Raw genomic sequence first — 56,045 nt, forward strand, 5'->3', positions numbered from 1 at the left:
CCCACCGACCTTCAACTGCATCTCCTGGACCTTCTCGACATCGATCCACGAGACATCCGCTGAAGATCACTCACGTGCGGAAAACGGGGCTAGCGGCCCGGCCCGCGACCGGCGGCCCCGGGGCGGGTCAGGCGGGGAACACCTGGACGTGGTCGGCGGCGACCCGCAGGCGCACCTCGTCTCCTGGCGACAGGCCGGCGGCGGCCCTGGACGGCATGTCGGCGAAGATCACCGAGGGGCCCGCCTGGGCGTACACGCGGGTGGTGGCGCCCAGGAACACCGTCACGTCGACGATCGCCCGCGCGCCGGGGCCGTCCGCGGCCAGCTCGACGTCCTCGGGGCGGAACATGCACAGGACGCGCGGCGCGGGCGCCTCGACGTCGAACGCGCCGCCCGCGGTGACCCGGCCGTCCACCGCGTCGAGTTCGAGGGTGTTGCGGTTGCCGACGAAGCCGGCGGCGAAGCGGGTGGAGGGCGCGGTGTAGATCTCCGCGGGCGGCCCGCACTGCTCGATGTCGCCGGCGTTCATCACCGCGACCCGGTCGGAGATGGCCAGGGCCTCGGCCTGGTCGTGGGTGACGAAGACGGTGGTGATGCCGACCTGGTGCTGGATGCGGCGCACCTCGTCGCGCAGGCGGTGGCGTACCTGGGCGTCCAGGGCGGACAGGGGCTCGTCCAGCAGCAGCACCTCGGGACGGGGGGAGAGCGCGCGGGCCAGGGCGACGCGCTGCTGCTGGCCGCCGGAGAGCTGGTTCGGCAGGCGGTCGGCGAGGTGGTCGAGGCCGACGAGGTCGAGCATCTCGGCCACGCGGTCCCTGACCTCCTCCTTCGGCCGCTTCCTGACGGTCAGGGGGAAGGCGACGTTGCCGCGGACGGTGAGGTTCGGGAACAGCGCGTAGGACTGGAAGACCATGCCGATGGGCCGCTTGCGCACCGGCACGCCGGCCATGTCGGCGCCGCCGATCGTCAGCCGCCCGCCGTCGAACCCGGTCAGGCCCGCGATGCAGCGCAGCAGCGTGGTCTTGCCGCAGCCCGACGGGCCGAGCAGGGCCAGCATCTCACCCTGCTCGACGCTGACGCTGACGCCGTTCAGCGCGGTGTGGCCGGCGTAGCGCTTGGTGATGCGGTCGAGTACGACGTGGCTCATGGAGTGGTGCCCTTCTGGACCGGAGCGGTGGCCATGGACGCGCTCACCCGGCCGCGGCCGAGCCAGACGACCAGCGCGGACAGCGCGAACAGCAGGCCGAAGGTGAAGATGGTGACGACGGCCAGCGCGTTGGGGTCGCCGAGCGTCCGGGAGACGAACTGCCTGGCCGACCAGAGCGGCAGCGTCTCGTAGCTGACGCCGGTGAGGATCTTGGCGAGCGCGAACTCGTTCATGGCGGTCGCGATGACCAGCAGCGTGCCGGAGACGACGCCGCCGCGGATCGCCGGGAGGATCACGCTGACCAGCGTGCGGGCGGGCCCGGCGCCGCACGTGGCGGCGGCCTCGCTGAGCTGGACGGCCCCCGCCGCCAGCAGCGAGCTCTCCACCGCCCGGTACATGAACGGGAACGCGATCGCCGCGGTGGCCGCGGCCAGCAGCCAGAACGTGCCGAACAGCTCGGGCGCGACCGACTTGGTGACGAGCTGGAGCCCCGCCCCGACGACCACCCACGGGACGGCGAACGGGATCACCGCGATCGTCTGGACGATCGACCCGATGCGCGGGTTGTGCACGACCGACCAGTACGCGGCCGGCACGACCAGCACGATCTCGATCACCACGACGACCGCCGAGAGCACGAGCGAGCGGCCGAGCGCGGCCATGACGTCCGGCTCGGCGAACACGCCGGCCCAGTGGGCCAGGGTGTAGCCGTCGGGCAGCGGCGTGTCGGTCCAGCGGGTGGCCACCGAGTACAGCAGGGCGGCCAGCAGCGGCAGCCCGAAGTAGACCGCCAGCAGGCCGAGGAAGACGCGCCGTCTCACAGCCACCTCGCAGCGCGCCTGAGCGAGAGCCGGTAGAGCAGCGTCGCCCCGATGGCCAGGATCATGAGCAGCACCGACAGCACGGCGGCCCGGCCGAGGCCGAACACCGAGGACTCCAGCGTGCTGCCGATCTGCAGGGTGATGAGCTTGGTCGCGCTGGGGGAGGAGCCGATTGCGTACGCGACGGCGTAGACGCCGATCGTCCAGGTGAAGACCAGCAGCCAGCCCGCGATCACGAACGGCGCGAGCACCGGCAGGCCGACGTACCGCCAGAACTGCCATCGGGTGGCGTGGCAGACCGCGGCGGCCTCCTGCCAGTCGTCCTTGAGCACGCTGAGCGCGGGCAGCGTGAGCAGCACGAACATCGGGACGTTGAAGTACAGGTAGACGACGTTCATGCCGTTGAAGGAGCCGAGCGAGGGGAACGGGTTGTCCTCGATCCCGAACAGGCCCTTGAGCACGAGCGTCAGCATGCCGGTCGAGCCGATCAGCGCGACGAAGCCGAAGGCCAGGCCGATGCCGGCGAAGTTCGAGGCGACGTTCATCAGCGACAGCCAGAAGGCCCGGCCGCCGAGGCGCATCCGGGTGATCAGCCAGGCGGCGGGCGCGCCGAGCGCGGTGGCCAGCGTGGCCTGGGTCAGGCCGAGCGCCAGCGAGCCGCCGATGGCCTGACGGTCCACCGGGTTCCGCGCCACCTTGACGATGTGGTCGAAGCCGTAGCCGCCGCCTGGCAGGGCGAAGGTGTCGTGCAGCAGCCGCAGCGCCGGCAGCACGAGCGTGGCCAGCGTGAACAGCAGCAGCGGCAGGGCCGGGCCCCAGGCGGTGAACAGCTTGCCCGGGGCCCTGCGGCGCGCGGCGGCCGGTGGAGCCGCCACGGACTCCGTGATGTGGGACGTCACGCGAGGACCTTCGCCTCCCAGTCGGCGACGATCTGCTCGGGATTGACCTTCGTGATCTCGATCTCCTTGACCGGCGCGTACGACTCCTCGGGCAGCCAGTTGGCCTTGGCGTCGGCCGGGAGCCGCAGGTCGCCGTTGAGCGCGCGGACGGGCCGGGCGCCGAACTTGGCGAACAGCGTCTGGGCCTCGTCGGAGAGCACGTAGTCGAGCAGGCCCTTGAGGAAGTCGCCCTTGGCCGTGTTGTACTTGTTGATCATCATTCCGGACGGCGACCAGACCGAGCCGTCGGAGGGGATGATCACCTCCACGTTGACGTTCTTGGCCTTCAGTGCGGCCTTCTGGGCCAGGCCGTTGAAGTCGTAGTTGATCTGGATGGGGGCCTCGCCCTTCTCCAGGGTCTCCTCGCTCATCTTGACGTCGCTGAGGTTGCCGGCGTCCTTGAGCTTCCTGAAGTAGGTGTAGGCGGGGGTCAGGTCGTCCACCGAGCCGCCGCCCGCGACCGCGGCGGCGACGACCATGGCCTGGCCGGTGCCGGAGGAGGCCGGGTTCTTGATGGCGATCTGGCCCTTGTACTCGGGCTTGAGCAGGTCCTGCCAGCTCTTGGGCGGGTTGCTCACCTTGTCGGTGTTGACCACGAACGCGGGCGCGCCGACGAACGTGGCGACCCAGCCGCCCTTGCCCTTCTGCCAGTCCTTCAGCTTGCCCGCCGACGGCGGCAGGTACGCCGGCACCACGCCCTTGGCCTCGGCCACCGGCCCCCACATGAGGCCGATGTCGCTGGCTGTGCCGATCGGGTTGTCCTTCTCGGCGTCGAACTTGACGATCTCCTCCGAGGAGGACATGTCGGTGTCCTTGTGGGCGCAGGTGCCCTGGTACTTGGCGCAGAACGTCTTGACGACCTCGCCGTAGTTGGCCCAGTCGGGGGCCAGGCCGTAGGTCGGCAGGTCCTTGCCCTGGGCGGCGATCTTGCCGGTGTCCGGGGCGGCGGACCAGTCGTATTCACCGGCGCCGGCCGAACTGCCGCACGCGGTGAGGGCGAAAAGGGATGAGGCGGCAATTACCGCCCATGTGCGATGCTTCATATGGACCCTCGGTTAATTCCGGGTGAATTCGACAAGTGCCGTGAGCAGGTCTTTTCCCCGGCATGTCTAGTGCAGCGGAACGGTCCGGCCAATGCGTGATTTGCCTATCGCCGCTATAGGCGGAGCCATATAACGGCTGCCTATCGGGGGCATCGGTCTAATCCCCCTTGTCCGGAACATCCCAGGCCGTGAGGCTTTGCCGTATCAGAAGTTGACCGGAAAGGAACCCGATGGCGACGATCCCGAGTCGCTACCTGCTCAACCACATCGGCGGCGAATGGCGTGCCCCCGAGAGCGGGCAGACCCGGCCGAACATCAACCCCGGCGACCTCTCCGACCACATCGGGGACTTCGCCGAGTCCGGTGGCGCGGACGTCGAGCTGGCCGTGGAGGCCGCCGCGGCGGCGATGCCGGAGTGGAAGGGACTCGGGCCGATCAAACGCGCCGAGTACCTGCGCGCCGCCGAGCGCCTGATCGAGGAGCGGGCCGAGGACTTCGCCCAGGCGATCACGCGTGAGCAGGGCAAGCTCATCAAGGAGGCACGCGGCGAGGTCAGGCGGGCCCTGGCCATCCTCGACTTCACCGCGGGCGAGGGGCGCAGGCTGAAGGGCGAGACGCTGCCCGCCGAGGAGCCGCGCACGTTCTCCTACACCTTCCGCGCGCCCATCGGCGTGGTCGGCCTGGTGACGCCGTGGAACTTCCCGCTCGCCATCCCCATGTGGAAGGTCGCCCCCGCGCTGCTGGCCGGGTGCGGGGCGGTGCTCAAGCCGTCGCCGTTCACGCCGCTGACCTCCGCGCTGCTGGTGGAGGCGTTCGTGGACGCGGGCGTCCCGGCCGGGGTGCTCAACCTCGTGCAGGGCGACATCGCGGCGGGCGAGGCGCTGGTGACGCACCCGCGCGTGGCCGGGATCAGCTTCACCGGCTCGCTGCCCGTGGGCCTGGCCATCCACCAGGCCGGCGCGCCGCGGCTGCTGCGCACCCAGCTCGAACTGGGCGGCAAGAACGCGGTCCTGGTGCTCGCGGACGCGGACCTGGACAAGGCGGTCAAGGCCACCGTGTTCGGCGCGTTCGGGCAGTCGGGGCAGCGGTGCAGCGCCACCTCCCGGGTGATCGTCGACCGGGCCGTCAAGGAGGAGTTCCTGTCGCGGCTGGTCGCCGAGGTGGCCCGGCTCAAGGTGGGGCCGGGCCTGTCGGAGGAGGCCACGATCGGCCCGGTCGTGAACGAGACCCGCATGCGCGCCTGCCTGGACGCGGTCAAGGCCGCGCAGGAGTCCGGGGCCAAGGTCGCCGTCGGCGGCGAACGGCACACCGAGGGCGTGCCCGACGGCTGCTACGTGCAGCCGACCGTGCTGCGCGACGTGCCCTGGGACAGCGAGATCGCCCAGGAGGAGATCTTCGGCCCGGTGTTGTCCGTGGTGGACTGCGACGGCTTCGACGACGCCATGCGCATCTCCAACTCGGTCAGGTACGGCATGAGCGGCACGATCTTCACCCAGGACCCGGCGACCATCTTCGAGGCCCTGGACCGCTTCGAGGCGGGCATGCTGCACGTCAACCGGCCCGGCGTCGGCGCGTACGCGCACCTGCCCCACATGGGCGCCAAGTTGTCGCAGTTCGGCCCGCCCGAGTGCTCGCCGCAGGTCTGGGACTTCTACACCGAGTGGCGGTCGGCGTGCATAAGTTACTGACGGCCGCCGAGGCCGTCGCCCGGCACGTCCCCGCCGGGGCCGTCGTCGGGATGGGCGGCCAGAACATCAACCGCTGCCCGATGGCGCTGGTGCACGAGGTGATCAGGCAGGGGATCGGCGGGCTGACCGTGGTCGGCTGCAACCTGTCGCTGCCGCTCGACATGCTGGTGGCCGCGGGCCTGGTGGCCCGCACCGAGCAGGGCACCGGCAATCTGGAACGTTACGGCACGCTGTTCGCCTGGCGCCGGGCCGTCGAGCGCGGCGAGGTCGGCGTCGGCGACCACTCGCACCTGGCGATGGCCACCCGCTTCGCGGCGGGGGCCGTCGGCGTGCCCTTCCTGCCGACGCGCAGCCTGCTCGGCACCGACCTGCTGGCCGACCTGGTGTCGGCCGGGGTGGCGGTGGAGTCGGCCGACCCGTGGACGGGGCAGCCCGTCGTGCTGCTGCGGGCGATGACGCCGGACGTGGCGATCATCCACGCCAACCGCGCCGACCTGGCCGGGAACGTCGTGATCGAGGGGGTCACCTCCCACGAGGTGGACATGGTCAGGGCCGCCCGCGCCGCGATCGTGTCGGCCGAGGAGGTGCTGCCCGCCGGGGCGTTCGCCGACCGGCCCGAGCGGGTCACCATCCCGGAGGCGTACGTGACGGCGGTCGTCCACCAGCCTTTCGGCGCCTTCCCGACCTCCGTCTACCGCGCGTACGACTTCGCCGAGCCGGAGATCAAGGAGTACCAGGCGCTGGGCCGGGCCGGGGACGCCGAGCTGCGCGAGTGGATCCGGGCCAACCTGGGCGCGTCCTTCGACGACCACCTCAGGGCCCGCGACCCGGCGGGCACGCTCAGGGCCGGGCTGACCGAGCAGATGGGGAGGCTGGTGTGAGCGCATCCGGGGAGTGGACCGCCCTGCCGAGGGAGTTGCTGGTCGTCGAGGGCGCCCGGCAGATCCGCGACGGCGACCTGGTGATCGTCGGCACCGGCCTGCCGCTGCTGGCCGCCACGCTCGCCCAGCGCACCCACGCGCCGGAGGCCAAGCTCGTCATCGAGTCGGGGGTGATGTTCCCGAAGGTCGTGCCGACGCCGGTGTCCGTGGTCGATCCGCGGCTGATGCGCGGCGCCGCGCGGCACGGCTCGCTGTTCGAGGCGCTGGGCGGGCTGGTGCAGCGCGGGCTGGTCCGTACGGGATTCCTCGGCGGGGCCCAGGTGGACGAGTACGCCAACATCAACTCCACCTGGGTCCCGAGACCGGACGGCTCGCGGGTGCGGTTGCCCGGCAGCGGCGGCGCCAACGACATCGCCAGCCACTGCCGGCAGGTGGTGATCCTGACCGACCACGAGAAGCGGCGCTTCCCCGCCCGCTGCGACTACGTCACCAGCCCGGGGTTCCTGGGCGGGCCGGGGGAGCGGGCCAAGGCCGGGCTCGGGCCGTTGCGCGTCAAGGTCGTCACCGACCTGTGCGTGATGGAGGCCGAGGACTCGGCGCTGACCGTGACGGCGCTCATGCCGGGGGCGAGCGTCACGGACGTACTAGACAACACCGGCTTTACCCCGAAATTTCGGGATTCGTTGGAAATTGTGGTGCCGCCGGACCCCGAGGACCTCCGCCTGCTGCGCGAGGAGATCGACCCGGCGTGCGTGTACTTCCCTGAAAGGAAAGGCCGTTGACCGACAAGAAGCCGTTCGCCTGGGAGACGGCGATCGCCTGGAAGAACAAGGACCGGATCGTCGTGCGCGGGTACGACGTGAACGAGCTGACCGGCAACATCTCCTTCGCCGAGCACTTCCACCTGGTGCTGCGCGGCGAGCTGCCGACCCCCGAGGTGGGCCGGATGACCGAGGCGATCCTGGTGAACATGGCCGAGCACGCCATGTCGCCCTCCTCGGCCACCGTGCGCTTCGCCACCTCCGGCGGCGCCGAGCTGAACGCGGCCGTCGCGGCGGGCGTCGCCGGCATCGGCCGCCTGCACGGCACCGCCGACCGGCCCGCCGAGATGTTCCTCGCGGTCGGGGAGCGGGCCGAGCGCGACGGGCTGAGCGACGAGGAGGCCGCCGCCAAGGTCGTCGCCGAGATGCGCGAACGCCGCGAGCGCATGCCCGGGTTCCACCACGCCCAGCACATCCGCGACCCGCGTACCGTCCGCCTGCTGGAGTTGTCGGACGAGCTGGGCGTCACCGGCCGGTACGTCCGCATCGCCCGCGCGATGGAGGACGCCACCGAGGGCGTCTTCGGCCGCCGCATCTGGCTCAACGGCCCCGGCTCGATGGGCTGTGTCGGCCTCGACATGGGGTACGAGCCGCTGCAGCTCAAGGCCATGTTCATCGTGTGCCGGTCGTTGTCGCTGTGCGCGCACTCGATCGAGGAGATGACCAGGGAGAAGGGCTGGCGGGCCTCCGCCAACTCCGACATGGTCCAGCCGCTGGACCTGTCGATGCAGGGGCCGGACCACTACGACGGCCCGGCCGACCGCACCCTGGCCTGACAGCCCCGCCTGACCTGACCCCGCCTCCGCGCCGCCCCTTGACACCCGCGTCCCCACTGGAGGAGCGTGGGTGCCCCAAGGTGTTCCGTATACGGAACGAGGCACGGAGGTGCGGTCATGCGGCCCAATTCCCGGTTCGCGCAGGTGCAGCCGTTCGACATCGACAAGGTGGCCGCGGCCGCCGGGGCGGACGCCGACGTCCTGCGCCTGGAGAACCTCGACACCGACGTCCCGCCCCCGCCGTCCGCCGTGGCCGCGACCAGGCGGTCGCTGGAGGAGGGGACGGGCAACAGCTGGCTGCCGTTCACCGGGCTGCCGGTGTTGTGCCAGGCGGTCGCCGCCGAGCTGCGGGCGCGTACCGGGCTCGACTACGACCCCTTGCGGCAGGTGTGCATCACCTCCGGCGGGACGTCGGCGGTGATGCCCGTGCTGCTGGCCACGACCGAGCCGGGCGAGCCCGTGCTGCTCACCGACCCCACCTACGCCGGCCTGCTGCAGCGGGTGCGGCTGTCGGGCGCGCGCCCGCACCTGGTGCCGCTGCTGGTGCAGGACGGGCGCTGGCGGCTGGACCGTGAGGCGCTCGCCCGGGTGCCCGCCGCGGCGGCGCTGCTGCTGATGAGCCCGTCGATGCCGTCGGGCGTGGTCTTCGACCGGGAGGACTGGCAGGCGGTCGCGCGGGTGTGCGAGCGTACGGGCGCGTACCTGATCTACGACGCCGCCATGGAGCGCATCGTCTTCGACGGCCAGCCGCGGATCAACCCCTGCCAGGTGGACGGCCTGGCCGAGCGCACGATCATCATCGGGTCGATGTCCAAGGAGTACCGGATGATCGGCTGGCGGATCGGCTGGGTCGCCGGCCCGGCCGACATCATGTCCCGGATCATGGTCGCGACCATCTACAACACCACCGTGGCCAGCGGATACCACCAGTACGGCGCCGCCGCCGCGCTCACCGACCCGGCGGGCGCGGGGGTGGCGGAGGCGGCGGCCGAGTACCAGGCCCGCCACGACACCGTGCTCGCGCAGCTCGACGGGCTCCCGGTGGTCCGGGCGGGCGGCGGCTGGTCCGTCCTGGTGGACGCCGAAGCCATGGGGCTGACCGCCGAGGACCTGTCGGCCCGCCTGCTCGAACGCGGACGCGTGGCGGCCACCCCCATGACGGCCTGGGGCGAGAGCGTGGCGCCCCGGTACGTCCGCCTCGTCTACAGCGCCGAGCCGGTCGGCCGCCTGTCGGAGCTGCGGGCCCGCTTCGAGGCGGCGCTGTCCTGAATCGGGGTCGGCGGCCCCGGGGTCAGCGGGCCAGCCGGTCGCGCAGGAAGGACTCGAACGTGCGCAGGCCGGGATGGCGGGCGCGGAGCGCGGCGACGTCGGCCTGGTAGCCGCTCTCCAGGAACCACTCGTACATGCGCTCACCGCCGGGCGCGGTCTGCTCGAACCGGGTGGGCGTGCCGGTGACCCGCTGGTAGACCGCGGCGATCTCCGCGCCGGTGAGCTCCTCGCTCGCGATCTCCAGCGCCCGGCTCGCGTACTCCTCGGGACGCTCGAACGCCTCCGCGGCGAAGTGGGCGATGTCCTCGGGCGCGACGAGCTGCATGCGCCGGAACGGCAGCGCGATGACCCGCTCGTCCCCGGCGGGCTCGGCGTAGTACAGCAGGTTCGTCATGAAGAACGCCGGGCGCAGCACCGTGGCCCGCGGGCCCAGCTCGGCGATGTGCCGCTCGATCGTCCACTTGCTCGCGAAGTGCTCGATGCCGGTGTCGCGTTCGGCGCCGCCGACCGAGCTGTAGACCAGGTGCGCCAGGCCCAGCCCGGCGGCCAGGTCGGCGACCGCGACGCCCTGGCGCACCTCGCGGGCCAGCTCCTCCGCCGTCACGGCCAGGGCCTGCACGCTGAACACGCCGTGCACGCCGGTCATTGCCGCCCGGAGCGAGGCGGGGTCGTCCAGGTCGCCCTTGGCCAGGGTGGCGCCGAGCGCGGCCAGGGCCTGGGCGGCGTCCGAGGCCGGGTCCCTGACCAGGGCGCGGACCGTCCAGCCGCGCGCCAGCAGCGTCCGGGCCACCGCGCCGCCCTGGTTGCCGGTGGCGCCGGTGACCAGGATCGTCCTGGCCCGCGCGGGCAGCAGCAGGGACTTCCCGGTGACCGCGCGGGCCTCGACGGCGGCGTGCGCCTCGGCCGCCGACTCCAGGGGCAGCACGTTGCCGACCGTGGGACGCAGGCGGCCGGCGGCGGCCAGCTCCAGGGCCTCGCGGGCCAGCTCCCGCGGGTCGGCCGCGGGCCAGGCGACGGCGGTCACGCGGGGGTCGGGGGTGGTCATGGGGCCGCCGGCCATGCCGTACGCGCTGAGCCGGCCGCCGTCCTTCAGCAGGTCCTGCGCCTGGGCGCCGATCTCGCCGCCCACGCCGTCGAAGACGACGTCCAGGCCGCCGGTCGCGGCGCGCACCTCGTCGGCCCAGCCGGGGGCGGTGTAGTCGACCGTCAGCTCGGCGCCGAGGCGCGCGGCCAGGTCGCGCTTGTCGGCGCTGCCGGCCGCGCCGACCACGCGCGCGCCCGCGGCGCGGGCGAGCTGCACCAGCAGGCTGCCCACCCCGCCGCCGGCCGCCTCCACCAGCACCCACTCGCCGGGCCGCGGCGCGGCGGCGCGGACGAGCCCCACGGCGGTGCGCCCGTCGGCCAGCAGCGCCACGGCCTCGCGCGGTGACAGCCCGGCGGGCACCGGGATCAGATCCTCGGCGGCGGCCACCGCCAGCTCGGCGTAGCCGCCGTACCCGCCGAGCGTGGTGACCACCAGGGAACCCGTCAGCGCCGCGGCCACGCCCTCGCCCACCGCCAGGACGGTGCCCGCCACCCCGTTGCCCAGGACCGCGGGCAGCTCGGCCGCGCGCGGCCCACGTCCGGCGCGTACCTGCGTCTCCACGAACGTGACGCCCGCGACCGCCACCTCGACCAGCACCTGACCCGGCCCCGGAACGGGGTCGGGCACCTCCTCCACGACGAGCGACGCCGGGCCGCCGATCTCCCGCAGAACCACCGCACGCATGACAGACCTCCTTTATCGGAGCGCTACGCTCCGAAAAGAACCGTATATCGGAGCGCAGCGCTCCGCAATATCCTGTACGGCATGGCAGGACGCGGCAGGCAGGCCGAGGCGGCGCGGAACGATCTGCGGCTGCTCCAGGCGGCCCACGAGGTGTTCACGACCCAGGGGTTCGACGCGCCGGTCTCGGCCATCGCCAGGCAGGCGGGCGTCGGCATGGGCAGCCTCTACCGGCGCTACCGCACCAAGGAGGAGCTGCTCCAGCGGCTGTGCCTGATCGCCATGGAACGCGTGGTCGACAACCTTGAGTCGGCCCTGGCCGAGCCCGACCCGTGGACCGGGCTGGAGGCGTACGTGCGCGCCTGCGTCGCCGGCCGCTCCGGCGCGCTGGCCCCGGTGGCGGGCACGATCGAGGTCACCGACGAGATGTGGCGCACCTCCCGCCGGGCCACCGAGCTGGCCGGCACGCTCGTCGCCAGGGCCCGCGAGGCCGGCGCGCTGCGGCCCGACGTGACCACGCTCGACGTCTCGCTGCTCATCGAGCAGTTCAGCAGGCCCGCCCCCGGCCCGCCGAGCGAGGAGCACCAGCGGGTCAAGGAGCGCCTGCTGGCCATCGCGCTCGACGGCCTGCGCGCCCCCGGCGCGACCCCGCTGCCCGGCGAGCCACCGAGCGCGGAGTGGTACGAAGGGCGCTGGCGTACCGCCCCGTAGGTCTACGGTGGGACGGTGGCCTTCAATGACCTGCTGAAAGACCTCCAAGACAGCGCCGGAGCACAGGCCGCGGGCATCAGGCGCGGCTACGGCGGCCCGCCCGCCCGGACGATGAGCGTGCGCTCGGGCCCGGCCCGGCTGCGCTGCGCCTCGCTGCTCAAGCCGCTCTACGCCTGGGTGGCCGCCGACCACATCGACGACACCGACCGCTGGCGCCGCCACGCCGAGCCCGCCGTGGTCCTCTCCTCCAACGCCGACACGCTCAGCCTCTGGCTGTCCATCGGCCCCCGCGTGCTGCTGGACGACCTCTACCGGCGCACCGGCGTACGGTGGGCGCAACCGGGCGGCGACCCGTCGCGCTTCGGCTCGGTGGAGGTGTCGGCCGAGGAGGTCGCCGCCGCCTACACCGTGTTCGCGCAGGCCGCGGCGGCGGGCGACCCGGTGGCGGCCACCGTCCTGGCGTGGATGCGGCAGGTGGCGGGCGAGCAGACGTTCGGCGCCCGCGAGGCGCTCGGCTCGCCCGACGCCGGGGTCAAGTGCGGCTGGTACGGCGCCCCCGACGAGACCTGCCTGCGCACCCACGCCGTCGCCGTCCTGCCGCGCGGCGGCACCCGGGCCACCGTGGTCGTGGCGATGACCGCGCTGCCCTACACCGGCGAGCGCGACCGCGAGTCCTACCACGCCCGCATCGCCCAGGGCCTGCCGGTCGAGTCCGTGCACGAGGGCCTGGCCGGGTCGCTGCTGCGCGGTCTGATGTCCACCACGCTCGCCGAGCTGGGGCACAAGCCCCGATGAGGTCGGGCTCGTGCTGATCACAGTGCTGGGCGGCGGGCCAGGCGTGCAGCGGTCATCTCATCGAGCACAAGGGTTTCCGCGTGCTCGTCGATCCCGGCTACGCCACGCTGCCGCGGCTGCTCGAGTCCACGCCGGCCGGGGCGGTGGCCACGGCGGGCCGCACGATCGAGGTGTAGCGGGGGGTTCAGCGTGGCGCGGCGGCGCGCAGGGCGGCCACCACGTCGGCCAGCTCCGGCGGCTCGACGCCGTACGGCATCTCCTCGGCCCAGGTGTGACCGCGATAGACGCCGAGCTCCTCCTCGGTGAGCGCGGCGGGGGTCACCCGCGGGCGCGCCTCGTCGAACGTGGCCAGGAAGAACGGCTCGGTCTTCACGTAGCGCACGCCCAGCCAGGAGAAGTCGCGTTCGACGTCCACCCAGTGCTCGCCGACGGCCGAGCCGGGCAGCCCGGTCTCCTCGGCCAGCTCGCGCCGCGCGGCCTCCAGCGCCGTCTCGCCCGGGTCGAGGCCGCCGCCCGGCGGTTCCCACACGTCCGTGCCGCTGACCGGGTCGTACCAGTGCATGAGCAGGACGCGCCCGTCGCGGTCGAGGCAGACGACACGGGCGGCGGGCCGTTGGCTACTGCCCATTTGGGCCCCCTTTTCCTTCTATGGCGCCCATCGGAAAGACGCTATTCACGCACCCGCCTGACGCTGGAGATCCTTCAGCCGGATCATCCCAGCACTCAGCGAGGAGTACGTCCATGCAACGATGGCGCATCCTGCCCGCTCTCGTGGCCGCGGCCGTGTCGGTCCCCGCGCCGGCGGCCCTGGCAGATCAGGCGGCCGATCCCGCACCCGCTCCCGCTCCTGAGGGCAAGGTGCTCAACGGCGCGACCGCCCTGGCCGCGCCCGTGCCCGTCCCCGACGTCCCGAACGGCATCAGCGCTGACAAGGTGCTGGTCATCGGCCTCGACGGCCTGCGCCACGACCGCATCGCCCCCGCCGACGCCTCCAACCTCGACGCCCTGATCAGCGGCGGCACGTTCGGCACCAGCCTGCTCTACACCAGCCCGATGGCTGCCACCTCCAGCGGCCCCGGCTGGTCCACGATCGCCACCGGCGTCTGGCCCGACCTGCACGGCGTCAAGGACAACACCTTCGCCGGCAAGCACTACGACCGCTACCCCGACTTCCTGACCAGGCTGGAGAACGCCGGCACCGGCTACTCCACCTACGCCGCCCTCGACTGGAAGCCGCTCGCCGACCAGGGCACGTTCGGCCCCCGGATCGACGCAAGGGTGGTCCTGGACGGCGACGCCGACGGCTACCCGGCCGAGGACGAGCGCCTCACCCAGGTCAGCGAGACCGTCCTGCGCACGAAGAACCCGGACGCCTCCTTCGTCTACCTGGGCGCGATCGACATCGCCGGGCACGACAGCGGCGCCGCCTCGGCCGCCTACCTGGCCGCCGTCCACGACGCCGACGCCCGGATCGGCCGGCTGCTGGCCGCGGTCAGGGCCAGGCCGACGTACGGGAGCGAGCGCTGGACGGTGATCGTGGCCACCGACCACGGGCACACCGACGCGGGCGGGCACGGCGGGTCCTCGATCGAGGAGCGCCGCACGTTCGTCCTGGCCTCCGGACCGGGCATCGCCGCCGGGGCGCGGCCGGCCGACACGCGCCTGGTGGACGTGACGGCCGCGGTCTTCACCGGGCTGCGGCTGGCCGTGCCGGGCGGGATCGACGGCCGGCGCGTCGACACCAGGACCGGCGACCCGTTCGAGGGCGTCGCGCTGTCCGGCAGGACCGACGAGACCGGCATCCCGGCCGGCGTGCTCGGCTACTCGCACACGCCGCCCGCGGGCTGGGCGGTGGACGCGTCCAGGATGCCGTCGGGGGGCGTTCAGGAGTGGCGCGGCTGGGCGTTCAGCACGGACGAGTTCTGGTCGCGGGCGGCCCGTGACCAGCAGCGGGAGCTGAACGTCCGGTCCAGGGGCGTCTTCGCGGTGGCCGACTCCGACGAATGGGACGACAAGTCGCACGGGGCCGGGACGTTCGACTCGACGCTCGTCTCGCCCGCCTACACCGTGACCGGCCGGGCGTCCGTCACGCTCGCCTACGCCACCCACTACCGCGTGGACGGCGCGCAGAAGGCGCAGGTGCTCGTGTCGTTCGACGGTGGCGCGGACACGCTGGTGAAGAACTACACGGCCGACGCGGTCGCCAGGAACGAGTCGCTGAAGGTGACCGTGCCGGCCGGGGCCAGGTCGATGAGGGTCAAGCTCCACTACTTCGACGCGACCAACAACTGGTACTGGGCGGTGGACGACCTGCGCGTCACCTGACCGCGCGGGCGGGGGCCCCGCCTTCGGGCGGGGTTCCCGGTCAGGGGTTGCGGGCGGCGATGGAGGCGTTGAGCGCGGTGGCGAAGGCCGTCCAGCCGACGTAGGGCAGCAGGGCCAGCCCGGCGCGGCGGTCGGCGCGCAGGAAGCGGCGCAGCAGCACGAGGTTGGCCGCGTCGAGCGCCACGATGTCGGCCAGCGCCAGGCGGGGGGAGCGGGCGCCGAAGAACAGCGGGGTCCAGGCGGCGTTGAGCGCCAGGTTGGCGCCCAGGGCGCGGGCCAGGCTCGCCCGGTCGTCGCCCGAGGTCAGTGCGCGCGCGCCGGCGTAGGCGATCAGGGCGTAGACCGGCGTCCAGACCAGGCCGAACGCCTGGTTGGGCGGCTGCCAGCGGGGCTTGCGCAGCCGGCGGTACCAGGCCGAGCCCGAGGAGGTGGCCAGGCTGCCGAGCGTGGCCGTGGCGGTGACCGCGGCCGTGGTGGCGAGGAGGTTGCGGGCGAACGGGCGCATCTGCATGGCCTGCCCCTACCCGCCAGGGCCGCCGCATGCCCTAGGCGCCCTCCGGCTCCTCGACGACGAGGGCGAGCAGGCCGGGGAAACGTTCGTCGAACTCCGCGCGGCGCAGCCGGTTGAGCCGGCGGGTGCCTTCGTCGCGCTGCTCCAGCAGGCCGACCTGGCGCAGCACCCCGAAGTGGTGGCTGAGCGTGGACTTGGCCACCGGCAGGTGGGCGAACGTGCCGCAGGCGCGGGCCCAGTCGGGCTCCCCGGCCAGCTCGCGGACGATGCGGCGGCGGACCGGGTCGACCGGCTGGCCGACGCCATCGTGGCCTGGGGCGACGAAGGGCAGGTCGCCGCGCGGCTGCGGGCCCACCTCGACGCCGGGGCCGACCACGTGGCCGTCCAGCCGCTGTCGCCGGGCGGCCCCGACCTCGACGACGCCCTGAGCCGGCTCCAGCGCCTGGCCCCGGCTCTCGGCCTCTGATCGGGGCGGGCGGGCCCGGCGGGTCGGTTTGACTTAGAGCGCACTTCAATTCGTAACGTCGGTCCCATGACAACGCCTCAGCACAGGATCGGTTCGGGTTTCGGCGCGAGAAGCACCGCGGACGAGGTGCTCAAGGGCATCGACCTCACCGGCAGGGTCGCGCTCGTCACCGGCGGCTACTCCGGCCTCGGCCTGCAGACCACGCGCGCGCTCAGCGGGGCCGGCGCCCATGTCGTCGTCCCGGCCCGGCGCCGCGGCCCGGCCGAGGAGGCCCTGGCCGGCATCGACGGCGTCGAGGTGGGCGAGCTCGACCTGGGCGACCTCGACAGCGTGCGCCGCTTCGCCGAGGAGTTCCTGGCCTCCGGCCGCGACCTGCACCTCGTGATCAACAACGCGGGCATCATGGCCTGTCCCGAGACGCGGGTCGGCCCTGGCTGGGAGGCCCAGTTCGCCACCAACCACCTCGGCCACTACGCGCTGGTCAACCGCCTGTGGCCGGCCGTCGAGCGCGGCGGCGGCCGGGTCGTGGCCGTCTCCTCCGGCGGCCACCGGCGCTCCGGCATGCGCTGGGACGACGTGATGTTCGAGCACGGCTACGACAAGTGGCAGGCGTACGGCCAGGCGAAGACGGCCAACGTGCTGTTCGCCGTGCACCTCGACGCCCTGGCCAAGGACGCGGGGGTGCGGGCGTTCGCGGTGCACCCCGGCGGCATCCTCACCCCGCTCCAGCGCCACCTGACCAAGCAGGAGATGGTCGAGGCGGGCTGGATCGACGAGCAGGGCAACTTGCTCAACCCCGGCTTCAAGTCCCCTGAGCAGGGCGCCGCGACCCAGGTGTGGGCGGCCACGTCGCCGCAGCTCGACGGCATGGGCGGCGTCTACTGCGAAGACTGCGACATCGCCGGGCGGGCCGACGGCTCCGGCGGCGGGGTGCATCCCTACGCCACCGACCCCGAGCAGGCCGCCCGCCTGTGGCGGTTGTCGGCCGAGCTGACCGGCGTCGACGCCTTCGCCGGGCGGGCGGCCTGACGGTCAGCGTTTCATGGCGCCGTCGGCGATGGCGTCCGCCGCCTCGCCGATGGCCATGCCCACGATCTCCAGGCGGCGCACCAGCTCGCGCTGCTTGAGCGCGTTCGAGGTGACCTCGCCGGAGAAGATCCGGGAGATCTCGTACTGGTACATGCGCCGGATCGCGCCGCCGGCCTTCTTGGCCTCCAGGGCGTCCTGCACCACCGCCGAGGGCCGGGCGGCCAGGCCGCGCACGGCGCTCTCCAGGGCGTCGATGCCCACGATGACCTGGTCGAGCAGCGGCGTGAAGCGGATCTGGTCGGGCACCCGGTACAGGTGCGACTCGCGCACGAAGTCCCGGAGCGAGTCCAGCACGTCGTCGATCGAGCGTGACAGGCGGAACAGGTCCTCGGGGTCGATGGGCGTGACCAGCGCGGTCTTGAGCTCCTCGACCAGGCGGGCGCGCTCCTCGTCGCCGAGGTGCTCGATCGCGCGCATCCGCTCGTGCGCGCCGGTCCTGCCGACCTCGCCGCCGATCATGGCCATCGCCAGCCAGGCGCCCTGCTTGGTGGCCTTGAGCTGGCCGAGCAGGGCGCCGGTGAGTGCGCCGTCCATCCGGCCGGTCATGAGGTCCCGGATCCGGCGCCATCGCTTCACCACGTCCCCCTCAGCCCCTTCAGGACGAACGCCGCCGTCGCGGCCAGCAGCGCGCTCAGCGGGAGCGTCAGCAGCCAGGCCACGACGATCTTGACGGCGGCGTACCAGCGGACCCGGCCGCCGCCCTGCGCGACCCCGGCGCCGACCAGCCCGCCGGCCACGGCCTGGGTCATGCTCACGGGCATACCCAGCCCGGCGCAGGCGAGCACGGCGGTGCCCGCGGCCAGTTCGGCGGCGACGCCGTGCTCGGGCCGGGAGACGATGATCTCGCGGCTCAGCGTACGGCCCGCCCTGGGCAGCCCGTAGAGCGCGCCGAGCCCGAACAGCACCGCCACCAGCGAGGTGCAGGCCAGGGGCGCGCCCTGGAAGCCGAGCGCGATCATGAAGACGGCCAGCATCTTCTGCCCGTCGTTGGCCGCGTAGGCGAGCGTCTGGAGCAGGAACCCGGCCCAGTGCCAGCGGGCCAGGCCGGGCGCGTCGGTCACCCGTACGAGCAGCCGGATGAGCAGCCACGACAGCAGCGCCCCCACGAACGGCGCGGCCAGCCCGAAGGTCAGCACGAGTGCCACCGAGCCGCCCGACACCGGCAGCCCCCACCCCAGCCCGGCCCCGGTGAGCCCGCCCACCACGGCCAGCGTGAGGCTGGTCGGCCGGCCCTTCGCGCTGAGCGTGAACACCACCGCCAGTGCGCAGAGTACGGCCACCGTCATCGCGGCCTGGCCGCCGGGGGCGTGGAAGCCCGCCAGCCGGTTCACGAACGTCAGCGCCACCTGGTGGGTGACCAGCGGGACCACCGTGACGAACAGCACCAGCGAGAGGATGCCGACGGCCGGCCTGATCACCGGCAGCTTGAGCCCGGTCGCCAGCAGCGCCCCGCCGTCGTTGATCCCGGACACGACGGCGAACAGCCCCGCGACCCCGATCAGTACGACGGTCTCCAACGGCACGTGCCCCATCCCAGTCGGCGCTGCTCAGCACGGACAAGCCCGATTCCCTTATGGCCCTCATAGGGGAAAGGCGGCTGTCCCATGCGGCGCCACCCCGGATAGCGTCCGTAATGCCCGATAACTACCCAAGATCGAGTGGATTGATGGACGAAGAACTCATTCTGTTGAATCCCGGGCCCGCATGTACGTCGAAGCGGGTCAAGGACGCCCTGCTTCGCGGCGACCTCTGCCACCGCGAGCCCGAGTTCACGGAGTTGCTGTTCAGGATCCGCGAGGCCCTGCCCCGGTGCCTGAACCTGGCCGGCACGCACGAGGCGCTGCTGGTCACCGGGTCGGGAACCGCGGCCATGGAGATGGCGGTCATCAGCTCCGTCCGCGCGGGACGTGGCGTGCTCGTCGTGAACAACGGCGTCTACGGCGACCGGATGATCAAGATCGCGAAGGCGCACGGCATCCCGTTCCACGAGGTCAGGAGCGACTGGACGGTCCCGGCCGACCCCGAGGCCGTCCGGGCGGCGCTGGCCGGGCGCGACGACGTGGACGCCGTGGTCTGCGTGCACCACGAGACCACGACCGGCCTGATCAACCCGATCAAGGAGATCGGCGAGGTGGTGGCCGAGCACGGCGCGCTGTTCGTGATCGACGCGATCAGCGGCACCGCGATCGAGGACCAGGACCTGGCCGAGGTCAGGGCGGACGTCGTCTGCGGCACCGCCAACAAGGGCCTGCACGGGCTGCCCGGCATGTCGTTCATCCTGTGCAGCGAGGCGGCGATCGAGCGGACCCAGGAGGCGCCCGCGCGCAGCCTCTACCTCAACGCCGCCGGCTACCTGGCCGGTCAGCGCAAGGGCGACGTGCCGTTCACCCCGGCCGTGCAGGTCTGCTACTCCCTCGACGAGGCGATCAAGGAGTACGAGGAGGCGGGCGGCTTCGCGGCGCGGACCCGGCTGTACCGCGAACGGGCGGCACTCGTCCGCGGCCAGTTCGCCCGTCTCGGCCTGAAAATCCTCGTTGATGAACAATTCAGGTCAAACACCGTAACAATGCTTCATCTCCCCGAAAACGTAACTTATGCGGCGCTTCACGATGAGCTCAAAAAGCGCGGTTACGTTATCTACGCCGGTCAGGGGCAACTTTCCGCGGATTTCTTCAGGATCTGCACGATGGGCGAGATCCCGTGGCACCGGCTGGAACAGCTCGAGGACGCGCTCCGAGAGTCGATCGAGGCAGCTAGGGGTTAACGACGACATGCAGCTCAACCTGCACCGGCTCTGGATCTTCATGACGGTCGTGGAGTGCGGCGGCTTCTCGGCCGCGGCGCAGAAGCTCTACCTCAGCCAGCCGTCCGTGTCACACCAGGTCAGGCAGCTTGAGCAGGCGCTGCGCGCCACGCTGATCGACCGCAGCGGCGCCCGCATCAGGCTCACCCCCGAGGGCGAGGTGATGCTGGAGTACGCCAAGCGGGTGTTCCTGCTGGCCGACGAGGCCGTGGCCGCCATCCGGCAGGTCTCCGGGCTGCAGACCGGCAAGCTGGTCGCGGGAGGCACCACCACCGTCGGCACGTACCTCCTGCCGCCGTTGCTGGCCGCCTTCCGCGACCGTCATCCGGGCATCGAGCTCGGCATCCAGGTCGGCAACGGCCAGCGGGTCGAGCGCGGCCTGGTGGACGGCGAGATCGGCGTCGCGGTGCTGGCCGGCGAGCCCGGCGCGGCACAGCTCGTCAGCGAGCCGATCCTGGAGGACCGGCTCGTCGTCATCACCCAGCCGGGCCACCGGCTGTCCAGCAAAGGCCGCGCCGAGCCCGCCGACCTGACGGGCGAGTTCTTCCTCATCCGCGAGCCCGGTTCCTCCACCCGCGAGCTGCAGGAGCAGGCGCTGGAGACGTGGGGGCTCGAAGAGGCCGGCCGCAGCGAGATCTGGGGCCCGGAGACGATCAAACAGGCGGTCGCCGCGGGGCTCGGCATCTCGCTGGTGTCCGAGCACTGCGTCGAGCAGGAGCTCGCCGACGGGCGGCTGGCGGCCCTGGAGGTGCTGCCCGCGCCCCGGCCCCGCCCCATCGTGCTGGCCCACCGCCGCGACCGGCTGCTGGGGCCCGCCGAGCAGGCGTTCATCGCCATGCTGCGCAACGTCCGCAGCTGGCCGGGGATCAATCGCTTGAGGAGCATCTCTTGACATCCCTGCCCTCCCGGGCACAGGTCGTGATCATCGGTGGCGGCATCGCGGGCTGCAGCGTGGCCTACCACCTGGCCGAGCTGGGCTGGACCGACGTCGTGCTGCTCGAACAGGGACAGCTCTCCTGCGGCACCACCTGGCACGCCGCCGGGCTCGTCGGCCAGCTCCGCAACACCGAGAGCATGACCAGGCTGATCAAGTACAGCACCGACCTGTACGCCCGCCTGGAGGCCGAGACCGGCTTCGGCACCGGCTGGAAGCAGTGCGGCAGCGTCAGCGTGGCCCGTACCCCCGAGCGCATGACCCAGCTGCGGCGCACCGCGGCCGCCGCCCGGAACTACGGCATCCAGGCCGAGGTGGTCAGCCCGCGCGAGGCCGGCGAGCTGTGGCCGGTCATGCGCACCGACGACCTGGTGGGCGGCGTCTGGCTGCCCGGCGACGGCAAGGCCAACCCGTCGGACCTCACGCAGGCGCTGGCCAGGGGTTCCCAGCGGCACGGCGTCCAGGTGATCGAGCGGATCCGCGTCACCGGCGTCACCGTGCGCGACGGCGCCGTGCGCGGCGTGCACACCTCCGAGGGCCACATCGAGACCGAGGTGCTGGTCAACTGCGCCGGACAGTGGGCCAAGGAGGTCGGCAGGATGGCCGGCGCGACCGTCCCGCTGCACTCGGCCGAGCACTACTACGTGGTGACCGAACGCATCCCCGGCGTGCGCCCCGACCTGCCCGTGCTGCGCGACCCCGACGGGTACGCCTACCTCAAGGAGGAGGTCGGCGGCCTGGTCGTGGGCGGCTTCGAGCCGGACGCCAAGCCCTGGGGCATGGACGGCATCCCCCACCCCTTCGAGTTCCAGCTCCTGGAGGAGGACTGGGACCAGTTCGCGATCATCATGGAGAACGCGATCCAGCGCGTCCCGGCGTTGGAGAGCGCCGGGGTCAGGATGTTCTACAACGGGCCGGAGAGCTTCACGCCCGACAACATGTTCCTGCTGGGCGAGACCCCCGAGGTGCGCGGCCTGTTCGTCGGCGCCGGGTTCAACTCGGCCGGCATCGCCTCGGCGGGCGGCGCCGGCCGCGCGCTGGCCGAGTGGATCGTGCACGGCGAGCCGACCGGCGACCTGTGGCCCGCCGACATCCGGCGCTTCGCCCGCTGGGCCGGCAACGACACCTGGCTGCGCGACCGGGTCACCGAGACGCTGGGGCTGCACTACGCGATGTCCTGGCCGGACCGGGAGTTGCAGACCGCCCGGCCGCTGCGCCGCTCGCCGGTGCACCACCTGCTGGCCGAGGCGGGGGCGTGCTTCGGGGCGAAGATGGGCTGGGAGCGGGTCAACTACTTCGGGCCCGCCACGCCGTCCACGTTCGGGCGGCCGGAGTGGCAGCCGTACGTGGACGCCGAGGTGGCGGCGTGCCGGAACGCGGCGGCGCTGTTCGACCAGACCGCCTTCTCCAAGTTCGTCCTCAAGGGCCCCGAGGCCATGGAGGCGTTGCAGTGGTTGTGCACCGCCGACGTGGACGTCGAGCCCGGCCGGGTCGTCTACACCGGCCTGCTCAACGACCGGGGCGGCTACGAGTCGGACCTGACGGTGACGCGCGTGGCCCGCGACGAGTACCTGATCGTGACCGGCTCGGCCCAGACCACCAGGGACTTCGACCACATCTCCAAGGGCCTCGGCGACCGGCGGGCGGTCCTGGTGGACGTCACCGGCGCGTACGCCGTCTTCGGCGTGATGGGCCCCTCGTCCAGGACGATCCTGCAGTCGCTGTCGAAGTCCGACTTCTCCGCCTTCGACTTCGGCACGTCCCGCCTGGTCGACCTCGGTCACGCCACCGTACGCGCCACCCGCGTCACGTACGTGGGCGAGCTGGGCTGGGAGTTGTACGTGCCCGCCGAGTTCGCCGTCACCGTGCACGGGACGCTCATGGACGCCGGTGGGCTGACCCAGGCCGGTCACTACGCCATCGAGGCCATGCGCATCGAGAAGGGCTACCGCGCCTGGGGTCGCGAACTGGGCCCCGAGGTCACCCCCGCCGCCGCCGGACTGCGTTTCACCTGCAAGAAGAGCGGCGGCTACCGGGGAGCGCGGCACGCCCTAAAGACGCCGTCGCGCAGGGTAGTCTCGATCGTGCTGGACGACCCCGCCGCACACCTGTGGGGCGGTGAGTCCCTGCTGTCCGACGGCGTCCCGGTGGGCTACGTCACCTCGGCGGCCCACAGCCCCACGCTCGGCAGGTCCGTGGCGCTGGGCTTCGTCACCGAGGTCTCGCGGGAAGGCGGCGTCACGCTGGAGAAGGTGGCGGTCGACGTGGCCGGTGACCTGTACTCTGCCCAGATCAGCCTCAAGGCGCCCTACGATCCCACGTCCGCGAGAGTGAAGGCATGAGCAGCCACGCCGAGTACATCCTGACCCTGTCCTGCCCCGACCGCCCCGGCGTGGTGGCCGCCGTCTCCGGCCTGCTGGCGGCGCACGGGTGCAACATCATCGAGAGCCAGCAGTTCGGCGACCGGGTCGCCCAGCGGTTCTTCATGCGCGTGCAGTTCTCCGGCCCGCTCGGCGAGGACGAGCTGGGCGCCGCCTTCGCCGCCCTGGCCCCCGACTTCGCCATGGAGTTCAGGCTGCGCGACGTGGCCAGGAAGCCGCGCGTGCTGATCATGGTCAGCCGGTTCGACCACTGCCTCAACGACCTGCTCTACCGGGTCAGGTCGAAGACGCTCGGCATCGAGGTCGTCGCGGTCGCCTCCAACCACCCCGACCTGCGCCCGCTCACCCAGTCGTACGGCATCGACTACCACCACCTGCCGATCACGCCCGAGACCAAGCCGAGGCAGGAGGCCGAGGTGCTGGCGCTGGTCGAGCACTACCAGGTCGACCTGGTGGTGCTGGCCCGCTACATGCAGGTGCTGTCGGAGGACCTGTGCGAGAAGCTGGCCGGGCGGGCGATCAACATCCACCACTCGTTCCTGCCGTCGTTCAAGGGCGCCAAGCCCTACCACCAGGCCCACAACCGGGGCGTCAAGCTCATCGGCGCGACGGCCCACTACGTGACCTCCGACCTCGACGAGGGGCCGATCATCGAGCAGGAGGTCGCCCGGGTCAACCACAGCCACTCGACGGACGACCTCGTGCGCATCGGGCGCGACGTGGAGTGCGTGGCGCTGGCCCGCGCCGTCCAGTGGCACGCCGAGCAGCGCGTCCTGCTCGACGGCCACAAGACCGTCGTCTTCCCCCGCTGACCTCTCTCCGAGGGGTTACGGGCGGTAGGTCCCGAAGAACCAGGAGTTGCCTTCGGGGTCCTTGCAGCCGTACTCGCGCGAGCCGTACGGCTGGTCGGTGAGCTCCATGGTGATCACGGCCCCCGCGGCCCTGGCGTGGTCGTGATGGGCGTCGACGTCGTCGACCGCGATGTAGATCCCTGGCCCGCCCGGTTTCCCCCGGCCGATCATGATCAGGTCGTCCTCGACGAACAGCTCGGCGTGCTCGACGACTCCGGAGGCGTCCTTCGACGACTCGTGCACCCGGAACCCGAACGCGCCGGTCAGGAAGTCGAGCGCCGCCTGCGGGTGCTCGTAGCGGGCCAGTGCGTAGACAGTGCGTTTCATGGCTCCAGCATGCGCTGTGGCCCACCCGCGGGTCTTGGACGAATCTGACCGGGCGTGGTGCCGCCGAGCGCCCGGAACTCGCGGTTGAGGTGAGCCTGGTCGTAGAAGCCGCACTCGGCCGCGACCGCGGAGATCGGGTTGCCGGAGCGCAGCAGCCGCGCCGCCCGGCCGAACCTGATCACCCGGGCCGCCGTCTTGGGGGCCAGCCCGACCTGGTCGTGGAAGCGGGCCACCAGATGCCGGTGGCTCCAGCCCAGCGACGCGGCCAGCGACGACACGCCGAGCCGCCCGCCCGACTCCAGCAGCCGCGCCCACGCCCACGGCAGCTCGGGGCCCACCTGCGGCCCGGCCAGGATGCGCTCGGTCAGCAGCCGGTCGGTCATGGCCAGCCGCTCCCGCCACGACGGCGTCGCGGCCAGCCGGTCGAGCAGCTCCCCGGCCCACGGCCCGAGCACGGCCTCCACCGGAACCACCCGGCTCCTCAGGTGGCGCATCGGCAGCCCGTACAGCCGCCGCGCCCCGAACGGGGTGAGCACCACCTCCACGCCCTCGCAGGGCCCCTTGACGCGGGTGACCGCGAACCGGTCGGCGAGCCCGCCCGCGAACGCCCCGACCCGCTCCCCGTACGCCTCCATCGGCGCGCCGACGCCCAGGATGAGCACCGCCCCGGGAAGGGCGGCCTCGGCGCGCGTGACGGGCGCGGGATAGTGCTCGCTGTAGGCGCACAACCTGAGGACGTACGGCCGCAGCGCAGCGCTGGGGACGGCCTCGACGATGGCCGGCCCCAGGCTGCTCATGTCCCCGACACTACAGACCGGTGTGCTCGGCGAGGAAGGTCAGCGTGTCGGCCGACAGGTCGACCGTCCGGCTCACCGAGCGGGCGCCGTGGCCCACCTCGGCCTCGTTGCGCAGCAGCACCGGCCGCCCGGCCGCCGAGGCGTGCTGCAGCGCCGCGCACATCTTCCAGGCGTGCAGCGGGTGCACCCGCGTGTCGGACTGGAAGACGGTGAACAACGTCGCCGGGTAGGCCACCGACTCCTCGACCCGGTGGTAGGGCGAATAGCCCCACAACCAGCCGAACTGCTCGGGGTCGTCGGCGCTGCCGTACTCGACGTTCCAGGTCGCGCCGAGGCCGAACTTCTCGTACCTGATCATGTCGAGCAGCGGCGCCGAGCAGACCACGGCCGCGTACAGGTCGGGGCGCTGGGTCAGCGCGGCGCCGACCAGCAGGCCGCCGTTGGAGCCGCCGGAGATGCCGAGCTGCTCGCGGGTGGTGACGCCGGTCTCGATGAGGTGCTCGGCGGCGGCGTGGAAGTCGTCGAACACGTTCTGCTTGTTGGCCAGCATGCCCGCGCGGTGCCAGTCCTCGCCCTCCTCGCCGCCGCCGCGCAGGTTGGCGATGGCGTAGACGCCGCCCGCCTCGACCCAGGCCAGGATCGAGGCCGAGTAGCCGGGGGTCATGGACAGGCCGAAGCCGCCGTAGCCGTACAGGATCGTGGGCCGGGGGCCGGGCCGCTCGTCGGCGGGGGAGATGATCAGCATCCGGACGTCGGTGCCGTCCTTGGACCGGTACACTACCTGCGACGTGCGCACCGGCGGCACCTCGACCGCGCCCGGCGAGGCGGCCCACAGCGTGGTCTCGCCCGTGCGGGCGTCGTAGCGCTGGATCGTCGGCGGCGTGGTGTTGTCGGTGTAGCCGAACCACGCCTCGAAGCCGCCCTCGGGACGCTCGGAGATGCCGCCGATCGTGCCCAGCCCCGGCGTCGGCACCGAGCCGACGCGCTCGCCGGTCGCCAGGTCGTGGACGGTGATCTCGCTGATCGCGTGGCGGGTCCAGCCCACCAGCATGACCGGGCGCTCCAGGTCGTCGAGGATCGCGAAGTCGGACAGCACCGCCTCGGGGTCCTCGGGGATCAGGTCGCGCCAGGTCTCGTAGCCGGGCTCGGCCGGGTCGGTCACGCACACCCGGCCGCGGGAGGCGTCCCTGTCGGTGTGGACGTAGAGCCGGCCGTCGCGGCCGAACACCAGGGCGGTCTGCGCGTCGACGCCCTCCTGCACGACCTTCAGGTCGGGGGAGTCGGCGGGCGAGGCGGTCAGGTCGGCCAGCCACAGGTCGTTGCGCGGCGCGGTGCCCTCGTGCGCCGAGACCTGGAGCCAGTGGCCGTCGCGCGAGACGGAGACGCCGTAGTAGTTGGTCATCTTCAGCCCCTGGCCGAAGATCATCACGTCGTCCTCGGTCGAGGTGCCGACGCGGTGGAGGTAGACGCGGCGGTGGAACTGCGCCTCGTTCTCCGGCACCTCCGTGCGCGGCAGCCTGCGCACGTAGTAGAACGCCTCGCCGCCGGGCAGCCAGGCGATGGGGGAGTAGCGGCAGCGGTCGATCGGGCCCTCGACGCGCATCCCGGTCGCGACGTCCATGACGTAGAGGATCGACTCCTCGTCGCCGCCCACCGAGATCTGGTACGCCAGCAGCCGCCCTTCCTTGTCGGGCTGCACGGCGTCGAGCGTGGTGAGACCGGACGGGTCGATCTCCATCGGGTCGATCAGCGGCCGCTCGGTGCCGTCGGCCTCGACCACGTAGTAGACCGCGTGCTCCTGGTCGGGCGTGCGGCGGGAGAAGAACCGGCGCTCCCCGCGCCAGGCCGGAACCCCCACCGAGCCGGACCGCAGCAGCTCGGCGATGCGGTCCTTGAACCGCTGCTCGCCACGACTGGCGTTGAACAGCTCGGCCTGCGCGAGCAGCCACTCCTTGGTGTCCGGGCCGTCAGGGTCCTCCAGCCACCGATAGGGGTCGGGGACGGGCGTTTCGTGCAGGATGTCGACGACGTCTTCGCGGCGTGCCGTCGGATAAGGCTCTCGCGTCATGCCAGGAACCCTACTGCCAAGGTGGGGGCGTAAAGCGCTGGTGAAGCGGGCATAAAACGTAACGTGTGTCCCTCTGGTCATTCCGGCTTGAAGATTATGGGGTGGCGGGGACGCTACGGCTAACGCCAGACTTGGTGACAGGACGGTGCCGTGGTGACCATCCGCTGGACCGTCCGGCGGAGGTCCATGTGACGGAAGCACCAGTGCCCCAGGAGGGGCCGACAGGCGGGACATGCCACGGCATGTCCCCTTTGATACGCGCGCGGCAGGGAGAGGCCCGATGACGCGCCAGGTCCTGCTGCTCAACGCCACCTACGAGCCGCTCACCACGCTCTCGCTCCACCGGGCCATCGTGCTGGTGCTGCGGGAGAAGGCCGACGTCGTGCACCGCGACGGGCGGGGCGCCCAGCTCCGCTCGGCGAGTTGCACCCTCGACGTGCCTTCGGTGATCAGGCTCCGCAGATACGTCCGCATCCCCTACCGGTCCCGAATCCCGCTGACCAGGGCCGCCCTCATGCGGCGCGACGACTACCGCTGCGCCTACTGCGGGCAGCGGGCCGAGACCATCGACCACGTCATCCCGAGATCGCGCGGCGGCACCCACACGTGGGAGAACTGCGTCGCCTCGTGCACGACCTGCAACCACAGGAAGGCCGACAAATACCTGGAGGAGCTGGGATGGACGCTGCGCGTCCTCCCGGCGGTGCCGAGGGGCGCCCACTGGCGGCTCATCGGCGCCTCGCTCGTCGGCGATCCTCAATGGGCGCCCTACCTGGAGGCGGCGGCCTAGGAATCCCTTTTGAAGCCGGAGGCCATCGCCTGCCACCATGACGGGTATGTGGACCTTCACCTCCGATCCGGAGGAATTCGCCGCGGTCGCCGAGCCGTTCCTGCTCGGCGACCCGGTCGGCAACACGGTTCCGCTGACCGTCCTCGCCAACCTGCGCGCCGGCCATCCCGCCGAAGACGCCTTCTTCGCCTGGTGGACCGTCGAGGGCCAGGTGCGCGCCGCCGCCTTCCGCACGCCGCCCGCCCCACTGAGCCTCACGCGCATGCCCGCCGAGGCCGTCGCCCCGCTGGTCGAGGCGCTCGGCGGCGACCTGCCCATGGTCGTGGGGCCGGTCGAGGTGACGTCCGAGGTCGTCCGGCTGCTCGGGGAGCCCGACCGGACGGTGTCCGAACGGCTCTACCGTCTCGGCGCGCTCGCCGTCCCGTCCGTGCCCGGCCGCGGCCGGCTCGCCGGGCCAGGTGACTTTCCGCTGATGGTGAGCTGGTACCAGGCGTTCGGGACCGAGGTCGGGCTCGGCGAGGCGCACGACGTCGCCGAGCGGGTCGCCCAGCGGGTGGCCGGGCGCGAGCTGTTCGTGTGGGAGGCCGAGGGCGCGCCGGTCTCGGTGGCCGGGCTGGGCCGGGCGGCCGGCGGCGTGTGCCGCGTCGGACCGGTCTACACGCCGCCGTCGTGCCGCAGGAAGGGCTACGGTGCCGCGGTCACCGCGTACGCCAGCGAAGTGGCGCTGGCCGAGCGGTGCGAGCGGGTCGTGCTCTTCACCGACCTGGACAACCCGACCAGCAACGCGATCTACCGGTCGATCGGCTACGAGCCCGTCTCCGACCATGCGCACCTGACCTACACCGGCTCCCGCTCACCGGCCACAGCGGGTTAGGCTTACCGCATGCCGCGTTACGACTTCCGCTGCCGCGCCTGCGGCTCCACGTTCGAGGTCTCCCGTCCCATGTCGGCCTCAGACGAGCCGGCGACCTGCCCGCAGGGCCACGGCGACACGGTCAAACTGCTGTCCACCGTCTCCATGACCGGTGGCGCCGCCGCTCCCCGTCCGGCCGGCGGTGGTGGTGGTGGTGGCGGCTGCTGCGGCGGAGGTTGCTGCTCCTGACCGGCGGGCCCGGGTGAACGCCTCCACGGCGAGCCGGGCCGCCCGTTCCACGGTGGCCACGCCCGTCGCCATGTCCGGGCTGCGCTCCGACAACACGGCGATGAGCAGTTCGTGCCCGTTCAGCACGATCCGGCCCACGCTGTTGACCGTCCACCGTCCGCCGTGCGCGTCGACCGGCAGCCAGCCGTTCTTGAGCGCCACCTCGCCGCCGGCGGCGCTGACGCCCCACGCCTGCGATTCGTCCACCGACGACATGAGCCCCAGCGCCCAGCGGCGGCTCGCGGCCGGCACCGGCCCGGCGGGGTCGGTGAGCTGCTCCAGCACCCGCACCTGGTCCGACGGGTGGCTGAGGGTCATGCCCCACGACAGGCCGGCGCCCGGCCTGGTGTCGCGCACCTCCAGCGCGCGCAGGACCCGGCTGAGCCCCTCCTGGCCGCCGACGGTCATGTACAGCTCGTGCGCGCTCTCGTTGTGGCTCTGGCGGATCATCCGGGAGGCGAGCCTGCGTTCGTACGCGCCGAGCCGCCGGTGCTCGCTCTGCCTGAGCAGCAGCAGGGCGAGCAGGATGTCCATCTTGGCCACGCTGGCCAGCACGAACGGCCTGCCCTCGGCGTAGGAGTACCGCACGCCCGTCGCGCGGTCGTACACCGAGAGCGCCACCCGCCCCGGACGGCCCCGCAGCTGACGTTCCAGCGCCCGGTCGAGCGCCCGCCGCGTGGCCGGCGGCAGCAGGCGTTCCACGGTCACCGCCTGGCGGTGCGCCACGATCGGGAGCGGGGCCGGACGCGGGGCCGCCGAGCAGGCGGACACGACGACGGGCAGCAGGGCGGCGATGAGCGAGATCCCCCGGACGCGCATGTGCGCGAGCCTGTCACGCCCCGCACCAACGCCCGGGGGCCCGAGGGTCAAGCTTGCGGCAGGTTACGCCGCAGAGCTCTGCCCGCGGTGATCCGCCCGCGGCTCAGGCCGCAGGGGTCTTCTCGCGGCTCATGCCGCAGTGGTGCGCCGGCGGCGGCGCTGGAAGGGCAGGAACCGGTCGGCCAGGTGCGGCCGCGACGGGGTCAGGGTGGGTTCGACCGCGATGATGCGGTCGAACCGGAACGCCCTGATGGCCCGCCGCATCCGGCACACGCCGACCAGGTACCAGTATTCGCGGTGGACCAGGCAGGTCACCGGCTCGACGTCGCGGGAGGTGACGGCTCCCGAGGCGTCGCGGTAGTGGAGGCGGATCATGAGGCGGCTGGTGATGGCGTCGGCGATGAGCCTGGCCCGGGAGGCGGTCTCCACGGGCAGCGGCTCGGTCAGGGTCGCGAGCGTGGTCGCGATGACGTCGTCGTCGAGCTCCAGGTGCTCGAGCGCGTGTTGCAGGCCGCGCCGTGCGGCGACGGCCTGCGGGCCCGCTCCGAGGTGAGCGAGGGAGAGGGCGATGGCGGCGATCTCGGCGGTCGTCAGCGGGCGAGTCTCGTCCTTCACGACTGTCGTCATACCCCAAGAATAGGGACGACCACCGACAATTTTCGAAAATCTGTGCGGTGGACCGGAGGTCCACCGCACCCTAACTATCGGGACAGCTGCGACAGATCACGCGAGGCGCCGGTAGAGGCGGACGTGGTCATCGCCGCGTACGCCTGCAGCGCCACGCTCACCGGACGGCTGCGGTCGCGCGGCCGGTAGCCGCCCAGGTCGGCCAGCAGCCGCTCGCGCCGCGCGGCCAGCTCGGCCTCCGGCACGCGCAGCTCCATCGACCGGCCGGGGATGTCGATGTCGATGATGTCGCCGTCCTCGACCAGCGCGATCGTGCCGCCCTCGGCCGCCTCCGGCGAGGCGTGCCCGATCGACAGCCCGGACGTGCCGCCGGAGAAGCGGCCGTCGGTGACCAGCGCGCACGCCTTGCCCAGGCCCTTGCCCTTGAGGAACGAGGTCGGGTAGAGCATCTCCTGCATGCCGGGGCCGCCCTTGGGGCCCTCGTAGCGGATGACCACCACGTCGCCCTCCTTGACCTGCCCGCCGAGGATGCCCTCGACGGCCTGCTCCTGCGACTCGAACACCACCGCGGGCCCGCTGAACTTCCAGATCGACTCGTCGACCCCCGCCGTCTTCACCACCGCGCCGTCGCGCGAGATGTTGCCGTAGAGCACGGCCAGGCCGCCGTCGGCGCTGTAGGCGTGCTCGAGGTCGCGGATGCATCCCTGCGCCCGGTCGAGGTCGAGGGAGTCCCAGCGGTTGTCCTGCGAGTACGCCTTCACCGTGCGCACGTTGCCCGGTGCCGCGTGCCACAGCTCGACGGCCTCGGGCAGCACGGTCGGCGACTTGACGTCCCAGGCGGCCAGCGTGTCGGCCAGCGTGCCCCCGTTGACCGTGGGCACGTCGCGGTGCAGCAGCCCGGCCCGGTCGAGCTCGCCCAGGATGGCCGGGATGCCGCCGGCGCGGTGGACGTCCTCGACGTGGTACTTGCTGGTGGCCGGGGCGACCTTGCACAGGCACGGCACCCGCAGCGAGATCTCGTTGATCTCCTTGAGGCCGAAGTCGACCTCGGCCTCGCGGGCCGCGGCCAGGATGTGCAGGATCGTGTTGGTCGAGCCGCCCATCGCCACGTCGAGCGTCATGGCGTTCTCGAACGCCGCGCGGGTGGCGACCGAGCGCGGCAGCACCGACTCGTCGCCGTCCTCGTAGTAGCGGCGGGTGATCTCGACGAGCTGGCGGCCGGCGTCCTCGAAGAGCTGCTTGCGGCGCTTGTGGGTGGCCAGGATCGTGCCGTTGCCGGGCAGGGCCAGGCCCATGGCCTCGGTCAGGCAGTTCATGGAGTTGGCGGTGAACATGCCCGAGCAGGACCCACAGGTCGGGCAGGCGTTCTCCTCCATCTCCAGCAGCTCCTCGTCGGACACCGAGGCGTCGGCGGCGGCGACCATCGGGTCGACGAGGTCGAGCTTGCGGCTCGGCGTCTTGCCGGCCTCCATGGGGCCGCCGGAGACGAAGATCGTGGGGATGTTCAGCCGGAACGCGGCCAGCAACATGCCCGGCGTGATCTTGTCACAGTTGGAGACGCAGATCATCGCGTCGGCGCAGTGGGCGTTGACCATGTACTCGACGGCGTCGGCGATCAGCTCGCGGGACGGCAGCGAGTAGAGCATGCCGCCGTGGCCCATCGCGATGCCGTCGTCGACGGCGATCGTGTTGAACTCGCGCGGGATCGCCCCCGCCTCGCGGATCGCGGCCGAGACCACGTCGCCGACCTCGCGCAGGTGCACGTGGCCCGGGACGAACTGGGTGAAGCTGTTGGCAACCGCGATGATGGGTTTGCCGAAGTCGCTCCCGGCTACGCCGGTCGCCCGGAGCAGGGCCCGGGCGCCGACCATGTTCCTGCCGTGGGTGACCGTACGTGACCTGAGGGCCGGCATTGTGCTTCTCCCATCATGAGGCGAGTCTTCACATGTTACGGCCACCCGCCCGGCACCTGAGACGCGTGTCCAGTCACCGGACAGCTCAGTCCGGCAACCGTACGGCCGCGAGCTGGGCGGCCTGGGCCACCAGCCGCCCCTTGGAATCCCATACGTGGGCCACCTCGTCCATCCGGTCGCCGCCGACGTCCGTGGCCGACAGGCGGACCCTGATCGGGCCGGGGGCGGGCAGCCGGCGGATGTAGGCCGAGAGCTGAATCGTCGGCACCCAGCCGGACAGCCCGAGGTCGAACGAGACCGGCGGCACGGGGTCGAGCGCCACCAGCAGGCTCAGCGGGTCCCAGTCGGAGCCGTCGGCCAGACGCTGCCAGCTCGCGATCTCGCCCTTCCTGCGCGGAGCCCCGAACGCGAACGCCAGATGGGCCGGATCGACGCGCTCCTCGACCACGGCCATCAGCGGGACGGGGAAGTCCGCGCCGGGCGGGTCGGTGGGCGCGAGGAAGCAGTCCTCCTCGGCCGGCAGTTCGACCGGCGGGAGCGAGGTCCACCAGGGGTCGCCGTCGTCCAGCACGCCGAGCGTGACGTGCGACTCGACGCGTACCCTGCCCTCCTGGGCCAGCGAGACCCGGACCTGGGCCAGGCTCCGGCCGATCCGCAGCGGCTCCACGCGCACGTCGGCCGGGCCGGGCGCGGGTGGCTCGACGAAGGCGCCGCTCACGGCGGTCACGTGCGGGTGCCGCTCGCCGGCGCCGCTCTGGCAGGCGGCGCGGGCCAGCACCGCCAGCAGGTAGCCGCCGTGCAGCTTGGTGCCCACGCTCCACTGGGCGTCCAGCGTGGCGCCGAACTCGTCCGCGCCGCGGGCGACCAACGCGGTCGCCTCCCCGAAAGTCCCCATTTTTCGCGATATCCCTTCCGCAGGAGCTCAGATTGACACCGTCAACCTGACGGCGTCAATCTGAGATCCATGACCGCTGCGAGACGTGTGCGCGCCCGGCGCGGAGAAGGCGGCCTGCTGCGGGAGGAGATCCTGCGCGCGGCCGAGGACCTGCTGACCGAGTCCGGCAGCGAGGACGCCCTCACCCTGCGCGCCGTCGCCCAGCGCGCCGGGGTGTCCACGCCCTCGGTCTACCTGCACTTCGCCGACCGGGAAGCGCTGCTGGAGGCGGTCTGCCTGCGCGTGTGGGACGAGTTCGGCCGGATGTTCAGCGAGAACCTGACGGGCGACCCGTTCCTCGCGCTCGGCCGCTGCGGACGGGCCTACGCGCGCTTCGCCCTCGACCATCCCGTGCAGTACCGGGTGCTGATGATGCGGCCCTCGGCCGTGCAGGGCGTGCCACCGGCCGCCGCCGCGTGTTTCCGCCACATGGTGGACGCCGTCGCCGCCTGCGTGGCGGCCCGCGTGCTCGAAGGCGACCCCGAGGAGCTGGCGCTCGGCCTCTGGTCGGCGGTGCACGGCTGCGTCTCGCTGCTCATCGCCCAGCCGTCCTTCCCCTGGCCCGAGGACCGGGAGGCGCTGATCGACCACATCGTCCGCATCGCCGGGGTGGGCACGGCCCTGCTGTCCCGCCTGCCGGACGCGCTGCCGCCCAGCGGCGTGCTGGCCGCCGAGCTGGACGACTTCGGCGCCCGCCTGTCGGCGGGCGTGAAAGAACCCCGCGGAGGATGGCTCCGCGGGGTCAGGCGGCCGTCCTAGCCCTCGCCGTACCGGGCGGGAAGGACCTGGGCGGCGATGTCGTAGAGCCGGTCGATCTCGGCCGGGGTCAGCGCCCGCTCGCGCTTGGTGATCCACTTGCGGGCCCGGTCGCCCTGGTAGACGTCGACGCCGCGGATCGTCATGATCTTCCACGGCACCGGCGGACCGTAGATGGCCAGGGAGGGCACGACGACGACCTCACGGCCGAACGCCTTGCTGATCAGCTCGCTGGCCTGGGACGCCTCCCACTTGGCCTCGGTCAGCCGCGGCTTCATGTCGAAGGGGCCGTGGAAGAGCTTCTTGCCCGACTGGACGCGGACGGGCAGCCGTTTGTCCCACTTCTCGGAGTCCACGGCGTAGACGCCGGTCGGCCCCACCACGAGGTGGTCGATCTGGGCCTCGCTGCCGGGGATCGCCCTGGCGTGCAGGGTGCGGTAGCCGCTGCGCTCCAGCCTGCGGAGCTGCCCCTCGGTACGCCGCTCGGCCACGGACGCACGCCGCCACGCCGGCACCGTGGAGTGCGACCGCGCGCGGTAGACCGTTTCGAGGATCGCGGCGATCACCCCGGCGGTCACTCCCAGACGCCAGTCGCGCAGCAGGAAACCCACCACGATCGCCACGCCGATCGCCACGAGCGCGCGGTTGCGCAGGCGGCGGAACCGCGGCTGCTGGAGCAGGTCACGCACGGACGCGCGTTCCACGGGCGCGTAGGTGGTGGTGGGCGCCGATGGTGTCGCGGCGGCGGTGCGCTCGCCCTCTGGCCGGTCGCTCACCCAGATGGGTGACGCGTTGTGACCGTCTTCTCGCTGGTTGTCGGAGTCCACGTAACTCACCGTAGCTCGGAGATCGGAATGATTCCTAGTGTTGACCTGTCCATAGTTTTATGGCCCAGCTCATCGTGTTCCACTCATGTTTTCGGGGTATGTCTTACGTTCTTCTCTAGAGATGCCTAGTGTGCCGATCGTGCGAGAAATTCATGAGCTTTCCGCGCTCGAGCAGGCCCGGGCCGTCCGCGACCGTGACGTCTCACCGGTCGAGCTCGCCCAGCACTATCTCGACCGGATCGAGCGCATCGACCCCTCAGTCGGCGCGTACGTCACCGTGACCGCCGAACAGGCACTCGACCAGGCGCGCCGCCTGGAGAAGGACCTGCCTGACGGGCCGCTGGCCGGGGTGCCGATCCCGGTCAAGGACCTCAATCTGGTCAAGGACGTGCCGATCACTTTCGGCTCGGCGGCCTACCGGGGGTTCGTCGCGCCGGTGGACGACACGGTCGTGACGCGGCTGCGCGAGGCCGGCACGGTCCTGCTGGGCAAGACCGCCACCCCCGAGTTCGGGCTGCCCTGCTACACCGAGACCGACGTCTCGCCGCCCGCCCGCTCACCCTGGGATCTCGGCACGTCGGCCGGCGGGTCCAGCGGGGGAGCGGCCGCCGCCGTGGCCGCCGGGCTGGCGCCGGCCGCCCAGGGCAGCGACGGCGCGGGCTCGATCCGCATCCCGGCCTCGGCGTGCGGCCTGTACGGCATCAAGCCCACCCGCGGCCGGATCAGCTTCGCCCCGATCATCCCCGACCTGGCAGGCATGTCCACGAACGGCCCGATCGCCCGTACCGTGGCCGACGCGGCGGCCCTGCTCGACGTCATGGCGCACAACGAGCCCGGCGACCTCTACCTCGCGCCCCGGCACGAGGGCACGTACCTCGCCTGCGCCGGCCGCGACCCCGGACGGCTGCGCATCGCCCGCTACGCCGACCCCGTCGTGCCGGGGGCCGAGGTCGATCCCGAGGTGCTGGCCGCGTACGAGGGCGCCGCCGACACCCTCGCCGGTCTCGGGCACGAGGTCGTGGAGATCCCCAGGCCGTTCGGCGCGGACCTCGTGCCGCAGTTCGTCACCCTCTGGTACACCTTCGCCTGCATGCACCCGGTCGCCGACGACCAGCGGCACCTGCTCAGGCCGCTCACCCGATGGCTGCGCGAGCGTGGCCTGGCCACCACCGCCCCCGCGTTCCTCCAGGCCCAGGCCGCCCTCCAGCTCGCCACCAGGGGCGCGCTCACGATCACGAACGCCTACGACGCGGTGCTCACCCCGACCCTCACCCAGCCGCCCAGGCCGGTCGGCTGGTTCGAGGACGTGGACGACGTCGAGGAGACGTTCGAACGCATGAAGCGCTTCGCCGCCTTCCCGGCGATCTACAACGTCAGCGGCCAGCCCGCGGTCAACCTGCCGCTGCACTGGAGCGCCGAGGGCCTGCCGATCGGCGTCATGCTGGCCGGGCGGATCGGCGGCGAGGGCACCCTGATCTCGCTGTCGGCCCAGGTCGAGGCGGCCGTGGGCGGGTTCTGGGGCGAGCGGCGGCCGTCCGTCTGGTAGAAGGGCCCGCGGTACGGGTCTGGCCGGGCACCCGCCTGAGGATTACGTTCGTCGTGTGAACAGCGCGGCGGAAAGTCTGCTCTTTCTCATCGGGGTGTCCTTGGGGCTGTTCGTACTGATCAGCCTGCTGGTCATGGTGCCGGGGCGGGGCTCGTCCCGGGTGGTGGAGCCGGGCCCGGTGTGGCTGGGCGGGCCGTCCGGGAGCGAGCACGGCGTGAGCACGTCGGCACGGGTGCTGGCCGACGGCGTCGCGCCCTGGGCACGGACACCCGAACCCGACTGGGCAGCGGCGGCCGCGACCACGACCGCCGAGCCGGACGAACGCCTCGGCGGCGCTTCGGCGGGCTGGTGACGTTGATGCACGCCTCGAACCAGCCCGCGGAACACCCCTCCGAGCGGCCACCGACACTGCCTTCGGAAATGCCCTCGGAGGGGGCATCGGCGCAGGCGTCGGAGCGGTCCTTGGATCGGGCACCGACACAGGCTTCGGCGCAGGCACCGATGAGGGCGCTGACCCGGGCGTCGAGGCGGGCGCTGACGACGGCTCAGGTCGACGATCTCAGGAGGGCCGTCCAGGGCGCCGAGCGGCGCAGCGGGTTGCGCTTCGGCGTGTTCCTGGGCGAACCGGTCGGCGCGCGACGGCACTTCGCCGAGCGCCTGCACGCCGCCCTGGGCGCTGAGTCGGCCGACGCCGTGGTGGTGTTCGTCGATCCGGCGGGGCACGCCTTGGAGATCGTGACCGGCGCGAACGCGAGGCGGCGGCTGAGCGACGGCGCCTGCCGGCTCACCGCCCTGTCGATGGCCACCGCCTTCAGCGCGGGCGACCTGATCGGCGGCCTGCTGTACGGCATCACCGCCCTCGGCGACCAGGCCACCTCCCACCGCTGACCCGCCCCTCCGAACCCCGGGCGCGCCGACCTTGCCGGCGCGGTGCCCAGCGTGGTCAGGCATGTGGCACCCCCCGGGCCGAGGCATCGCCCCTTTCGGCTCGGTCGCACTGTCGCGCGGCACCCTTCGGCCCTGGACGCCCCCTCGGACCCGAGGGGAACGCTCCCGTCGGCTCGGGCGTGCCTGGTCAGGTGCGTTGCAGCAGGGTGACGACGTGGCCGCTGACGCCGGCGAGCAGGCCGGACGGTTCGATCGGCGCCCCGGCCACGGCCGAGAACAGCGCGGGCAGCCCCGGTAGCGGGAAACCGTCGTCCTTGGCGGCCGCGGCGCCCACCGCGTTCTTGTCCAGTGCCGTCCGGCTGCGCTCCCAGGCGTCGAGCACCTCCTCCGGCGACGGCACCCCGAACCCGTGGCCGACGGGTGCGGCGTGCCGCAGCCGGACGAGCGGCGTCTCGGCGAAGGTCAGCGCGGTACGGGCGCGTACCTGCAGGTCGGCGCGCGGCTCGGGCTCGATCCAGTCCATGGCCGTGCAGGGGTTGCGGCAGGTCGCGACGCAGACCGCGAGCGCGCCCGCGAGCTGGCTGTGCTGCCGGTCGAAGTAGGCCCGCCAGCCCTCGCCGGGCTCGACCGACACCCGCAGCGTGCGGTTGGTGGCCGACTGCTCGGACTTGGTGTGGTCACACTCGCGGTCGCCGATCACGCCGAACCTGCTCCCGGGCGCGCTCAGCCCGGCGGGCCAGCGGGCCGGGTCGCCGGCGTGGCCGAGCTGCGGCTCGAACGCCAGCAGCGGCAGGTATTCGCTGGCGATGTGCACGGCCGCGATCATGGGGCTCAGCTCCCGCCGGTGCCAGCGGACGGCGATCGCCTCGAGCAGCAGGCCGTAGGCGGGCTTGAGCGACTCCAGGGCCCCGCGCGGCTGCTCCCGCGGCGTCTGCGGCATGTGGCAGGCGCGGGCGAGCCGGCGCAGGTCGGCCGGCACGGACCTGGCCTCGGCGGCGAAGTCCTCGGCGTCGAGCGAGAGCAGCCGCTGCCCGAACTCGCACACGTCGGAGATCTCGGCCGTGGGGGCGAGCGCCCCCAGATCGGCGAAGGCGTACCGGCGGGCGAGGGCGATCAGCAGCTCACGAGTCGAATCCACGCGAAGACTTTCTCACGATCTTTCAGCAGTCACGGACATAGGGCACGCATGCACCGGACGTCCTGGTGTGGTCACGGGCGCGCACGCATCGGACGTCCTGGGGTGGTCACGGGCACGGGGCGCGTACGCACTGGACGTCTTCGGGCGGGCTGGTGACCGTGGGCTCGTCCGTGGGCTCCTCAGGAGGCTGGGTGGGCTCCTGAGTCGGCTCGGGCTCGGCGGTGGTCACGGTCGGTGTGGGCTTCGGCGAGACGGTGGGCGTGGCGCTCGGGGTGGTGGGGGCCACGGTCGGGCCGGGGGTCGCGCTGGTGGTGCCGCTCGGCTTCGCGGTCGGCACGGCCTTGGTCGGCGGCGCCGGCTCCTTGGTGGTGTGCTCGGGGCTGCTCGGGCTGTGGGCCTGCGTGGTCTCGTCGGCGGGCGGCAGCACCTGGCCCGTGCTGGCGGGCTCGGCCGGACGCAGCCACACCGACCCCGCCACCGCGGCCGAGACCACGACGGCGGCCGCCATCGTGGCCACGGCCGTCAGCGTGCGACGCCGGCGGGACCTGCCGCCGTCGGGGGCCGATGGCATGGTGAGCGACGAGCCGGTGTCGGCCACGGGCATGACGCCCGTCGGCTGGAGACCCGGGTAGGAGCCCGTGGGAAGACCCGTGTGCGGGTCAGTAGGAAGACCTGTGTGGGAGCCCGTCGTGGACGCGGCCGCCGGCGGGACGGGCAGGGCCGCGCCGGTGACCGACGCGCGGGCCGCCCGCGCCATGTCGGACGCCGACGACCAGCGCTGCGCCGGGTCCTTCTGCAGCGCCCGCGTCACCACCTGGCGCACGGCCGGAGGCAGGTCGGCGGGCGGCTCGGGCACGGGTGCGTTGAGATGCTTGAAGATGATCTGCACAGGGGTGTCCCCCTGGTACGGCAGCCGCCCGGTCAGGCACTCGTAGGCCACCACGCCCAGTGCGTAGACGTCGACCGCCGGGGTGACCTCGTTGCCCGCGGCCATCTCCGGCGCGCAGTAGGCGGCCGAGCCCAGCATGGTGCCCGTGGCCGTGAGGTGACCGGCCGAGCCGGAGTGGGCGACCCCGAAGTCGGTCAGCGCCACCTGCCCGTCGGGCCGGACCATGAGGTTGGCCGGCTTGACGTCGCGATGGACGATGCCCTGGGCGTGGGCCGCGGCCAGCGCGTCGCCCACCTCGGCGACCAGGCGCATGGCCTCGTGCGCGCCGAGCGGGCCGCGCCGCAGGACCCGGTCGAGCGACTCGCCCCGGACGTATTCCATCACCAGGTAGCTGACCCGGCGCCCGTCGGCCTCGTGGACGCCGTAGTCGTAGACGCCGACCACGCCGCGGTGCCTGAGCGTGGCCATGGCCCTGGCCTCGTTCTGGAAGCGCTGGGTGAAGGTGGGGTTCTCCGACAGCGCGGGCATCATCACCTTGACCGCGACGGCCCGGCCCAGCACCAGGTCGTCGGCACGCCAGACCTCGCCCATGCCGCCGCCGCCGAGGCGGTCGGCCAGCACGTAGCGGTCGTTGAGCGTGGTACCGGCGCCTAGCACGTACTTGAGGCTAACACCCGGTCTCCGTGCTCAGGCCGTATTCGGCGCAGCGCGAAGCCGGGCCCCCGCCGGGCATGGCGGGGACCCGGGCGGATCAGGCCGACGCGGCGTCGGTCTCGCGGTTGCGCAGAGCGCGGCTGACGCCGTCGGCGCCCTCCAGGACCAGCCTGCGCAGGGCCTGCGGCGGCTGCTCGGCGGCCAGGAAGTCCTGGGCGGCCTGGACCGTGGCGGGCTCGATGAGCAGCGCGGGGAAGCAGTTCATGGCGAACGTCGAGGCCTTCTCGAACGTCCACTCGCGGTAGACGCGCCCGACCTCGGCGAAGTACTTCTCCCGGTACGGCTCCAGCAGCTCGGCGTGGTGGGCGTCCTGGAAGCCGGCGATGGTGTTGCGGGCGATGTGGTTGGCCAGGTCGCCGCCCACGATCCGCTCCCAGGCCGCCGCCTTGGCCTCGGCCGTCGGGATGGCGGCCCGGCACAGCGCGGCCGACCGCTCACCCGTCGCCGTAGGGTCGCGCTCCAGCTCGGCGGCGATGTCGGGCTCGCCCAGCCGGCCGCCGGAGACCAGCGCGGCCACCAGCGTCCAGCGCAGGTCGGCGTCGACGGTCAGCCCCTCGGGCACGCCGGTGCCGTCGAGGATGCCCTGCAGCAGGTCGAGGTCGGCGCCGGAGACCGCCACCGGGGCGAACGCCTGGAGGAAGGCGAGCTGGTGGTCGGAGCCGGGCGCGGCCGAGCCGATCTGCGAGCGCAGCTCGGCGGCCAGCAGCGCCTCGCCCTCGGCCCGCCAGGCCGGGGCGGCGTACTGCTGGACGGCCTGGCGCGCCTGGCGCAGCACCGCCTGCAGGACCGTGATGTCGGAGACCGTGCCCGCGCCGGAGATGACCAGCCGGACGTAGTCGCGGGTGGACATCTCGCCGTCGCGGGTCATGTCCCAGGCCGCCGACCAGCACAGGGCGCGCGGCAGCGACTCGGTGAAGGCCGCGATGCCGCCCTCGACGAGCGTGCGCAGGGAACGCTCGTCCAGCCTGATCTTGGCGTAGGTCAGGTCGTCGTCGTTGAGCAGCACCAGGTCGGGCTGCTCGGCGCCGACCAGCTCGGCCACGCTGGTACGGGCGCCCACCACGTCGAGCTCGACCCGCTTGGTCCGGGTGAGCACGCCGTCGGCCAGCGAGTACAGGCCGATGGCGATGCGGTGCGAGCGCAGCGTCGGGTAGTCGGCCGGGGCCTCCTGCAGCACCTCGAAGGAGGTGAAGCGGCCGTCGGACACCTCGAAGGAGGGCCGCAGCGTGTTGACCCACGCGGTCTCCAGCCACTCCTTCGACCACGACGACAGGTCGCGGCCCGAGGTGCGCTCAAGGGCGGCGAGCAGGTCCTTCAGCTCGGTGTTGCCCCAGGCGTGCTCGGCGAAGTAGTCGCGCACCCCGGCCAGGAAGTTGTCCAGGCCGACGTAGGCGACGAGCTGCTTGAGCACCGAGGCGCCCTTGGCGTACGTGATGCCGTCGAAGTTGACCTCGACCGCCTGCATGTCGGGGATGTCGGCGGCGATCGGGTGGGTGGAGGGAAGCTGGTCCTGGCGGTAGGCCCAGGACTTCTCCACGTTGGCGAACGTGGTCCACGCGCCGTTGCCCCAGCGGGTGGCCTCGGCCTGGGCCAGCACGGACACGTACGTGGCGAAGGACTCGTTCAGCCACAGGTCGTCCCACCAGCGCATGGTGACCAGGTCGCCGAACCACATGTGGGCCATCTCGTGCAGGATCGTCTCGGCGCGCCGCTCGACGACCGCGTCGGTGACCCGGGACCGGAAGACGTAGTCCTCCAGGAACGTCACGCAACCGGCGTTCTCCATCGCGCCCGCGTTGAACTCGGGCACGAAGAGCTGGTCGTACTTGGTGAAGGGGTAGCGGACGCCGAACACCCGGTGGAAGAAGTCGAAGCCCTGCCTGGTGACCTCGAAGAGGTTGTCGGCGTCGAGGTGCTCGCCGAGCGAGGCGCGGCAGTAGAGCCCGAGGGGGATGCCGTCGTGCTCGGAGGTGACCTTGTAGTACGGCCCGGCCACCAGCGCGGTGATGTACGTCGAGATCACCGGCGTCGGCTCGAACTCCCAGCGCCTGGCCGCCTGGACGCCGCCGTGGCGGCCGGACTGCCCTTCGAGGTCCTCGACCTTGGCCGCGGCGCCGTTGGAGACGACCTCCCAGTCGGCGGGGGCCAGCACGGTGAGCTGGAAGACGGCCTTGAGGTCGGGCTGGTCGAAGCAGGCGTACATGCGGTGGGCGTCGGCCGTCTCGAACTGGCTGTGCAGGTAGACCTTCTGGTCGACCGGGTCCACGAAGCGGTGGAGACCCTCGCCCGTGCGCATGTAGCTGCAGTCGGCGTCGACCAGCAGCTCGTTGGACTCCGCCAGCGAGGGGAGGGGGAAGCGGCCCTTGTCGGCGTCGTAGGAGGAGACGTCGAGGTCGGTGCCGTTGAGGGTGACCTTGCGCACGTTGGCGCCATGCAGGTCGATGAAGGTGGAGGCGCCCGGACTGGTGCTGGTGAAGCGCACCGTCGTGACGCTCTCGAAGCGCTCGTCCCCCTCCGTCAGGTCGAGTGCGACCTCGTACGACTCGACCTTCAACAGCCGGGCGCGCTCACGAGCCTCGTCCCGGGTCAGGTTGCCTGCCAAGTTGCGCTCCTTTTCACCACTTCGTTGTAGTTTGTCGGTATCCTGCCACGCCGGGAATAGGACCTCGACACCCTCAGGTTATGGCCCCACGTGACTGAGAAGATTCCCGTGGACCTGTGGTTCGATCCTTTCTGCCCATTTGCCTGGGCGACGTCACGATGGCTTCTCGAAGTGGAGAAGGTACGCGCCATCGAGCCGCGCTGGCACGTCATGAGCCTCAACGTCCTCAACGAGGGCAACGACGTGCCCGAGTCCTACCGTGAGGCCATCGCCAGGGCCATCGAACCCGTCCGCGTGGTGGCCGCCGCGCGGGCCGCGCACGGCGACGAGGTCGTCGGGCCGCTCTACACCGAGCTCGGCACCCGCCTGCACAACGAGCGCGGGATGAAGGACCTCAGCCGCCTCGGCGAGCTGATCGAGGACTCCCTGGTGGCGATCGGCCTCAGCCGCGACCTCGCCGCCGCCGCCCACTCCACCGAGTGGGACGACGCCGTACGCGCCTCCCACCAGGAGGGCATCACGCTGGTCGGCCAGGACGTCGGCACCCCGGTCATCCGCGTCGGCGCCAACGCCTTCTTCGGCCCCGTGATCACGTCCATCCCGAAGGGCGAGGACGCGGGCAGGCTGTGGGACGGCGTGCTTCTCGTCACCGAGTTCGAGGACTTCTTCGAGCTCAAGCGGACTCGTACCAGACAGCCCACCTTCGACTAGATATGTCGTCCACCGCCGGGGTAAGACTCATACCCCGGCGGTAGGTTCTCGGGCGCGCCGAGGATGAGGAATCTCCCTCTGCCCGCTCCGTGCTCTCGCCAGCCCACGTCGTGCACGCGAGGATGGACCCATGCGCCAGCTGTATATCGGCGGTTCCTGGAACGCCTCCACGTCAGACGAGTCCGTCGAGGTCGCCAACCCGGCCACGGAGGAGATCATCGACCGGGTGCCGGCGGGCACCCCCGACGACGTCGAGGCGGCGGTGTCGGCGGCGCGCGAGGCGTTCCCCGCCTGGTCCGACACCTCGGCGGCCCAGCGCGGGAAGCTCCTCGGCGACGCGGCCGAGTTGCTCAAACAGCGCGCCGAGAGCGTCGCGGCGACGATCGCCACCGACATGGGCGCGCCCCTCGGCTTCGCGCTCAAGGTGCAGACGCTGATGCCCGCGGCCGTCCTGTCCTCCTACGCGCAGCTGGCCGAGAGCTACCCGCGCGAGTCCCGCATCGGCAACTCCCTGCTGGTCAAGGAGCCGATCGGGGTCGTCGCGGCGATCACGCCCTGGAACTACCCGCTGCACCAGATCATCTGCAAGGTCGGCCCGGCGCTGGCCGCCGGCTGCACGGTGGTGCTCAAGCCCAGCGAGGTGGCGCCGCTGGCGGCGTACGCGCTGGCCGAGATCCTCGACGAGGTGGGCCTGCCGCCCGGGGTGTTCAACCTGGTCAGCGGGCGCGGCCCGGTCGTCGGTGAGGCGATGGCCGCCCATCCCGAGGTGGACATGGTCTCCTTCACCGGCTCCACCGCGGCCGGCCGCCGGGTCGCCGCGCTCGCCGCCGAGACCGTCAAGCGGGTGGCGCTGGAGCTCGGCGGCAAGTCGGCCAACATCATCCTGCCCGACGCCGACCTGGCCACGGCCGTCAAGGTCGGCGTGGCCAACTGCTTCATCAACGCCGGCCAGACCTGCTCGGCCTGGAGCCGCATGATCGTCCACCGCGACCAGTACGACGACGCCGTCCGCCTGGCCGTCGAGGCGACCCGCAAGTACACCGTCGGCGACCCCTTCGACGAGGCCACCAGGGTCGGGCCCCTGGTGTCGGCGGCCCAGCGCGACCGGGTGGTCCGCTACATCAACCGGGGCCAGGAGGAGGGCGCCAGGCTCGTCGCCGGCGGCACCGAGCGCCCCCGCGAGCGCGGCTTCTACGTCGAGCCCACGGTCTTCGCCGGGGTCGAGCCGGGCATGACGATCGAGCAGGAGGAGATCTTCGGGCCCGTGCTGGCGCTGATCCCGTACACGAGCGAGGGCCAGGCCGTGGAGATCGCCAACGACACCAGGTACGGCCTGGCCGGCGCGGTCTGGTCGGGCAGCCAGGAGCGCGCGGTGGCCGTCGCCCGCAAGCTGCGCACCGGCCAGGTCGTCGTCAACGGCGGCCAGTTCAACCCGCTGGCCCCCTTCGGCGGTTACAAGCAGTCGGGCGTGGGCCGCGAGCTGGGCGAGTTCGGCCTGGAGGAGTATCTGGAGATCAAGTCGCTGCAGCTGTAGGCCCCCGCCCGCCGCGGCCTAGGCGCGCAGCATGATCCTGCGGGCCTCGTCCTTCGGCAGGCGGTCCACGTACAGCTTGCCGTCGAGGTGTTCGGTCTCGTGCTGGAAGCAGCGCGCCAGCGAGCCGCGGGCCTTGATGCGCACGGGCCGTTGCAGCCGGTCGATGCCCTCGACGGTGACGCCCGCGGCCCGCGCGACGGGGGCGTAGATCGGCGTGCGGGTGCGGCGGTCGGGCACCGACAGGCAGCCCTCCTCGTCGGAGACCTCCTCGGCGTCGTCGACGGTGAGCACCGGGTTGGCGACATGGCCCTTGCGCCCGGCGATGTCGTAGACGAACAGCCGCCGCGACACGCCGATCTGCGGACCGGCCAGGCCCACGCCGTTGACCGCGTACATCGCCTGGAACATCTCCTCGATCAGGCGGCGCAGCTCGCGGTCGAAGTCGGTGACGGGCTCGGCGGGCGTGCGCAGCACCGGATCGCCGATGACGCGGATCTCACGCATGCGTCTCCACTTTCGTAAGGACTGGGGAACGGTAGGGGTCCTTACTCTAGCCAGCGAGTGGGATCGGCGGGGCTGTGGAAGACTGGGCGGGTGCGTGTCTACATCGGTGCCGACCATGCCGGCTATGAGCTCAAGAACCACCTCGTGTCCTGGCTCAAGGACCACGGCCACGAGGTGACCGACTGCGGTCCCTTCGTCTACGACGCCGAGGACGACTATCCGGCGTTCGTGCTGCGCGCCGCCGAGGGCGTCGCCGGCGACCCCGGCAGCCTGGGGGTGGTGATCGGCGGCTCGGGCAACGGCGAGCAGATCGCGGCCAACAAGGTGCGCGGCATCCGCGCGGCCCTGGCCTGGAGCGAGGAGACCGCCTCGCTGGCCCGCGAGCACAACAACGCCAACGTCGTCAGCATCGGCGCGCGCATGCACACGACCGAGGAGGCGACCAGGTTCGTCGAGGTCTTCCTGACCACCTCCTTCTCCGGCAGCGAGCGCCACAGCAGGCGCATCGCGCAGCTGACCACCTACGAGACGATCGGCCAGCTGCCCTCGCTGCCCTAGGTCTTGCGCCTGGCCTCGCGCCGTGGCATCTCGTCGCGCAGGGGCCGCCGGTCGGCGGCCTCCTGCTGCTCCTTCGACGGCCTGGACACGTCGCGGGCCCGCATGGCGATGGTCGCGGTTATCTGCAGACTTTGCAGGGCCATGCTCCGAGCCTACGTCCTGTGTCTCAGAACACCAGACCGGCCAGCGGCTTGGGGCTCCACGCCATGGCCGCGGCCAGCGCCCGCACCGCGCCCGGCGTGTGCTCGCGCAGCAGGCCCGCGTCGAGCTGCGCGCCGAGCAGGCCGTCGCCCATGTACGCCGCGCCGAGCGCGGACACCGGCACCGTCAGGTGCGGCTCGTCGTCCACCGGCTTGCACTCCGCGCCGGTGGTGTCGGCGGTGAGCCGCCGGCGGCCGGCGTTCCACGGGCACACGTCGTCCTCGATCTCGATCACCAGGTCCACGGGGGCCGCGTAGGCGCGGGCGGTGAGGGCCTTGTCGACGTCGACCAGGCGTACCCACAGCTCGTCGGACCAGGTCGCGCGCAGCTGGCGGGAGTCGGCGAACAGCGCGATCAGGGCGTCGTCCACCGGCCGGGCGTACGCCTCCAGCTTGGTGATCAGGTCACGGTCCAGCATGTTGCGCCACAGCACGGCATAGGCCGCCGGGTCGGTCGCCTCCAGCTCGAGCACCCGCAGTTCGCCGCTGGGCACGCCGTTGGGGTCCCACGCCGACTTGGTGCGGAACAGCGCGTAACCGCGCACCCCCTCGTCGTCCTCGGCGAGCACCGCGCGCAGCGAGCCCCAGCCGCCCCTGTCGTGCTCCTCGTCGGCCAGGAAGGCGTCCCAGACGTGCCGGTTGCGCTCGTACCGGCCCGGACGCCGGGTCACGACGGCGGCGAACAGCTTCTCGAAGTCGGCCCTGGCCTCGGTGGGGGAGACCACCCTGAGCCGGAGCGCCGGGTCGGTGGGGGCGTCCCGCACGAAGGCCGAGCGGTGCTTGTCGATCTTGTACGACAGTTCGCTGGCCGCTCTTCCGTACCCGTACCTGCCGTAGATCAGCGACTCGGAGGCGTAGAGGGCGGCCACCGTCTCGCCGCGGTCGCGGATGTCGGAGAGCTGCCGGCGCATCAGCGCGGACAGCACGCCGCGGCGGCGGTGCGAGGGAAGCACGCTGACCGCGGTCACGCCGCCCACGCGGATCTGACGTCCGCCGGGGACCGTCATCGTGAGGCTGAAGACGGACGTGACGCCCGCCATGGTGCTGCCGTCGAAGGCGACCAGGGTGCGGTCGAACTCCGTGGCCGCCTTGAACCGCTCGTCCTGGGTGGGATGCGGCGTCCAGCCGAACCCCTCTGCGAGCACGCCGGCGAAGCCCGGCCACTCGGATTCGTCAATGGGACGGATCGGATAGGTCATCCGTCCACGGTAGGAGCGGGCAAAGGGGGACGGCCACCCAATATCCGTGCTTAATGATCAAGGCGTTGGTCAAGTGGGCTGCCCAAACAGGGGTCAGACCGATACAGTCACACGCATCATGAGTTCCCGTCCGGCGCCGTTGATTCCGCCACGGGTCCGCGCGGTCCTGGTGCGGGTGCCGTTCCTGGTGTCCGCCGTCCGGTTCGTCCGGAGAGGGCCGCTGGCCCGTGACCGCAACCTGCTCATCACGCTGACCGTGCTCTCGCTCGTCATCGGGCTGCTGGCGGCGAAGGTGTCCACCGAGTGGTTCTCGCCGTCGCTGCTCATCCTGGTCACCCTGATCGGCGGGCTGCAGCTGCGGCTGCGCAGCCTGGTCAAGCTGCTGGTGGCGGTGGGCGTCGCGCTGACCTACGTCGCGGCCACGCTCGGGGTGGCGCGGGTGGGGCTGGGGCTCACGGTGACGATCGTGTTCACCACTGTGCTTGCCGTGCTCATGGCCCGTACCAGGGGCAAGCTCGGCGTGCAGGGGCTGCGCGGCGACGCGATGCTGCTGGAGCTGCGCGACCGGCTCAGGAGCCAGGGCGAGCTGCCCCCGCTGCCGAAGGACTGGGGCGGCAAGGTGGTGCTCAAGCAGGCCGGAGGCTCGTCGTTCGGCGGCGACTTCCTGGTCTCCATGCGCGACGGCGACTCCGTGGAGATCGCCCTCGTCGACGTCTCCGGCAAGGGCGTCGACGCCGGCACCCGCGCGCTGCTGCTGTCGGGCACGTTCGGCGGGCTGCTCGGCTCGGTCGACGACTTCCTGCCCGCGTGCAACGCCTACCTCCACCGCCAGCGCGGCGACGAGGGCTTCGTGACGGCCGTGCACGTCCGCCTCGACCTGGCCACCGGCGACTACACGATCACCTCGGCCGGCCATCCGCCGGTCGTGAAGCTCGACTCCGGCACCGGCAACTGGCAGGTCGCCTCGGCCAAGGGCGTGGTGCTCGGCGTGGTGCCCGACCTCCACTGCGAGCCCGACAGCGGCACCCTGCGCAAGGGCGACGCGCTGCTGCTCTACACCGACGGCCTGATCGAGCAGCCGGGGCGCGACATCGACGCAGGGCTCGACCGGCTGCTCGGCGAGGCGGAGCGGCTGCTGCCCTCCGGCTTCCGCGACGGCGCCAGGGCGCTGGTCAACGCGATGTCCTCGGGCCACAACGACGACTGCGCGCTGGTGTTGATCTGGCGTCCGTAGTGACGTTTCACACGGGTCAGGTCGTGATGGCGGTCACTGGCAACGGGGTCGGCGGGCTGAGATCATCTGACTGTTCGGGTCCCGGCGGAGCGGCGCGGCTCCACCGGGCCCGTCATCCCGTCCGGTCCCTCACAACCAGCCGCTGTCGCTGGCGATGCGCACGGCGTCGAGCCGGTTGCGGGCGCCCGTCTTGCACATGATCCGCGACAGATGATTGCGGACGGTGCCGACCGACAGGAACAACTGGTCGGCGATCTCCGTCGATCTCGCCCCGCCCGCCGCGATGCGCAGCACGTCGAGCTCCCGCCTGGTGAGCGGGTTGGCGGCCGACTGCAGGGCCGCCACCGCCAGCTCGGCCTCCACCGCCCGCCCGCCCGCGGCGACCTGGCGCACCCCCTCGGCCAGCCGCTCGGGCGCCACCCGCAGGCTCATGAACCCCAGCACGCTCCCGTTGAACGCCCTGCGCACCTGGCCGGGGCTCGGCCGCGCGGACAGGATCAGCACCGAGCAGCGGGGGACCTGCTCGGTCAGATGCGTGGCGACCGGCAGGCCGGGCAGGTCGAGGTCGACGATCGCGACGTCGGGCGCGCTCGACCGCGCGGCCGGCAGCACACCGTCGGGGCAGCCCGTCTCGGCGACCACCCGCAGGTCGGGCTCGGCTTCGAGCGTGGCCTGCAGACCGCGTCGCACCAAGGGCAGGTGTTCGGCGATGAGTATGCGGATCAAGACGTCCCCCTCCATCGTCTCCCAGGGTGATCGGCTGATCGCTCACTGTCAATGCGGTCCGTTGATTCACCAAAGTGCGGGCAAGCCCGAGGGATGTGATGAGTTCGACTAGTCTGGGAACGTCGAGACCGTCTGTCTGCCTGGAGCGCGCGTAGATGAACTGGCTCTTTGTCGCCGGGATCCTTCTCTTCCTGGTGGGGTTGATGGTCTCCGTCGGCCTGCACGAGGTGGGCCATCTCGTGCCGGCCAAGATCTTCGGTGTCCGGGTGACCCAGTACATGGTCGGCTTCGGCTCGACGGCCTGGTCCATCCGCCGGGGCGAGACCGAGTACGGCATCAAGTGGCTGCCGCTCGGCGGCTACATCCGCATGATCGGCATGCTGCCGCCGCGTCCCGGCGACGACCCCGGCAGGCTGCGGAGCGCGGGGACCGGGCCGTTCCAGAGCCTGATCGAGACCGCCCGCGACGCCGCCATGGAGGAGGTGCGGCCCGGCGACGAGGACCGCGTCTTCTACCGCAAGAAGTGGTGGCAGAAGATCATCATCATGTCGGGCGGCCCGGCGATGAACTTCGTGCTGGCCTTCATCTTCTTCAGCATCCTGCTGGTCGGCATCGGCCTGCCGAAGACCGCCCCGATCGTGTCGCCCGACACCAACACGTGCGTGATCCCGACCACCGAGGTGCGCAAGACGTGCGCGCCCACCGACGAGCGCACCCCGGCCGCCAAGGCGGGCGTCAAGGTCGGCGACCGCATGGTCTCCCTCGACGGCCAGAAGATCGAGACCTGGCAGGACGCCACCCGCCTGATCCGCGGCCACGGCGCCGGCCCCGTCAAGCTCGGCATCGTCCGCGACGGCAGGCCGATGACGCTCGACGTCGCCCTCATCGCCCGCGACATGGCGAGCCTGACCGACGAGGGCAAGGTCGACAAGGGCGTCGGGTTCCTCGGCGTCGTGCCCTCCCAGGTCTTCGAGCAGCAGAGCATCGGGCAGGTGCCGGGCTACATGAGCGACCTGACCGGCCGCGTCGTGGGCTCGATGGTCAACCTGCCGGCGAAGATGGTCGGCGTCTGGAACGCCGCCTTCTCCGGCGACAAGCGCGACCCCGAGGGCCCGGTCGGCGTGGTGGGCGCGGGCCGGCTCGGCGGCGAGATCCTGGCCTCCGACATGTCCAACAAGAGCAAGCTGTTCACCTTCGTCAGCCTGCTGGCCGGGTTCAACCTGGCGATCGGCCTGTTCAACCTGATCCCGCTGCTGCCCCTCGACGGCGGCCACATCGCGGGCGGCCTGTGGGAGGGGATCAAGCGCGGTTACGCCAGGATCCTGCGCCGCCCCGAGCCCTGCTACGTCGACATCGCCAAGGTGCTGCCGCTCACGTACGCGATGGCGTTCGTGCTGATCATCATGGCCGGTCTGCTGGTCTACGCCGACCTGGTCAACCCTCTCACGCTCGGCTGAGCAGGTCGGCGCGCCACGGGCTACCGGGTCTGGCGCACCCCGCGACGCCAGACCTCGGCGATGTCGCCGACGGCGGTGACGTCCCGGGTGGCGTCGCCTTCGACCAGCACCAGGTCCGCACGGAGACCGGGGGCGATCCGGCCCCGGTCGCCCAGCCCGAAGTGCCGGGCGGGGACGCTGGTCGCGGCGGCGAGCGCCTCCTCGGCGCCGAGCCCGGCCTCGGTGAGCAACTGCAGCTCGCGGTGCAGGCCGGCGCCGTGGGCAGGCACGAACGGGGTGGCGTCGGTCCCGGCGAGCAGGGGCACACCCGCGCGGCGCAGGGCCCGCAGCGCGCCGACGGCGTGGGCGGAGCTGCCGGGGCGGGCGCAGTCGGCCGTCTCGACGTGCCGGGCGGTGATCGCCTCGAAGTAGGCGAGCGTGGTCACCACGAAGACCCCCTGGTCGCGCACCCGGTCGGCCAGGCGCGGCGAGGCCGGGTCGTCCGGCGCCAGGTCGGTCCACACGTGAGCCAGGCCGTCGACGCCGGCGTCGAGAGCGATCCCCACCTCGGCGGCGGTGATCGCATGAGCGACGACCAGCAGGCCCGCCTCGTGCGCCGCCGCGGCCAGGGCGGCGGCGACCTCCGCCGTCATGACGGGGAGGTCGGCCCCGTGCACGGCGCCGTCGTCGATGACGATCTTGAGGTAGTCGGCCCCCTCGGCCACCCTGGCCCGGACGAACGCCGGCGCCTGCGCGGGATCGGCGACGAAGTCGATCGCCGTGACGTCGAGCCCGTCCAGGACGGTGCCCGCCAGGGCCGCCAGCAGCTGGGTCGGGTGCCCGCCCGGCGCGGTGGCCAGCGTGCCGGCGCTGCGCAGGTCGGCCACGTCGTCGTTCTCGGCGGCCAGCCGCCGCTGCCCGGCGAGGATCTGCGGGAGGCAGAACATGTCGAGCTCGGTGGTGACCCCGTACCGCAGGGCCTGGGCCAGGCTGCCGTCGAACACGTGGGTGTGCGCGTCGATCAGGCCGGGCAGCAGCGTCCGGCCCGTGCCGTCCACCTCGGCATCGGCCGGCTGGTCCGCGCCGGTGCCGACCGCGGCGATCAGGCCGTCCTCGAACACCACGTCGGCCCTCGCGATGGTGTGCTCGCCGTCGAACACCCTGACGTCGCGGATCAATGTACGCATCGAAGCTCTCCCTTGTGAGTCGTGACGCCACCACAGAGGGGCAACCAGCCGGGAACTGTGACATGAGTGGCATAGATCACGCCTGATGCCTTCATGTCACAATCGCCGCACGACGGGACTCTTCGGTTGCGACACATGAGGAGGCACGCCATGACACCGACCCCGCGGCATCCGGCCGACGCCGCCACCGAGCAGTTCCTCGGCTACCGGGAACTGCTGTTCTCCGTGGTCTACAACATGCTCGGCAGCGTCGCCGACACCGAGGACGTGCTGCAGGAGGTGTGGCTGGCCTGGTCCGCCCGGCATCGCAGGCCGGACGCCGGACCGGTGGAGAACGTCCGGGCCTATCTGGTGCGGATCGCGGTGAACCAGGCGCTGGCCCGGCGGGCGGACCTGAGCCGCCGGCAGGAGACCTACGTCGGCCCCTGGCTGCCGGAACCGCTGGTCACGGCCCCGGACAACGCCGGGGGCGCCGCCGAGAGCGGGGAGTCGTTGTCGATGGCGGTGCTGGTCGTGCTGGAGACCCTGTCACCGCTGGAACGAGCGGTCTTCGTGCTGCACGAGGTGTTCGGTTTCAGCCATCCGGAGACGGCCGACATCCTCGGGCGCACGCCGGCGGCGGTCCGGCAGCTCGCGGCCCGCGCGCGCCGCCACGTCCACGCTCGCCGTCCTCGTCACCGGACCGAGCCCGACGTCCACGCCGAGGTGACCGAACGGTTCGCCGCGGCCGCCCTCGGCGGCGACCTGCGCGCCCTGCTGGAGGTGCTGGCGCCGGACGTGACCTTGTGGACCGACGGCGGCGGCAAGGGCCCCGCCACCAGCCTGCACCCGGTCCACGGCCGGGACCGGGTCGCCGCGCTGTTCATGTCCGTCGCCGCGACGCTGACCCCGGGCGCGGTGGACCTCCGCTACCGGCGGGTGGCCGGCGACCCGTGCGCGCTCGTCTTCTCCGGTGACGGCCCGCTGGCCGTGGTCGTCGTCGACCTCACGTCCGAGGGCGACCGGATCGCCGCCGTCTACTCGGTCACCAACCCCGACAAGCTCACCGGCATCCGCTGAGCCGCCGGACCCGGCTAGTTCATCGAGATGTGCACGTGGTCGTAGTGGTTCTCGGTGATGCTGCCGCGGTCGGACATCGAGCGCCAGCCCGAGCCCTGGTTGATGCGCTGCTTCCAGATCACGTACTTGACGCCCAGCTTGGCCTTGTTCTTCAGCGCCCAGTCGGCCAGGCGGTCGCCGAGGGCGTTGTTGACGGCGCTCGGCATGGTGCCGCCCGTGCTCATCATGAAGTCGCAGGCCCGGCCGAGCGGGTGCTCGCCGCTGGAGCCGGACCGGAAGCAGCCCACCTCGTACGGCAGCGAGAAGTTCTTCCGCACCTGCGCCCGCATCAGCTGGGTGCGCGGCGTGATGTTGTCCGAGCCGGACGGCAGTTCGGGCGCCCAGCTCCCGTCGGACTTCTTGCCCGGCCCGAACGGGACGAGGTCCTGGAGCTTCTTCTTGATGTCGTCGATGACGTCCTGGGCGTCGTCGCGCTGCTCGGCCACCTCGGCCGTGCCCGCCTTGAGCTCCGTCGCGAGCGCGGCGGCGGCCGTGGCGGCCTTCTTCTGGTCGTCGCGGGCCTTGGCCACGCTGTCGACGACCGCCTGCTGCTCGGCGGTGAGCTGTTCGAGCACGGCCGCGCCGCCGCCGTCCGGGGTCATCATGAACGCCGGCAGGGAGGTGTCGCCGTTCTGGTAGCGCAGCCGGGCGATCTCGGCGACCCGCTGCTCGGCCGTGGCCACCGCCTGCTCGGCGGCGGTGAGCCGCTGCTGGGCCGCGGTGGCGGCCTGCTGGGCCTTGGCCAGCTCGACCCGCTTGAGGTTGTACGTCTCGATGAGCTTGTCGACCTTGCGGTTGAGCTGCTTGAGCTGGGCCCGCAGTTGCGCCTCCGACGGCTTGGGCGCGGCCGACACGGCGGCTGAGGCGGCGGCCGGATGGACGAGCAGGGCGGTGGCGGTGATGAGACCGACGGCAAGACTCGCGGGGGACGAAGCCGCCACGTGGTTGTTCCTCTCCCTCTGCCGGCCGGGTTAGCTGACGGGTTCGGGCACGGGAGCAGTCCCTACCACTTGCGCGGATTCACCCCGGATGCGATGGGTCCCCGGCTCCCGGGCAACACGCCCGGGATTAGGCGTACAACGACCGTTATGGCCGATGTCTAACGGGATATTAGTGGTAGATCACGAGTCATGCGACTTTAATGAGAAACCAATTAGTGATCAATCCGTGATCGCAACATGCGTGCCGCCTCCTCCGGCAGCACGTCGTTGACGAAGGCGCCCATGGCCGACTCCGAGCCCGCCAGGTACTTCAGCTTCCCGGGCGCCCGCCTGATGCTGAACAGCTCCAGGTGCAGGTAGGCCAGCTCGCGGCCGTACCGCACCGGCGCCTGGTGCCAGGCCGAGATGTACGGCATCGCCACCCCGAACAGCGCGTCGAGCGCCCGCAGCACCGAGGTGTACAGCGGTGCGAACGCGGCCTGCTCCTCCTCCGACAGCGCCGCCAGGTCGGGCACCTGCCGGTGCGGATACACGTGCACCTCGAACGGCCAGCGCGCGGCGGCCGGCACGAACGCCGTCCAGAGCTCGTTGGCGGCCACCACCCGGGTGCCGGCGGCCCGCTCGGCGGCCAGCACGTCGGCGAACAGGTTGCCGCCCGTGTGCCGCGAGGCGGCCCCGAGCTGGAGCTTGGTGCGCGGGGTCACGTAGGGGTAGGCGTAGATCTGCCCGTGCGGGTGGGGGAGCGTGATGCCGATCTCCTCACCCCTGTTCTCGAAGCAGAACACCTGCTCGACACCCTCGATGCCGGACAGCTCGGCCGTACGGTCGGCCCACGCCTCCATGACCAGCCTGACCTGGGCGTTGGAGAGCCTCGAGAAGGAGGAGGAGTGGTCGGAGGTGAAGCAGACCACCTCACACCGCCCGACACCCGGCCGCACCTCACTCAGGCCACCGACATCCCCATAAGTCCCAAAATTTCCGGAAAAAGAGGGGAAGCGGTTCTCGAACACCACCACGTCATAGTCGTGAGCCGGGATCTCCGACGCCCGCGTGTCGGACGACGGGCACAACGGGCACTCGTCGGCCGGCGGCAGGAACGTCCGCGTCTGCCGGTGGCCGGCGATCGCGATCCACTCCTCGGTCAGCGGGTCGTAGCGCAGCTCGGAGGCCACCGGCCGCGGGTCGAGCGGCCGCCGGTCGATCGCGCTCCGGTCGGCGTCGTCGCGCCGGTCGAAGTAGATCAGCTCTCGGCCGTCTGCCAGGTGGGTGATGGTGCGCTTCAAGGCGTGCCCTCCGCGATGATCAGTTCTCCGGCCCGTTCGGCCAGCTCGGTGCGTGCTTCCTCGGGCAGCCCCGCGTCGCTGATGACCACGTCGGCCTCGGTCAGCTCGGCGATCGTGCTGATGCCGACCGTGTTCCATTTGGTGTGGTCGGCGGGGACCACCAGCCGGTGCGCCGCGGCCACCAGCTCCCTGTCGGTCTCGGACTCCAGCAGGTTGGGCGTGGTGAACCCGGCGCGCAGGCTCATGCCGTGCACCCCGAGGAAGAGCGTGTCCACGTGCAGGCGGCGGATCGCCGCCACCGCCACGGGGCCGACCAGCGCGTCGGAGGGCGTGCGCACGCCGCCGGTCAGCACGACCGTGCGGTCGGCGCGCGGGTTGCGGTGGAAGACCTCGGCGACGGGGATCGAGTTGGTGATCACGGTCAGCTCGGGCACCGCGACCAGGTGGTGGGCCAGCGCCCACGTGGTGGTGCCGGCGGAGAGCGCCACGGCGGTGCCCGGACGGACGAGGGTGGCCGCGTGCCGCGCGATGGCCTCCTTCTCCTGCTGCTGGCGGGCGGACTTGGCGGTGAAGCCCGGCTCCTCGGTCGAGCCTGGGCCGAGGGCCGTCGCGCCGCCGTGGACCTTCTCCAGCAGCCCGCGCT

The 56,045-nt window shown here is 72.1% G+C and carries 54 protein-coding genes and 1 riboswitch (1 of these 55 running past the window's edge); of the genes, 26 read left to right on the forward strand and 28 right to left on the reverse strand.

The genetic code is table 11. The annotated features are described in order from the left end of the window. Positions 1-127 precede the first annotated feature (127 nt). Genes ABZ444_RS40405 through ABZ444_RS40420 form a run of 4 tightly spaced genes read right to left on the reverse strand, consistent with a single transcriptional unit; the run spans position 128 to position 3,949 of the window. Entirely contained in the window at positions 128-1,147 is a 1,020-nt protein-coding gene (locus ABZ444_RS40405) for an ABC transporter ATP-binding protein (RefSeq protein ID WP_358009041.1), read from the reverse strand. Next, entirely contained in the window at positions 1,144-1,968 is an 825-nt protein-coding gene (locus ABZ444_RS40410) for an ABC transporter permease subunit (RefSeq protein WP_358009043.1), read from the reverse strand. The genes ABZ444_RS40405 and ABZ444_RS40410 overlap by 4 nt, the downstream gene beginning before the upstream one ends. After that, entirely contained in the window at positions 1,965-2,867 is a 903-nt protein-coding gene (locus ABZ444_RS40415; protein WP_358009045.1) for an ABC transporter permease subunit, read from the reverse strand. The genes ABZ444_RS40410 and ABZ444_RS40415 overlap by 4 nt, the downstream gene beginning before the upstream one ends. Beyond that, positions 2,864-3,949, reverse strand: coding sequence for an extracellular solute-binding protein (locus ABZ444_RS40420; RefSeq protein ID WP_358009047.1), 1,086 nt, complete (start codon positions 3,947-3,949; stop codon positions 2,864-2,866). The genes ABZ444_RS40415 and ABZ444_RS40420 overlap by 4 nt, the downstream gene beginning before the upstream one ends. Before the next feature lie 230 nt (positions 3,950-4,179). Between ABZ444_RS40420 and ABZ444_RS40425 the strand changes: the two genes are divergently transcribed. The 5 genes from ABZ444_RS40425 (at position 4,180) to ABZ444_RS40445 (ending at position 9,384) form a co-directional block, all read left to right on the forward strand. Continuing rightward, a complete protein-coding gene (locus ABZ444_RS40425) occupies positions 4,180-5,637 on the forward strand; it encodes an aldehyde dehydrogenase family protein (RefSeq protein ID WP_358009049.1) in 1,458 nt (485 codons plus the stop codon). Continuing rightward, positions 5,622-6,518, forward strand: coding sequence for a CoA-transferase (locus ABZ444_RS40430; protein WP_358009051.1), 897 nt, complete (start codon positions 5,622-5,624; stop codon positions 6,516-6,518). Before ABZ444_RS40425 ends, ABZ444_RS40430 begins: the two co-directional genes overlap by 16 nt. Further along, complete coding sequence (locus tag ABZ444_RS40435) at positions 6,515-7,300, forward strand: CoA-transferase (RefSeq protein ID WP_357980599.1); 786 nt, start codon at positions 6,515-6,517, stop codon at positions 7,298-7,300. The genes ABZ444_RS40430 and ABZ444_RS40435 overlap by 4 nt, the downstream gene beginning before the upstream one ends. Then, positions 7,297-8,115 (forward strand): citrate/2-methylcitrate synthase, encoded by an 819-nt coding sequence (locus ABZ444_RS40440; protein ID WP_358009053.1) that lies wholly within the window; start codon positions 7,297-7,299, stop codon positions 8,113-8,115. Before ABZ444_RS40435 ends, ABZ444_RS40440 begins: the two co-directional genes overlap by 4 nt. 117 nt (positions 8,116-8,232) lie before the next feature. Beyond that, positions 8,233-9,384: a pyridoxal phosphate-dependent aminotransferase gene (locus tag ABZ444_RS40445; RefSeq protein WP_358009055.1), complete on the forward strand. Its 1,152-nt coding sequence runs from the start codon at positions 8,233-8,235 to the stop codon at positions 9,382-9,384. 22 nt (positions 9,385-9,406) lie between these two features. Here the strand turns inward: ABZ444_RS40445 and ABZ444_RS40450 are convergent, their stop codons facing one another. Beyond that, the gene (locus ABZ444_RS40450; RefSeq protein WP_358009057.1) at positions 9,407-11,152 is read right to left on the reverse strand and encodes an NmrA family NAD(P)-binding protein; all 1,746 of its coding nucleotides are present in this window, start codon (positions 11,150-11,152) and stop codon (positions 9,407-9,409) included. Between the two features lie 81 nt (positions 11,153-11,233). On the opposite strand from ABZ444_RS40450, the gene ABZ444_RS40455 reads away from it, so the two are divergent. After that, positions 11,234-11,860, forward strand: coding sequence for a helix-turn-helix domain-containing protein (locus tag ABZ444_RS40455; RefSeq protein ID WP_352322845.1), 627 nt, complete (start codon positions 11,234-11,236; stop codon positions 11,858-11,860). Between the two features lie 15 nt (positions 11,861-11,875). Further along, on the forward strand, positions 11,876-12,655 hold the full coding sequence (locus ABZ444_RS40460; RefSeq protein WP_358009060.1) for a hypothetical protein: 780 nt from the start codon (positions 11,876-11,878) through the stop codon (positions 12,653-12,655). 184 nt (positions 12,656-12,839) lie between these two features. Here the strand turns inward: ABZ444_RS40460 and ABZ444_RS40465 are convergent, their stop codons facing one another. Beyond that, positions 12,840-13,283: an NUDIX domain-containing protein gene (locus ABZ444_RS40465; protein ID WP_358009062.1), complete on the reverse strand. Its 444-nt coding sequence runs from the start codon at positions 13,281-13,283 to the stop codon at positions 12,840-12,842. 113 nt (positions 13,284-13,396) lie between these two features. Here ABZ444_RS40465 and ABZ444_RS40470 point away from each other — a divergent pair, with 113 nt between their 5' ends. Then, positions 13,397-14,980 carry an alkaline phosphatase family protein gene (locus ABZ444_RS40470; RefSeq protein WP_358009064.1) on the forward strand — a complete coding sequence of 528 codons (1,584 nt, stop codon included), beginning with the start codon at positions 13,397-13,399 and terminating at the stop codon, positions 14,978-14,980. 40 nt (positions 14,981-15,020) lie between these two features. Here the strand turns inward: ABZ444_RS40470 and ABZ444_RS40475 are convergent, their stop codons facing one another. Then, entirely contained in the window at positions 15,021-15,491 is a 471-nt protein-coding gene (locus ABZ444_RS40475; RefSeq protein WP_358009066.1) for a TspO/MBR family protein, read from the reverse strand. A gap of 34 nt (positions 15,492-15,525) precedes the next feature. After that, on the reverse strand, positions 15,526-15,867 hold the full coding sequence (locus ABZ444_RS40480) for a helix-turn-helix domain-containing protein (protein WP_358009068.1): 342 nt from the start codon (positions 15,865-15,867) through the stop codon (positions 15,526-15,528). 156 nt (positions 15,868-16,023) lie between these two features. Here ABZ444_RS40480 and ABZ444_RS40485 point away from each other — a divergent pair, with 156 nt between their 5' ends. Continuing rightward, the gene (locus ABZ444_RS40485) at positions 16,024-16,986 is read left to right on the forward strand and encodes an SDR family NAD(P)-dependent oxidoreductase (protein ID WP_358009070.1); all 963 of its coding nucleotides are present in this window, start codon (positions 16,024-16,026) and stop codon (positions 16,984-16,986) included. A gap of 3 nt (positions 16,987-16,989) precedes the next feature. On the opposite strand, the gene ABZ444_RS40490 is transcribed toward ABZ444_RS40485, so the two are convergent. Together ABZ444_RS40490 and ABZ444_RS40495 are read right to left on the reverse strand one after the other, a co-directional pair. After that, positions 16,990-17,622, reverse strand: coding sequence for a DUF47 family protein (locus ABZ444_RS40490; protein ID WP_357980558.1), 633 nt, complete (start codon positions 17,620-17,622; stop codon positions 16,990-16,992). Further along, the gene (locus tag ABZ444_RS40495) at positions 17,619-18,569 is read right to left on the reverse strand and encodes an inorganic phosphate transporter (protein ID WP_358009072.1); all 951 of its coding nucleotides are present in this window, start codon (positions 18,567-18,569) and stop codon (positions 17,619-17,621) included. The genes ABZ444_RS40490 and ABZ444_RS40495 overlap by 4 nt, the downstream gene beginning before the upstream one ends. A gap of 143 nt (positions 18,570-18,712) precedes the next feature. On the opposite strand from ABZ444_RS40495, the gene ABZ444_RS40500 reads away from it, so the two are divergent. The 4 genes from ABZ444_RS40500 to purU are packed head-to-tail and all read left to right on the forward strand — an operon-like array spanning position 18,713 to position 23,976. Then, positions 18,713-19,810: an aminotransferase class V-fold PLP-dependent enzyme gene (locus ABZ444_RS40500; RefSeq protein ID WP_358009074.1), complete on the forward strand. Its 1,098-nt coding sequence runs from the start codon at positions 18,713-18,715 to the stop codon at positions 19,808-19,810. Between the two features lie 7 nt (positions 19,811-19,817). Continuing rightward, the gene (locus ABZ444_RS40505; RefSeq protein WP_358009076.1) at positions 19,818-20,741 is read left to right on the forward strand and encodes a LysR family transcriptional regulator; all 924 of its coding nucleotides are present in this window, start codon (positions 19,818-19,820) and stop codon (positions 20,739-20,741) included. Then, entirely contained in the window at positions 20,738-23,125 is a 2,388-nt protein-coding gene (locus ABZ444_RS40510) for an FAD-dependent oxidoreductase (protein ID WP_358009078.1), read from the forward strand. Before ABZ444_RS40505 ends, ABZ444_RS40510 begins: the two co-directional genes overlap by 4 nt. Next, positions 23,122-23,976 carry a formyltetrahydrofolate deformylase gene (gene purU / locus ABZ444_RS40515; protein WP_358009080.1) on the forward strand — a complete coding sequence of 285 codons (855 nt, stop codon included), beginning with the start codon at positions 23,122-23,124 and terminating at the stop codon, positions 23,974-23,976. Before ABZ444_RS40510 ends, purU begins: the two co-directional genes overlap by 4 nt. 15 nt (positions 23,977-23,991) lie before the next feature. On the opposite strand, the gene ABZ444_RS40520 is transcribed toward purU, so the two are convergent. From ABZ444_RS40520 to ABZ444_RS40530, 3 genes are read right to left on the reverse strand one after another with little or no spacing between them, the layout of a single operon-like run. After that, a complete protein-coding gene (locus ABZ444_RS40520) occupies positions 23,992-24,342 on the reverse strand; it encodes a VOC family protein (RefSeq protein ID WP_358009082.1) in 351 nt (116 codons plus the stop codon). Next, entirely contained in the window at positions 24,339-25,139 is an 801-nt protein-coding gene (locus tag ABZ444_RS40525) for an AraC family transcriptional regulator (protein ID WP_358009084.1), read from the reverse strand. The genes ABZ444_RS40520 and ABZ444_RS40525 overlap by 4 nt, the downstream gene beginning before the upstream one ends. Before the next feature lie 10 nt (positions 25,140-25,149). Then, positions 25,150-27,207, reverse strand: a complete 2,058-nt coding sequence (locus ABZ444_RS40530) for a prolyl oligopeptidase family serine peptidase (RefSeq protein ID WP_358009086.1) — start codon at positions 27,205-27,207, stop codon at positions 25,150-25,152. A gap of 280 nt (positions 27,208-27,487) precedes the next feature. Between ABZ444_RS40530 and ABZ444_RS40535 the strand changes: the two genes are divergently transcribed. Genes ABZ444_RS40535 through ABZ444_RS40545 form a run of 3 tightly spaced genes read left to right on the forward strand, consistent with a single transcriptional unit; the run spans position 27,488 to position 29,099 of the window. Further along, positions 27,488-27,997 carry an HNH endonuclease gene (locus ABZ444_RS40535; protein WP_352322827.1) on the forward strand — a complete coding sequence of 170 codons (510 nt, stop codon included), beginning with the start codon at positions 27,488-27,490 and terminating at the stop codon, positions 27,995-27,997. 37 nt (positions 27,998-28,034) lie between these two features. Continuing rightward, complete coding sequence (locus ABZ444_RS40540) at positions 28,035-28,871, forward strand: GNAT family N-acetyltransferase (protein WP_358009088.1); 837 nt, start codon at positions 28,035-28,037, stop codon at positions 28,869-28,871. Positions 28,872-28,880: 9 nt separating this feature from the next. Continuing rightward, positions 28,881-29,099 (forward strand): zinc ribbon domain-containing protein, encoded by a 219-nt coding sequence (locus ABZ444_RS40545; RefSeq protein ID WP_358009090.1) that lies wholly within the window; start codon positions 28,881-28,883, stop codon positions 29,097-29,099. 987 nt (positions 29,100-30,086) lie between these two features. On the opposite strand, the gene ABZ444_RS40550 is transcribed toward ABZ444_RS40545, so the two are convergent. The 3 genes from ABZ444_RS40550 to ABZ444_RS40560 form a co-directional block, all read right to left on the reverse strand. Next, positions 30,087-30,584, reverse strand: coding sequence for a WYL domain-containing protein (locus ABZ444_RS40550; protein ID WP_357980526.1), 498 nt, complete (start codon positions 30,582-30,584; stop codon positions 30,087-30,089). A 74-nt stretch (positions 30,585-30,658) separates the two neighbouring features. Then, a complete protein-coding gene (gene ilvD, locus ABZ444_RS40555; RefSeq protein WP_358009092.1) occupies positions 30,659-32,497 on the reverse strand; it encodes a dihydroxy-acid dehydratase in 1,839 nt (612 codons plus the stop codon). A gap of 85 nt (positions 32,498-32,582) precedes the next feature. Continuing rightward, positions 32,583-33,392: a thioesterase family protein gene (locus ABZ444_RS40560; RefSeq protein ID WP_358009094.1), complete on the reverse strand. Its 810-nt coding sequence runs from the start codon at positions 33,390-33,392 to the stop codon at positions 32,583-32,585. A gap of 69 nt (positions 33,393-33,461) precedes the next feature. Here ABZ444_RS40560 and ABZ444_RS40565 point away from each other — a divergent pair, with 69 nt between their 5' ends. Continuing rightward, on the forward strand, positions 33,462-34,190 hold the full coding sequence (locus ABZ444_RS40565) for a TetR/AcrR family transcriptional regulator (RefSeq protein WP_358009096.1): 729 nt from the start codon (positions 33,462-33,464) through the stop codon (positions 34,188-34,190). Here the strand turns inward: ABZ444_RS40565 and ABZ444_RS40570 are convergent. Continuing rightward, positions 34,187-35,014 carry a nuclease-related domain-containing protein gene (locus tag ABZ444_RS40570; protein WP_358009098.1) on the reverse strand — a complete coding sequence of 276 codons (828 nt, stop codon included), beginning with the start codon at positions 35,012-35,014 and terminating at the stop codon, positions 34,187-34,189. The two genes, ABZ444_RS40565 and ABZ444_RS40570, sit on opposite strands and share 4 nt — an antisense overlap. 139 nt (positions 35,015-35,153) lie before the next feature. On the opposite strand from ABZ444_RS40570, the gene ABZ444_RS40575 reads away from it, so the two are divergent. From ABZ444_RS40575 to ABZ444_RS40585, 3 genes are all read left to right on the forward strand, one after another. Then, positions 35,154-36,560, forward strand: coding sequence for an amidase (locus ABZ444_RS40575; RefSeq protein WP_358009100.1), 1,407 nt, complete (start codon positions 35,154-35,156; stop codon positions 36,558-36,560). Between the two features lie 55 nt (positions 36,561-36,615). Further along, positions 36,616-36,912 carry a hypothetical protein gene (locus ABZ444_RS40580; RefSeq protein ID WP_358009102.1) on the forward strand — a complete coding sequence of 99 codons (297 nt, stop codon included), beginning with the start codon at positions 36,616-36,618 and terminating at the stop codon, positions 36,910-36,912. Between the two features lie 149 nt (positions 36,913-37,061). Then, positions 37,062-37,448, forward strand: coding sequence for a DUF5130 family protein (locus ABZ444_RS40585; protein ID WP_358009104.1), 387 nt, complete (start codon positions 37,062-37,064; stop codon positions 37,446-37,448). 187 nt (positions 37,449-37,635) lie between these two features. On the opposite strand, the gene ABZ444_RS40590 is transcribed toward ABZ444_RS40585, so the two are convergent. From ABZ444_RS40590 to pepN, 3 genes are all read right to left on the reverse strand, one after another. Continuing rightward, positions 37,636-38,586 carry a hypothetical protein gene (locus tag ABZ444_RS40590; RefSeq protein ID WP_358009106.1) on the reverse strand — a complete coding sequence of 317 codons (951 nt, stop codon included), beginning with the start codon at positions 38,584-38,586 and terminating at the stop codon, positions 37,636-37,638. Positions 38,587-38,692: 106 nt separating this feature from the next. Then, positions 38,693-40,132: a protein kinase gene (locus tag ABZ444_RS40595; RefSeq protein WP_358009108.1), complete on the reverse strand. Its 1,440-nt coding sequence runs from the start codon at positions 40,130-40,132 to the stop codon at positions 38,693-38,695. Between the two features lie 94 nt (positions 40,133-40,226). Beyond that, positions 40,227-42,791, reverse strand: a complete 2,565-nt coding sequence (gene pepN, locus ABZ444_RS40600) for an aminopeptidase N (protein WP_358009110.1) — start codon at positions 42,789-42,791, stop codon at positions 40,227-40,229. A 90-nt stretch (positions 42,792-42,881) separates the two neighbouring features. Here pepN and ABZ444_RS40605 point away from each other — a divergent pair, with 90 nt between their 5' ends. Then, positions 42,882-43,502: a disulfide bond formation protein DsbA gene (locus ABZ444_RS40605; protein WP_358009112.1), complete on the forward strand. Its 621-nt coding sequence runs from the start codon at positions 42,882-42,884 to the stop codon at positions 43,500-43,502. A 130-nt stretch (positions 43,503-43,632) separates the two neighbouring features. Continuing rightward, a complete protein-coding gene (locus ABZ444_RS40610; RefSeq protein ID WP_358009114.1) occupies positions 43,633-45,036 on the forward strand; it encodes an aldehyde dehydrogenase family protein in 1,404 nt (467 codons plus the stop codon). Positions 45,037-45,054: 18 nt separating this feature from the next. On the opposite strand, the gene def is transcribed toward ABZ444_RS40610, so the two are convergent. Further along, positions 45,055-45,540 carry a peptide deformylase gene (def, locus tag ABZ444_RS40615; RefSeq protein ID WP_357980488.1) on the reverse strand — a complete coding sequence of 162 codons (486 nt, stop codon included), beginning with the start codon at positions 45,538-45,540 and terminating at the stop codon, positions 45,055-45,057. Between the two features lie 90 nt (positions 45,541-45,630). Between def and ABZ444_RS40620 the strand changes: the two genes are divergently transcribed. Beyond that, on the forward strand, positions 45,631-46,098 hold the full coding sequence (locus ABZ444_RS40620) for a ribose-5-phosphate isomerase (protein WP_352360446.1): 468 nt from the start codon (positions 45,631-45,633) through the stop codon (positions 46,096-46,098). Here ABZ444_RS40620 and ABZ444_RS40625 read toward each other — a convergent pair. Continuing rightward, complete coding sequence (locus ABZ444_RS40625) at positions 46,095-46,241, reverse strand: hypothetical protein (RefSeq protein ID WP_352323622.1); 147 nt, start codon at positions 46,239-46,241, stop codon at positions 46,095-46,097. The two genes, ABZ444_RS40620 and ABZ444_RS40625, sit on opposite strands and share 4 nt — an antisense overlap. A 23-nt stretch (positions 46,242-46,264) precedes the next feature. Then, entirely contained in the window at positions 46,265-47,497 is a 1,233-nt protein-coding gene (locus ABZ444_RS40630; protein WP_358009116.1) for a GNAT family N-acetyltransferase, read from the reverse strand. 118 nt (positions 47,498-47,615) lie between these two features. Here ABZ444_RS40630 and ABZ444_RS40635 point away from each other — a divergent pair, with 118 nt between their 5' ends. Further along, a complete protein-coding gene (locus ABZ444_RS40635) occupies positions 47,616-48,731 on the forward strand; it encodes a PP2C family protein-serine/threonine phosphatase (protein ID WP_352323620.1) in 1,116 nt (371 codons plus the stop codon). Between the two features lie 129 nt (positions 48,732-48,860). Here ABZ444_RS40635 and ABZ444_RS40640 read toward each other — a convergent pair whose 3' ends face one another. Then, complete coding sequence (locus ABZ444_RS40640; RefSeq protein WP_357980482.1) at positions 48,861-49,457, reverse strand: response regulator transcription factor; 597 nt, start codon at positions 49,455-49,457, stop codon at positions 48,861-48,863. Positions 49,458-49,612: 155 nt separating this feature from the next. Here ABZ444_RS40640 and ABZ444_RS40645 point away from each other — a divergent pair, with 155 nt between their 5' ends. Continuing rightward, the gene (locus tag ABZ444_RS40645) at positions 49,613-50,914 is read left to right on the forward strand and encodes a M50 family metallopeptidase (protein ID WP_358009118.1); all 1,302 of its coding nucleotides are present in this window, start codon (positions 49,613-49,615) and stop codon (positions 50,912-50,914) included. Positions 50,915-50,934: 20 nt separating this feature from the next. Here ABZ444_RS40645 and ABZ444_RS40650 read toward each other — a convergent pair whose 3' ends face one another. Continuing rightward, positions 50,935-52,080, reverse strand: coding sequence for an amidohydrolase family protein (locus tag ABZ444_RS40650; protein WP_358009120.1), 1,146 nt, complete (start codon positions 52,078-52,080; stop codon positions 50,935-50,937). 150 nt (positions 52,081-52,230) lie between these two features. Here ABZ444_RS40650 and sigJ point away from each other — a divergent pair, with 150 nt between their 5' ends. Next, positions 52,231-53,139: an RNA polymerase sigma factor SigJ gene (sigJ, locus tag ABZ444_RS40655; protein ID WP_358009122.1), complete on the forward strand. Its 909-nt coding sequence runs from the start codon at positions 52,231-52,233 to the stop codon at positions 53,137-53,139. Between the two features lie 14 nt (positions 53,140-53,153). On the opposite strand, the gene ABZ444_RS40660 is transcribed toward sigJ, so the two are convergent. The 3 genes from ABZ444_RS40660 to ABZ444_RS40670 all read right to left on the reverse strand — a co-directional run. Beyond that, positions 53,154-54,119, reverse strand: coding sequence for a hypothetical protein (locus tag ABZ444_RS40660; protein ID WP_358009124.1), 966 nt, complete (start codon positions 54,117-54,119; stop codon positions 53,154-53,156). A 5-nt stretch (positions 54,120-54,124) separates the two neighbouring features. Further along, positions 54,125-54,263: riboswitch (cyclic di-AMP (ydaO/yuaA leader) on the reverse strand. Positions 54,264-54,331: 68 nt separating this feature from the next. After that, the gene (gene galT / locus ABZ444_RS40665; RefSeq protein ID WP_358009126.1) at positions 54,332-55,402 is read right to left on the reverse strand and encodes a galactose-1-phosphate uridylyltransferase; all 1,071 of its coding nucleotides are present in this window, start codon (positions 55,400-55,402) and stop codon (positions 54,332-54,334) included. Then, positions 55,399-56,045, reverse strand: the 3' portion of a protein-coding gene (locus ABZ444_RS40670) for a DeoR/GlpR family DNA-binding transcription regulator (protein WP_125636437.1). 133 nt of this gene lie beyond the right edge of the window; 647 of the gene's 780 nt are visible here — the last part of the coding sequence; the start codon falls outside the window, past its right edge; its stop codon occupies positions 55,399-55,401. Before ABZ444_RS40670 ends, galT begins: the two co-directional genes overlap by 4 nt.

Source organism: Nonomuraea sp. NPDC005730 (assembly GCF_040630865.1).
GTDB lineage: Bacteria > Actinomycetota > Actinomycetes > Streptosporangiales > Streptosporangiaceae > Nonomuraea.

Excerpts from the sequence above, each read along its gene's own strand:
- ABZ444_RS40405 (WP_358009041.1), bottom strand. The coding sequence starts at position 1,147 with ATGAGCCACGTCGTACTCGACCGCATCACCAAGCGCTACGCCGGCCAC.
- ABZ444_RS40420 (WP_358009047.1), bottom strand. The coding sequence starts at position 3,949 with ATGAAGCATCGCACATGGGCGGTAATTGCCGCCTCATCCCTTTTCGCC.
- ABZ444_RS40425 (WP_358009049.1), top strand. The coding sequence starts at position 4,180 with ATGGCGACGATCCCGAGTCGCTACCTGCTCAACCACATCGGCGGCGAA.
- ABZ444_RS40445 (WP_358009055.1), top strand. The coding sequence starts at position 8,233 with ATGCGGCCCAATTCCCGGTTCGCGCAGGTGCAGCCGTTCGACATCGAC.
- ABZ444_RS40450 (WP_358009057.1), bottom strand. The coding sequence starts at position 11,152 with ATGCGTGCGGTGGTTCTGCGGGAGATCGGCGGCCCGGCGTCGCTCGTC.
- ABZ444_RS40455 (WP_352322845.1), top strand. The coding sequence starts at position 11,234 with ATGGCAGGACGCGGCAGGCAGGCCGAGGCGGCGCGGAACGATCTGCGG.
- ABZ444_RS40465 (WP_358009062.1), bottom strand. The coding sequence starts at position 13,283 with ATGGGCAGTAGCCAACGGCCCGCCGCCCGTGTCGTCTGCCTCGACCGC.
- ABZ444_RS40470 (WP_358009064.1), top strand. The coding sequence starts at position 13,397 with ATGCAACGATGGCGCATCCTGCCCGCTCTCGTGGCCGCGGCCGTGTCG.
- ABZ444_RS40475 (WP_358009066.1), bottom strand. The coding sequence starts at position 15,491 with ATGCAGATGCGCCCGTTCGCCCGCAACCTCCTCGCCACCACGGCCGCG.
- ABZ444_RS40485 (WP_358009070.1), top strand. The coding sequence starts at position 16,024 with ATGACAACGCCTCAGCACAGGATCGGTTCGGGTTTCGGCGCGAGAAGC.
- ABZ444_RS40500 (WP_358009074.1), top strand. The coding sequence starts at position 18,713 with ATGGACGAAGAACTCATTCTGTTGAATCCCGGGCCCGCATGTACGTCG.
- ABZ444_RS40505 (WP_358009076.1), top strand. The coding sequence starts at position 19,818 with ATGCAGCTCAACCTGCACCGGCTCTGGATCTTCATGACGGTCGTGGAG.
- purU (WP_358009080.1), top strand. The coding sequence starts at position 23,122 with ATGAGCAGCCACGCCGAGTACATCCTGACCCTGTCCTGCCCCGACCGC.
- ABZ444_RS40520 (WP_358009082.1), bottom strand. The coding sequence starts at position 24,342 with ATGAAACGCACTGTCTACGCACTGGCCCGCTACGAGCACCCGCAGGCG.
- ABZ444_RS40525 (WP_358009084.1), bottom strand. The coding sequence starts at position 25,139 with ATGAGCAGCCTGGGGCCGGCCATCGTCGAGGCCGTCCCCAGCGCTGCG.
- ABZ444_RS40530 (WP_358009086.1), bottom strand. The coding sequence starts at position 27,207 with ATGACGCGAGAGCCTTATCCGACGGCACGCCGCGAAGACGTCGTCGAC.
- ABZ444_RS40535 (WP_352322827.1), top strand. The coding sequence starts at position 27,488 with ATGACGCGCCAGGTCCTGCTGCTCAACGCCACCTACGAGCCGCTCACC.
- ABZ444_RS40540 (WP_358009088.1), top strand. The coding sequence starts at position 28,035 with ATGACGGGTATGTGGACCTTCACCTCCGATCCGGAGGAATTCGCCGCG.
- ABZ444_RS40545 (WP_358009090.1), top strand. The coding sequence starts at position 28,881 with ATGCCGCGTTACGACTTCCGCTGCCGCGCCTGCGGCTCCACGTTCGAG.
- ABZ444_RS40550 (WP_357980526.1), bottom strand. The coding sequence starts at position 30,584 with ATGACGACAGTCGTGAAGGACGAGACTCGCCCGCTGACGACCGCCGAG.
- ilvD (WP_358009092.1), bottom strand. The coding sequence starts at position 32,497 with ATGCCGGCCCTCAGGTCACGTACGGTCACCCACGGCAGGAACATGGTC.
- ABZ444_RS40560 (WP_358009094.1), bottom strand. The coding sequence starts at position 33,392 with ATGGGGACTTTCGGGGAGGCGACCGCGTTGGTCGCCCGCGGCGCGGAC.
- ABZ444_RS40565 (WP_358009096.1), top strand. The coding sequence starts at position 33,462 with ATGACCGCTGCGAGACGTGTGCGCGCCCGGCGCGGAGAAGGCGGCCTG.
- ABZ444_RS40585 (WP_358009104.1), top strand. The coding sequence starts at position 37,062 with ATGAGGGCGCTGACCCGGGCGTCGAGGCGGGCGCTGACGACGGCTCAG.
- ABZ444_RS40610 (WP_358009114.1), top strand. The coding sequence starts at position 43,633 with ATGCGCCAGCTGTATATCGGCGGTTCCTGGAACGCCTCCACGTCAGAC.
- def (WP_357980488.1), bottom strand. The coding sequence starts at position 45,540 with ATGCGTGAGATCCGCGTCATCGGCGATCCGGTGCTGCGCACGCCCGCC.
- ABZ444_RS40625 (WP_352323622.1), bottom strand. The coding sequence starts at position 46,241 with ATGGCCCTGCAAAGTCTGCAGATAACCGCGACCATCGCCATGCGGGCC.
- ABZ444_RS40630 (WP_358009116.1), bottom strand. The coding sequence starts at position 47,497 with ATGACCTATCCGATCCGTCCCATTGACGAATCCGAGTGGCCGGGCTTC.
- ABZ444_RS40635 (WP_352323620.1), top strand. The coding sequence starts at position 47,616 with ATGAGTTCCCGTCCGGCGCCGTTGATTCCGCCACGGGTCCGCGCGGTC.
- ABZ444_RS40645 (WP_358009118.1), top strand. The coding sequence starts at position 49,613 with ATGAACTGGCTCTTTGTCGCCGGGATCCTTCTCTTCCTGGTGGGGTTG.
- ABZ444_RS40650 (WP_358009120.1), bottom strand. The coding sequence starts at position 52,080 with ATGCGTACATTGATCCGCGACGTCAGGGTGTTCGACGGCGAGCACACC.
- sigJ (WP_358009122.1), top strand. The coding sequence starts at position 52,231 with ATGACACCGACCCCGCGGCATCCGGCCGACGCCGCCACCGAGCAGTTC.